The sequence below is a fragment of the Asanoa ferruginea genome, from assembly GCF_003387075.1.
In the GTDB taxonomy this organism is placed as follows: domain Bacteria; phylum Actinomycetota; class Actinomycetes; order Mycobacteriales; family Micromonosporaceae; genus Asanoa; species Asanoa ferruginea.
This window is the reverse complement of record NZ_QUMQ01000001.1, coordinates 894487-950430: the sequence shown is the minus strand read 5'-3', so window position 1 is coordinate 950430 and position 55944 is coordinate 894487. Positions and strand designations below refer to the sequence as shown.

Genomic DNA, 55944 nt, shown 5'->3' with positions numbered 1-55944 from the left:
CCTGCCCTACGAGAAGGGTGACAACGTCGCCCTGATGATCAACGGGCTGGGCGGCACCCCGATCAGCGAGCTCTACCTGCTCTACGGCCACGCGCACGAGCAGCTCGAGGCCCGCGGCATGCACGTGCAGCGCAACTACGTCGGCGAATACTGCACCTCGCTCGACATGGCCGGCGCGTCCCTGACCCTCGTCAAGCTCGACGACGAGATCGTCAAGGGCCTGGCCGCGCCGGCCGAGACCGCCATCCGGACCTTCTAGGTCACGTAGCGAACCTCCGGGAACGCCGGGGTCGGGCCGGTGAGGAGCCGGCCCCGGCGGCCGCGGAGGTGCAGGTCGAAGAACGCGAGCGGGTAGGCCTGCTGGATCCGCACCGCGCGGCCCGGGTCGAGGGTGCCGATGTAGCTCTCGAGCTCGTCACCGGTCAGGCCGAGTTGCGGGATCAGCCACTGATGGTCGACATAGGACGAATGGACGGCGCCGGCGGCCTGCACGTTGAGCCGCCAGCCGCCCAGGAGGGCCCAGAACTCCGCGACGGCCTCCGCATCCGCCCGGCTGAACTCCGCGGTCATCAGCATGAACGGCCGGTCGATCGCGGCGGGCCGGGGTTGTGACTCCATCGGGCCGTCGAAGCTGAGCCCGGCCCGGACGCGCCGGTCCTCGTTCATCACCAGCGCGGTGGCCGTCGCGCCCTTCGACCAGCCGAACATGCCGATCCGCCGCAGGTCCAGCGCGTCGCCCAGACCGGCCGGCAACCGCCGCCGCTCGGCGTCGGGATTGCGGCCGGCGGCCAGGTCTTCGATGCGGTCGAGGACGAACAGCATGTCGGCGGTGGAGTCCCACGGTGTGAAGGACACGTCGTCGCGGTCGACGGAGAGCAGGCCGCCGGGAAACTCGGTGAACGCGTCGTAGGTGTGGTCCACCGTCACCACGACATAGCCCTGGCTCGCGAGTTCCTGCACCACGATGGTGGCCTCGGACCGGTGACCCCCGGCGCCGTGCGAGAAGAGGATCACCGGCCGCCGCCCCGCCAGTGCCGGTGCGCCGGCATGTGCCGCCGTCAGCGGTGCGGCGGCGGCATCGGGGTCGAAGCCGGCCGACTCGAGCAGCGCGCGATAGGGCGCCACGGGCATCCACGGCGCCGGCGAACCGGCGCGCGTGATGGCGGGATACCAGACGCTGGCCATGAGTTCGCGGTGGTGCCCAGGACCGGCAACCGGGTCCGACCGGGACCGGTCGACGAGGTGCAGGTCGACGATGCCGATCCGGTGCGGCCCGGTGGGCCGCGGCAGCGCGAGCCGGCCGCTCTGGGCCGCCCACGCTCGGCCGGCGCCGAACGGCACGGCGATCCCGGCGGCGAGGGCGCCGGCGAGCAGCCGCCGGCGGCTGACTGTGCGGGTCATCGGTCCTCCTGAGTGGTCTCGACCCGGGCGATGAGCAGCTTCAACCGCCCGATCTCTTCGGCCAGGGCACTGTTGCCGGCGGCGGTCAGCGTGACCCAGGTGCGGCCGCGCTTGCCCTCGTAGCCCTTCTCCACCTCGATCAGCTCGGCGTTCTCCAGCACCCCGAGGTGCTGGGAGAGGTTGCCGGCGGTGAGCTGCAACTGGCTGCGCAGGTAGCCGAACTCGACCCGCCGGGCCTCGTGCGCGATGGTGAGGATGCCCAGCCGGACCCGCTGGTGCACCACGTCGTCGAGGCCGTTGACCGGGTGGGCCGGCGGCGCGTGCGGGTCGGGGGTCTCGGCGGTCACCGTTGCCACCGGCGAGCGAGATGGAACCCGACCGCACCGAGCAGCAGCACCGTGCTGTTGATGGCCATCTGCGGCATGTAGTCGGTCTCGCCGCCCCAGTGGGCGCCCCAGCCGAAGGTGAGCGGCACCAGCACCACCGTCAGGTAGGCGAGGGCGAACACCAGCAGCGCGACGTGTCGCTCCAGCCAGGACAGGACCAGCAGCGCGACCCCGATCGTGCCGGCCGGTGCGATCAGCCGGTCGAACACCATCACCCAGGCCGGCAGCGGCTCGGTCGGCGGTTCGTGGTTGCTCCAGTAGAGGAACGCGGTCAGCCAGGCGGAGGCGGACAGGAGGGCCAGGGCGACCCCGGTCAGGACGTACGGCAGCACGCGGGCGCCCAGCCCGCGGGCCCGGGTGACGCGCACCGCGTACACCGCGATCGCTGTGTAGGCCAGCAGCAGCGCTGGCAGCCAGTAGTAGCCCCGGTCGAGGCCCTGTAGGCGGCACGCCGGGGCGCCGTCGGCGACCGCCTGCCAGCAGTCGGCGCGCAGGGCGAGCCAGTGGATCGGGATCGCCACGTAGGACACCGCGGCCAAGATCAGCAGCGCGACCCAGGTCACCCGCTGGTCAAGGCGCACCCGGTGAGCCAGGGCGCGAACGTCCGACAGCAGCCGGTGTGGATCGCCGCCGGCGCTTACCGAATCAGTGGTCATGCCAACAGGTTTCCATAACAAACCAATTTCCGCCAGCACCAAGTTTGCGACAATGGCATTGTGATCGAGAGCGCCGCTGGCCCATCGTTGGCCGATGACGTTGCTCTCGGATCAACTCGCCGCGGTCCTGCGCGACGGTGCCTTCAGCCACGCCGATCACCAGGACCTCGACGGTGTCGGTCATCAGGTCGACAGTCCGAAGTGGAGTTGGGAGGTCCGTGTCGACTCGGAGTTCGTCGACATCACCGCGCACACCAAGCGGGTGGTCCATACGCGGGATGAGGCGCTGAAGGACGCCGCGGAGCTGTTCGACCGGCTCGCTCCTCTCGCCGGCGCCGTGTCGCACACCTCGCTGGGCGCGCAGAACGTGTGGGACCGGGTCAACGAGGTGGTCGTCGGCTGGCTGGGCAGCGTCGCGATCAGGGCACGGTGGGAAACGCGACCGTGACGGTGAGGCCGCCGCCCGGGTTCGGCACCACCCGCAGGTCGGCACCGTGGCTCTCGGCGATGGCGCGCACGATCGCCAACCCCAGCCCGCTGCCCCCGCTCTGCGTCCGGGGAGTGGTGAGGCGCTGGAACGGTCGCAGGATCCGGTCGACCGCGTCTTCCGGCACCACCGGCCCGGTGTTGCTGATCGTCAGCACGGCCCGCGTCCCGCGAGTCGCGGTGAAAACCTCGACCCGCCCGCCCTCGTGGTTGAAGCGGACCGCGTTGTCGAGCAGGTTGCCGATCAGGCTGGCGAGCAGCGTCTGGTCGGCGCCGGCCACCAGGGCCGGGCGGAGATCGGTGGTGCAGCCCGGGCGCGTGGCCACCGCTTCGCCGGCCAGCGCGGCCAGGTCGACCGGTTCGGTCGCCACCGGGCCCTGCTGGCCCTGCGCCAACGCCAGCAGCGCGGCCACCAGCCGCTCCTGCTGCTCCCCGATGCGCAGCAGTTCCGCATAGCCGGCCCGCAACACCCTCGCGTCGGCGTCCGGGTCGGCGAGCGTGACCTGGATCAGCGTCCGCTGGACGGTCAACGGGGTACGCAGTTCGTGCGAGGCGTCGGCGACGAAGCGGCGCTGTGCGGCATAGACCACGTCGAGCCGGGTGTAGAGCCCCGCCAGCGTGGCGGACAGGTCGGCGAACTCCTCGTAGCGGCCGAGTTCGCCGTGTGCGGGCAACCGGTCGGCGGTGGCGCCCTCGGCCGCGGCGGTGAGTTCCCGCAGCGGTCGCAACGCCCGTCCGGCGAGCGCCCACCCGATCGGAGCGGCCACGAGCGCCACCACGATCAGCCCCGCGACGACCGCCAGCAGCACGGACCCGGTGTTGCTCGCGGTGCCCGGGCCGGCCGGGTCGCCGACCGCCTGGGTGGACCGCGCGGTCCACGCGCCGAGGCCGACGACGGCCACCGGGACCGCGCCCAGGACGACCGCCGCGGCGGCATAGACCAGGGCGAGTCGGGTACGCAGCCGCGGCCGCTCAGCCGCCGGCACGGTAGCCGCCCTCGCGTACGGTCGTGATGATCGGCGGCTCGCCCAGCTTCGCCCGGAGCCGGCCGAGCGTCGTCTTGACCGTGGTGGTGAACGGGTTGGCGGCCTCGTCCCAGACATGGTCGAGCAGTTCCTCGGCGGACACCACGACGCCGGGCCGGGCCAGCAGGTGCGCCAGCACCGCGAACTCCTTCGGGCTCAGCGCCACCGGCCGCCCGGCGCGGGTGACGGTCCGGCGGGCCGGGTCGAGTTCGACGTCGGCGTAGCGCAGCACCGGTGGCACCGGCGGGCCGGACCGGCGGGCCAGTGCCCGCACCCGCGCGACGAGCTCGGGAAAGTCGAACGGCTTCGTCAGGTAGTCGTCGGCGCCGAGATCGAGACCGTCGACCCGGTCGGCGAGCGACCCCGCGGCGGTGAGCATCAGGACCCGGGTGGGCAGGCCGCGCTCGCCGACGCCCCGGCACACGTCGTCGCCGGAGACGGTCGGCAGGTCGCGATCGAGCACCAGCACGTCGTAGGGCGTCAGGTCCAGCCGTTCCAGCGCCGCGCCCCCGTCGGTGACGACGTCGACGGCGATTCCCTCCCGGCGCAGCCCGGCCCCGATCGTCAGGGCGAGCAGCGCGTGATCCTCGACCACCAGCACCCGCATCGGCCCAGCATGCCAGCGCCCTGGTCACAGTGCGGTGACGGCCGTTTGTGACCGGGCTGTCACCGCCGCCGGCGTAGAAATCGGCGGCATGATCCTGGAGACCGAAGCGCTCGCGAAGCGATACCGGCGCCGGTGGGCGTTGCGCGACTGCACCCTGGCCGTGCCCGACGGCGCGATCGTCGGCCTGGTCGGCCCGAACGGCGCCGGCAAGACCACCCTGCTGCACCTGATCGTGGGCCTGCTGCCGCCGACGGCGGGTGCGGTCCGGGTGCTCGGCGGCACCCCGGACGCGGCGATGCGCTCCGGCCGGGTCGGGTTCGTCGCGCAGGACGCACCGACCTACGCCGGCCTCACCGTCGCCGACCACCTGCGGCTGGGAGCGGGCCTCAACCCGCGCCGCTGGGACGCGGCCGCGGCGCGGCAGCGGGTGGACCGGCTCGGCCTGCCGCCCGGCCAGCGGGCCGGCCGGCTCTCGGGCGGCCAGCGGGCCCAGTTGGCGCTCACCATCGCCCTGTCGAAACGCCCCGATCTGCTGGTCCTCGACGAGCCCGCGGCCAGCCTCGATCCGCTGGCGCGCCGCGCGTTCCTCGACGAGACGGTCGCGGCCACCACCGCCACCGGCACCGCGGCGCTGCTGTCCACGCACCTGGTCGCCGACGTGGCGTACACCTGCACGCACCTGGTGGTCGTCGCCTCGGGCCGGATCCGCCTCGCGGAACCGATCACCGACCCGGCCGGGTTGGAGCGCGTGGTCCTCGACGAACTCGGCCGCGCGGAGGAGATCGCATGATCCGGCTCGCGCTCCGCCAGTTGCGCACGTCGGCCTGGACCGCCGCGGCCGGTCTCGTGCTGGTCGCCGCGGCCGTCCTGCTGACCCGGCCGCACTTCGCCGCCGCCGCCGCGGCCGCCCGGCGCGCGTGCGGCGCGGACCCGCACTGCCCAGCGCTCACCGCCTTCGCACTCGACCAGTTCCCCGCGCGTACCGCCGTCGGGTTTGCCGTGCTCCTGGCACCCGCGCTGATTGGCGCGTTCTGGGGCGCGCCGCTGGTCGCCCGCGAGTTCGAGGCCGGCACCCATCGGCTGGTCTGGGTGCAGCGGCTCAGCCCGACCCGCTGGCTGGCCGTCAAGCTGGCGGTCGTCGGCGCCGCGACGGTCGTGGCGACCGCACTGCTCAGCGCGCTCGTCACGTGGTGGGCCGCACCGCTCGACCAGGCGGCCGCGGCCGTCTACGGCACCTTCGACCAGCGCGACATCGTGCCCGTCGGCTATGCCCTCTTCGCTTTCGCGTTCGGGGTGGCGGCGGGCCTGACCATCCGCCGGACGCTGCCGGCCATGGCACTGACCCTGGGAGTCCTGCTCGCGGTCCGGATCGCGGTGACCGAGTGGTTCCGGCCGCTCGTGGCCGCGCCGCGGGTGGAGTCGATGCCGCTCGACCCGAACACGACGGGGTACGGCGCGGCCGGCAACATCCTGCTCGGCGTCGGACCGAGCACGCTGCGACCCGAGCCGCCCGACATCCCGAACGCCTGGATCCAGTCTGTCGACGTGGTCGATGCCGCCGGAACGCCGCTCAACGACCAGACGCTGCACGCGACCTGCCCCACGCTCGGCCAAGGGCACGGCGGCGGTCCGGCCGGCCCGGTGCCGGAGGCCGTCCGCCAGCAGATGCACGACTGCGTCGCGCGGATCGGCGCCCACCACCACGAGGTCATCACCTACCAGCCCGGCGACCGATACTGGACGTTCCAGTGGTGGGAACTGGCGCTGTTCCTGGTGCTCACGGCGCTGCTCTGCGGGTATGCCCACCACCGACTTCGCCGGCGCTAGGCGAGCCGGGCCTTGACCAGTTCGAGGGCCGGGTGGTCGAGGTCGGTGGCGATGGTGCGGGCTTCGCGCCACGTGTCCTTCGCCCGGCCGGTGGCGCCGCGGGCGGCCTGGGTGTCGCCGAGGCCGATGATGGTGGACACGACGTTGAAGCGCTCGCCCAGCCCGCGGTAGATCGCGATCGACCGTCGATAAGCCGTCTCGGCCTCGTCGAACTCGCCCAGCTCCCGCTGGATGTGGCCGATGCTGTCCCAGGTGTTGGCCTCGCCCAGCAGATCCTTCGCGGCCTGGGACAGCGCCAGCGCCGCCTGGTTGTAGTCGAGGCCCTGCCGCAGGTTTCCCTGCTTGGCCTGGAACCAGCCCATCGCGCCGAGTGCGCGGCCCTGTCCCGCCGCGTGCCCGGCGAGCCGGTAGTGGCCGAGCCCGGCGAAGGCGTGCTCGAACGCCGCGCCGTGGTCGCCGTCGGACTCGCTGATCAGGCAGCGCTGGTGGCACACGCTCGCCATTCCGTAGTGGTCGCCCAGCGAGCGGAAATGCTCGTCGGCCAGGGACAGCGCGGTGTCGGCGGCCGCCCGGCCGCCGTGCCGGAACTCGGCCATGGCCAGGCCGAAGGCGGAGTTGGCCTGCCCGACGAGGTCGTCGACGCGCACCGCGGCGGCCAACCCGGCTCGCTGGCTGCGGATCCAGTCCTGTCCGTAGCCGCGCCACCGCAGGTAGGTGTTGAGCGTCCAGGCGAGCTTCCAGATGCGGCGGTCGTCGCCGGCCCGGTCGACGAGGCCGACCAGCAGCGTGTGTTCGGCCTCGAACCAGGCCATCGCCTCGCCGTAGCTCGACAGCGCGACCGGGACCGCTCCGGGTGCGGCGGCGTCCAGGGTGATCGGCTCGCGGTGCGGGTCGAGCCGGCGGGCGGCGCCGTGTGCGGTGTGCAGGTAGTGGTCGAGGAGCCGGGCCAGCGCCGCTTCCCGGTGCGTCGGGTCGAGGGTCTCGGCCAGCTCGCCGGCATAGGCCCGCAGCAGGTCGTGCGACGAGAACCGGCCCTGGTGGTGCTGCACGACCAGGTGCGCCCGGTTCAACTCCGACAACAACCTTCTTGCCACGGGGGAGGGTGCACCGCACAAACTCGCCGCCGCCGCGATCGAGATGTCGGGGCCGGGATGCAGCCCCAGCAACCGGAACAGCCGGGCGGCGTCGGCGGTCAGCACCCGGTAGGACCAGGAGAACACCGATCGCAGGTCGGCCTGCGGGTCACCGCCGCCGAAGGCGTCGAGCGCACCGGTTTCGAGGTCCGACGCGATGGCCGCGAGCGAGAGGCCGGGCTGCACGGCCGAACTCGCCGCCACGACGGCCAGCGCCAGCGGCAACCCGGCGCAGCGCCGGACGATCCGGTCGAAGGCCTCGCCGCCGCGCACCTGCTGGCCCAGCCGCGCGCTGAGCAGATCGGCGGCTTCGGCGTCGGTCAGCACGTCGAGGCTGACCGGGTGGGCACCCTCGACCGCGACGAGGCCGGTCAGCTGGTCGCGGCTGGTGACCAGGGCCAGGCTCCCCGTCGAGCCGGGCAGCAACGGCCGCACCTGTTCGATGTCGCGCGCGTTGTCGAGCACCACCAGCACCCGTTTGCCGGCCAGCGCGCTGCGATAGAGGGCCGCGCGGCTCTCCGTACTCGATGGGATTCTTTCGGTTGAGACGCCCAGCGCTTGCAGGAAGCCGAACAGCACCTCGCCGGGGTCGAGCGCCGACCGCCGAGGATCGAAGCCGCGCAGGTTGACGAAGAGCTGACCGTCGGGGAACCGGTCCTGCGCCCGATGCGCCCAGTGCACGGCCAGCGCCGATTTGCCGACTCCCGCCGTGCCGGTGATGGTGGCCAGGGCCGTGGCCGCGTCGAGGGAGGCGAGCTCGGCCCGGCGCCCGACGAACCCGCGCACACCCAAGGGCAACTGCGATGCCTTCTGGGGCAGGGGTTCCGCGGTGCGCAACAGCTCCTTGTGCAGGTGCTGCAACTCGGCGCCCGGCTCCGCACCGAGCTCGCGGACCAACCGTTCCCTTGTGGACCGATAGGTGGCCAGCGCGTCGGCCTGCCGCCCGGACCGGTGCAACGCCAGCATCAACTGGGCGACCAGTTGCTCGCGCAACGGATGCTCCGCGACGTGGTGCGTGAGCTCGGCCACCAGCTCCGGGTCGCCGCCGGCTTCGAGCCGCAGCTCGAACCACTCGGCCAGCCCGGCCAACCGCAGTTCGTGCAGGTCGGTCGCGGTGGCGGCGATGGTCGGGGTGGGTGGCACATCGGCGAACGGCTCACCGGTCCACACCCGCTGGGCCTCGCCGAACAGCTTGCTGCCGCGCTCCGGCTGGCCGGCGGCCCGCGCCGCGCGGGCGTCGGCAATGGACTGCTCGAAGAGGAGGACGTCCCATTCCTGTTCGCCGACGTGCAACATATAGCCCGGTTTGCGAGTGACCAACCGGTCGCGGTCCTGGCCGAGCACCCGGCGCAACCGGGACACCTGGCCGTGCACCAACATGCGCGGATCGGCCGGCGGGCCGTCGGGCCAGAGTTCGTCGATGAGCTGGTCAACGGTGACCAGGCCACCCCGGCGGGCCAGCAACATCGCCAGCACGCTTCGGGTCCGCGGCGTGCCTATCGGAACCGCGTCTCCACAAACGACCAGTTCAAGCGGGCCGAGCGAGCGAACAAACACGACGTCCAGCTTTCGTACAGGTTTGCACCAGCGCCAGCCGCCACTGTAGCCATCCAAGCCCTTCGAAAAATGGGAGTACCTGTGCGAGTTGGCAGGAAGCGGATGGCCACTCTGGCGACCCTGGCGTCGGCCGCGTTGATGCTGGTCATCGGCCTCGCGCCGGGCCAGGCGATGGCCAGTGGATCCGCCGACCAGACGGTGGTCACCCGGGTGACGAACCCGGACGGAAGTGTGACGGAGACCATCTACACCCCGGCTCCGGGCGTGACGCCCACGCAGTTGGCCGCGCTCCTCAAGGGCCGCGGCGTCGTCGCGAAGGTCGAGAAGGAAGCCGCCGCGGCCGCGGTCGCACCCTGCGGCTACGGCACCGCCAACGCCTGGGCGAGCGACACGACGTGCTTCGTCCGCTGGGCCTACGCCGGCGCGGTGCGTCCGGTCATCGACTTCGTCGACTACTCGGGTGCGAGCTGGCCGGTCGGCCGGGCGGTGACCAGGTGGAACCAGGTCTCCGGGATCGACTCGATCTACCGCCCGTCGAGCTCGGGTTGTGACGGCACGCCGGCACACTGCGTCACCGTGCGCAGCGGCAACTACGGCGCCGGCTGGCTGGGCCAGACCACCCGCACCTACAACGCCGCGCACACCTACTACGCCTCGGCGGCGGTGCAGCTCAACGACTACTACAGCGGCACCGAGACCGAGAAGTGGAGCACCGCCTGCCACGAACTCGGCCACGTGCTCGGCCTCGACCACAACGACTCGACCGGAAGCTGCCTCTACTGGCAGCGCGTCTCCGGCCGGTCGAAGTACCCGAACGCGGACGACGAGTCGCTCCTCGAGCTCTACTACTGACCCTCGGTAGGGCCCGGCCGCTTGCGGCCGGGCCCGTTCCCGTCAGCGGGCCGACCAGACAAAACCTGCTCTGCGCAAGCGATCGACTCGTTACGATCGACCGGTGAAGCGGATCGACTACGACGAGCGGCAATACGCGGTCTATCCGGCCGGGCGCGCCCTGTCCGACGACGCGGCGCAACTCTGGGCGAGCGTGTTCGCGCAGTGGGCGGGCGCGCTTCGGCCACAGGCGGTGTTGGACCTCGGATCGGGCACGGGCCGATTCACGCCGATGCTGGCGGAGATCTTCGGCGGCCCGGTGTGCGGCGTCGAGCCGTCACAGCGGATGCGGCAGGTGGCCGTCGAGACCGCGGCGCACCCGAACGTGCGCTACCTGGAAGGCGGCGCGGAGGCGATCCCGCTGCCCGACCGGTCCTGCGATCTCGTGCTGATGTTCCTCGTGCTGCACCACGTCGTCGACCGCCAGGCCGCGGCGGCGGAGCTCCGCCGGGTGCTGCGCCCTGGTGGCCGGATCCTGCTCTGCGGCATGTTCTCCGACCAGCTACCCGACCTGCTCTGGCATCGCTACTTCCCGGCCGCGAAGCGGGTCGAGCAGCAGGTGTTCCCCACCCTGGCCGAGGTGACGGAACTGTTCGGGATGAGGGTCCTCGGCGTCGAGCGGGTGACGGTGCCGGTGGCGCCCAGCCTCGCCGCCTACGCGGATCGCTTGCGGCTGCGGGCCATCTCCATCTTCGAGCACCTGACGGAGGAGGAGATCGAGCAGGGCTTCGCCGCGCTGGACCGGGCCGTCGAGGCCGAAGTCACCGCGAGACCGGCCACTATGGACACCGATCTGCTGGTGCTCGGTGTCGGCGACTGACGAGGACGCCGCGAGTTGGGCCGCCGCTCAGGTCGCGGCGGTGCGCGACGACCCACGCCAGCGCGTCGCGCTGCTGGCGCGCACCTACCACGGGCCGTTCGGCCGGGCACCCAAGCACCTGCCGTTCCGGCGGGCCGCCGTGTCGTTCATGCGCTGGCAGGCCGACCGGGGCGTGCTCAACCCGCCGGCCGCGGCGTCACCGGGCAGCCCCTGGTGGCGGGCCGTCAACGACCGGCTGCTGCGCGACGGCTGCGAGGCGATGGCCCGCTTGGGCGGAATGGGCGGCGCGGTCTCCGCACCGGCCGTCGACCTGTGGACGGCGTTCATCGACGACCCGACCGCCGGCAACTGGTATCGCGCACACAACGCCAGCATCGTCGCCGGCTATCTCGACCACTCGGAGCTTGCCGAGCGCGAGCCCAGCTACGAGCGGTTCTTCCTCAACGTGGTGCTGCTCCGGGTGCTCTACACGCACGCCCTGGTCGCCGCGCCGCGGCTCGCGCTGGGCCGGTTTGCCCCGCTGGGCCGGCTGTTGGGCGACCCGCGGCTGGGCACGGCGGGCCTGTTCCTGTCGCTGCGCCGCGTTCTCCCTGACCGCTACCCGCCGGTCGGCGAGCTGCCGGCCGACCTCGCGCGGGAGAACCCGTTGGGGCGACTGCTCGACTACGGCGTGATCCAACCCAAACTTCAGCGGTTGTACGAGTGGTCCGCCCGCGAACTCGACTCCCCGGAGTTGTGCGGCCTCGTGCGCGACGGCAACCCGATCTACGCATGGTCCTATGTCGACCGTCAAGTCTGGGCCGCGCCCGGTGGACTGTTGCCGCGGGTGCTTCGCGGCGTGACCGCGCCCCGCTAGCTCTTGCCCCGGGCCGGCCCTGCGCGGCAGAGTTCCGGGCATGGTTCCGGTCGAGCTCGGCGCCTTGTCCGCGGCGGAGCAGTGCCTGTGGGACGCCTTCCCGCGCGGCGCGGAGGTGACGCTTCGCGCGGAGGAGCCGCGCACCGTACGCGCCGGGGTCATCCGGTTGTTGCTCCTCGGCGCGCTCCCGGCCGAGCCCGGCGAGCAAGCCGCGCTGCGCCTGCACGGCGCCGACGTGGTCGGCGTCCTCGACCTCTACCAGGTCGAGGTCGACCATGCGATCGAGTTCATGGACTGCCATTTCGACATGGCGCCGGAGCTGTCCTTCGCCCAGCTTCGCGGTGTCACCTTCGAGGGCAGCACCCTGCCGGGCCTCGACGCTTTCGGTGCGACGGTCCAGGGCAACCTGAGCTTCGTGAAGTGCACCCTCACCGGCGCCATCGTCGTCTATGGCCTGCGGGTCACCGGCGACCTCGACTTCGACTGGGCCCGGCTGGCCGCCGACGGGCGCGCGGAGGAAGTCTTCGGGGATCGCGTAGCGGCCGTGTTCGGCGAGGGGATCCAGGTCGGCCGGCACCTCTACCTACAGGGCACGGCGGCCGCCGGAAACCTCGAGCTGACCGGCATGCGCGTCGGCGGCGGGGTGTATGCCCACCAGGGGTTGCGGGTCGAGGGGGAACTCCGCCTCCGCCGGGCCGAGGTCACCGGCGACCTCAACCTGACCGACGCGGTGCTGATCAACTCCGGCGGCGTCGCCCTCGACGGGTGGGGCCTGCGGGCCGGGCAGCTATCCCTGTCGCCCGCCCGCGTCGAGGGCACGGTCGACCTGCGGCACGCCCGGCTCGAGGTGCTGCACGACGATCCGGACCACTGGCCGGCGGTGCTGCGGCTCGATGGTGCCCGGTATACCGCGCTGGAACCGGCCCGCACCGCCCGCGAACGGCTGCCCTGGCTCGATCGGGACCCGGATGGCTACCGCCCGCAGCCCTACGAACAGCTCGCCACGACCTACCGCCAGATCGGGAACGAGGCCGACGCGCGCAGCGTGCTGTTGGCCAAGCAACGCCGCCGCCGACGGCAGTCAGCCCCGGCCGGTGCGGCTTGGGGCCTGCTCCAGGACGGGCTGGTCGGCTACGGCTACCGCCCGGGCCGGGCCGGGTTGTGGCTGCTGATGCTGGTCGCGCTCGGCACCACCGCGTTCAGCCTCTGGCCGCCGCCCGCGGCCGCGGCCAGCCGGGTGGCGTTCAACGCGCCGGTCTACACCCTCGATCTGCTGATCCCGATCGTCGACTTCGGACAGGAGAAGGCGTTCGGGATCGGCGGGTCGGCGCAGTGGCTGGCGTACATCCTGACCGCCATGGGTTGGATCTTGTTCACGGCCGTTGCCGCCGCGCTGACCCGATCCCTGAGCCGGGTCTAGCCAGGTAGGTCTTCGGGGCGCTTCGCGGCATGTTGGCCGTGCAGCAGCCCGGTCGCCTGGCCGACCTCGATGAGGTAGCCGTCCGGGTCACGCAGGTAGCAGCGGATCTCGGCACCGCGGTCCATCGGCGGCGTCAGGAACTCGGCTCCCTTCGCCTTCCAGTCTTCGTAACAGGCGTGGATGTCGGCGACCCGCAGGTTGAGGAAGATCGATGTCGTGTCGCCGGGCTCGTAGTCGACCACCGTGATCTCAGGCTTGTCGGGGGTCGGCGGACCGCCGGGATTCATCAGAATCCATGAGTTGGCGAGCTTGACGATGCACGGGTTCTCGTCGACCACGACGGTGCCGCCCAGCACGCGCGAGTAGAAGTCGCGTGACCGCGCCACCTTGCGCACCGTGATGAACAGCGTGGCCAGAATGCCTTCGGTGGGTGCCGGGAAATCGGGCTCTGTCATGAGAGCCGGGTTTCCGGTTTCGGCCGGGCGCAAACGGCCCTTGTCAGCCGGTGGCGGCCAGGTGGCGCAGGGCGTGAGCGGTGGGGGTGCCGGGGTCGGCGGTGAGGAAGACGACTTGCTGGTCGTCGTCGGGGATGGTGAGCACGTCGCAGTTGACCCGCAGCGGGCCGGCCTGCGGATGGCTGATGGTCTTGGTGCGGTGGCCGGGGGAGCGCACCGGGTTGGTTTTCCAGATCTCGGTGAACTCGGCGCTGCCGGCGCGCAACTCGGCCAGGAGGTTGGCGAGCGGCTCGTCGCGGGGATAGCGGTCGGCGGCGGCACGCAGCCGGGCCACCGCGATGTGCCCGAACTCCTCCGCGCTGGAGCTCTCGTAGCCGCCGACCCGCATAAACCGCCGGCGGGCCAGGTTGGGCTCCGTGCGGAGATCGCCGAGCAGGGCGTCGGCGAGCGGGTTGAACGCGATCACGTCGTAGGTGACGTCGGTGACGACGGCCGCCGCCTCGGGGATGCGGCGCAGCAGATTGGCGACGTAGGGGCGCACCTGGCGCACGGGACCGGCGGGTGGCGTCGGGCTCGCGCCGGCCAGCCGGAACAGGTGGACGCGCTCGGCCGGCGACAGCCGCAGCGCCGAGGTCAGGGCGTCCAGGATGCGTGGCGACGGGTGTGGGCCGCGGGCCTGTTCGAGCCGGGTGTAGTAGTCGACGGACATGTGGGCCAGCCCGGCGACCTCTTCACGGCGCAGCCCCGGGGTGCGGCGCCGTCCGCCGGCGGTCAGGCCGACGTCGGCCGGGCCTATTACTTCGCGCCGTTGGCGCAGGAACCGCGCCAGCTCTTGTCTGGCCATGGGTCACCTGCCTGGTATCGGTTGTCCCTGGATCGGCCGGGCTGGTGCCGGCACCGTTGACTACATGAACAATTCCACGGCGCTGGTCACCGGTGCCAACAAGGGCATCGGCAAGGAGATCGCCCGGCAGCTGGTGGCCGCCGGCGTCACGGTTTATCTCGGCTCCCGCGACCCGGCGCTGGGCCAGCGGGCCGTCGACGAGCTCGGCGGCAGCGCCCGGCTGCTGGTCCTCGACGTCACCGACGAGCAAAGCGTTGCCGAAGCCGCCCGTCAGGTCGAAAACCTCGACATTCTGATCAACAACGCCGGAATCTCGGTCGACCTGAGCCCGCTGACGTCGACGCCGGTCGACAGCTTCCGGCGTACCTATGAAACGAATGTGTTCGGGGTCGTCGCGGTGACCAACGCGTTCCTGCCGGCGTTGCGCCGCTCGGCCCGCCCCAGGATCGTCAACATCTCCAGCGGCACCGGATCGCTGGGCTGGAGCACGGGCCGGGAGGCGCGCTTCCCGGCTACAGGCTCGCTGGCCGCCTACCGGTCGTCGAAAACGGCACTCAACGCCTTGACCGTCTTCTATGCCCAGGCGCTGGCCGGCTTCAAGGTCAACGCGCTCGCACCCGGGCTGCGCCGAACCGACCTCAACGCGACCGCCGCCGCCAGCGAGGGAGACCCGGCCGAAGCCGCGGCGGCCGCCGTGCGACTCGCCCTGCTGCCGGACGACGGCCCGACCGGCGAGTTCCACTCCTGGGACGAGACCCCCGTGCCCTGGTGATAGCTTGCCGCGCATGACCGGTCGGCTGGCTGTCCTCGCAGAGCGGGCAAAGGTCCTGCTGCTGGATTGCGACGGGCCGGTCTGCACCCTCTTCGACACCAGGTCGGCGGTGCGGGTCGTCTCCGACCTGCGGGGGATGCTCGCCGGTCATGGCGTCGACGTCGCTGAGGAGATCGGTGCGGCGGGTCCGCTCGCCGTTCTCCAGGCGACCGCGCGGCTCGCGCCGCACCTGACCGGAGACGTCGAGGCCGCGCTGCGGGTCGCCGAGATCGAGGCGGCGGCCAGTGCCGAGACGACCCTTGGCGTGTTCGATGTCGTACGCGCATGCGTCGACACCGAACGCCGGCTCGCGATCGTGAGTGAGACGTCGGTCGACGCGATCCACGCCTACCTGCGCCGCCGTGATCGGGTGCGGCATTTCGCCGCCGTCATCGGGCGCGACGGTGCCGATCCCGTCCAGCCGGCGGCCAGCGCGCACCGGCTGACCCGGGCCGTGCAGGCGTTGGGTGCGGACCCGGCCGAGTGTCTGTTCGTAGGTGCCACGGCCACCGGCATCGCCGCGGCCCGGCAGGGCGGGATCGCCGCCGTCGGCTATGCGCGCCGGCCCGGCCTGGCCGAGATGCTGGCTGGGTCCGGCGCACACGTGGTGATCGACGCGATGGACCAACTCGCCCGCGCCATCGCCACCACCCGCCGGCACGCCCTGCCCTGGATCGATTCGACCGGCGGCCCGCTCGTCGTCGTGCCCACATCGGTGCTTCCGCAGTGGCGCGGCACTGGTGCTTACTTCCTGGCGAACTCCGATTCGGACGACTGGGGTGACTACGGCCGCGCCTGCGCCGTGAACGGCTACGCGGGCCTGATCCCGGTCGGTGACGTCCAGGCGCTGGTGCTGGCCGACGAGCCGGCGGCCACCACCTACCTGGCAGACCGCCGCGCCTTCGTCCGTTGGATTCACGCCCGATCCGAAGAGGAGCTGATCGGACTCGTCCCGCAGGCCATCGAAGCGGCGGCCTGGGAGCCGGTCGGCGAATGGGTCGTCACGGAGCCGGTCGAGATGCTTGACTCCGCGCTTGCCGGCACCGAAGAGCCACGACTGGCCATCACCGTCGCTCCTGGCACCTACCAGGTCCGCTCCGCCTATATCGCGCCCGACCAGGAGACGGCCATGGTCATCACGCAACTGATCCCCGCCGCGCGGTGACCTAGCGCGGTGGTTCGCCCCTGCGGCGCCTCCGCTCGATGTCGGCCTGGATCTCGGGGTCCCAGGAAGAGGCGTCCCAGTCCCGCGATGGGACCTCGACAGCGGGCGGAAGCAGCCGCGCGATCGGCGTGCCGGGGGGCGGACCGCTCCGCAACCGCTGTGGCACCCGCTCCTGCGGAAGGTGGGTGTGGCTGGCCATGTCGGCGGCCGGCGCGGGCTCGGCCAGCCAGCGGTGCAGCTTGGTGCGGCTGATCAAGAGACCGGCGACCAGCAGCGTCGCGGCACCGGCCCGGGCGACGTGGAACGCCGTCGGGGTCTTCGCCGGCAGCAGGTAGGACAGGAAGAGGATGAGCGATCCCCAGGACAACGCCCAGTTTCGCAGCACGGTGACCCGGCCGCCGTGGCCCTCGACGACACCTTTGGTGAGGTTCATCCAGACCACAATGGACACGATTAGAGCCAACGGCGTGGCGAACGACAGCGCGGTGACGGGCAGCCACTCCGGCGACTCGATCAGCTCGGCCCTGATTGCCGCCCGAATCAGGGAAAGCACCGCAAAGGCCATGGCGAAGTCGAGGTCGACGGTGACATACCGCGGATCGTCGACCGGCCGCAGGACGCGGTGCTGTTGCACCCCGGCCTGGTCACGTGCGTCGGCGAACGAGTCGAAGGCCCGCCGCCAGGTCGATCTGGACAGGGCTGTGCGGCGCACAGTACTGTGTGCCGCATGGTTGGCGATCAGCTCGAGCTCGAGTTGCGCCGTGGCGTCGTCGCGCTCGCGGTGCTTTCTCAGCTCGGCGAGTTCCGCTACGGCTACGAACTGCGGCGGGTGCTGACCGACAACGGTCTTCCGATCGAGGAGGGCACCCTCTATCCGCTGTTGCGGCGGCTGGAGGGTCAGGGCGTGCTGAGCAGCGAGTGGCGCACCGACGGGCAGCCGCGGCGCTACTACCGGCTCAGCCCCGCCGGGAAAGAGCTTTACGCGCGACTGCGCGATTCGTGGAGCGGCCTCAACGAGGCCGTGCGACGACTGACGGAAGGTGACGACTAGATGCTCACCACCGAAGAGCTCATCGATGCATACGTCGCCGACGTGGCGCGGCTGCTGCCGCGCAGCCAACGCGAGGATGTCGCCGCCGAGTTGCGGGCGTTGCTCCGCGAGGAGTTGGCGGGCAGCGACGACCCCCTGGCCAGGCTGCGGGCCTTCGGTCGCCCGGGCGACGTGGCCGCCCGATACGGGCAACCGTCGACCGTCGTCGACCCGGCCGACGGGCGCCGTTTCGTGCGGTTGACCGTGATCGGCGTCGTGGTGATCTGGCTGCTCGGCGCCATCTCCGCCGACGGCGTTGTCGACTGGTATCAGGCCTACGGGATAGCGGCCCTGTGGTGGCCCGGCTTCCTCGTCGTGGCCTTCGGCCTCACCGGCTGGGCCCGGCGCCGCTGGCCCGCCCGCTTCCTCTGGCGGCCGCGCAAGTCGACTGCCGGCTTCGTCAACCGACCGGGGCGGATCGCCGCCTTCGCCTTCTGGACCGCCGGCGCCGTCGTGCTGGTCAGCGCGGCCTGGCTGCTGGAAAGGCTCGGGGCCGCGCCACAGGCGGTGCAGGCGCTCACGTTCGACCCTGACTTCGCCCGTTTCCCGGGCCCGCTCGTGCTCGCGCTCCTGGTCGCCGAGCTTGCCCACCACCTGACGGTGACCATCCACGGCCGCTGGCGGCCGGTGACCCGCGACATCGACGTGGCGCTCGGGCTTCTCACCTGCGCCGCGCTGATCGGCGTGCTGTTCGCCGGCCCGGTCTACCTCAGCACTGAGGCCAACCAGATCGTCAAGTTCGCCATCGCCGTCATCGTCGCCGTGAGCCTGGTCGACCTGCTGATCAAAGTCCGGCGCCGGCCGCAGCCAGTGAACCCCTGACAATCGCGCAACCGCTACGGTGCGTTCGACGTCCAATCAGAATCCGTCGATGCCGGGCTGGGTGGGATGAGCAGGCGCACTTTCTGGATCTGGGGCGCGGCGGCCGTTGCCGTGGTGCTCGTCGTCGGTCTGGTGTGGTGGGTGCGGGCCGGGTCGGGTTCCGGTGAGCGGCTTACCCCCGCGGGCCGGGAGATCCGCAAGGCCGGCGTCAGCGTGGTGGTGCCCGAGGCCTGGCCGAAGAATGCGTTGCAATGCGGCACCCCGGTGGCCGACACCTACGTGCTCGATCCCGGCAAGGTACCGACCTGTGCGCTGAGCCCGGAGCCGAAAGTCAGCTATGTGGCGCTGCGCGAGTCGGACCTGTCCGCGGACCCCGCGAACAGTGCGGCCACGACGGCCGGCCAGATCGGCGGTGTCGACGTGCGCACCACCGAAGGGAGCCTGCCGGACGGGCGCACCCGGTGGCTGGCGGTGGTGCCGGATCGCGACATCGTGGTCGAGGTCGTCTCGGCCGACCCGGCGCTGGTCGAAACGATCTCCGGCTCGGTGCAGATTGACTGAGGTTCCGGCGGAGCGGGTCGCTCCGCCGGAACAACGGTGTCAGCCGACGGTGATGGTGAACCCGGTGTGGCCGACGATCTGCGTCAGGTCGGCGAAGTAGAGCCGCCAGTAGCACTGGGTCGCGATGCCGGTGCAGGTGGCCGGCTTCGTGCCGTCGGCCGCCGACTGCACGCCCAGGGCGATGACCCGGTTGGGGTCACTGGACAGCCGGAAGATGGGGCCGCCGCTGTCGCCCTTGCCGACCGCGTTGGCCTTGTCGTCGCGCTGTGCCTCGACGCCGTTGGTGACGATGGTGCCGTCGTCGATGGCATACATGACCCACTTCAGCGTGATCCGGATGCTGCACCGGACGCCGGAGTAGCTGCCGGACTGGCAGATGTATTGACCGACCTCCGGCGGCGCCCAGCCGGCGACCGCCTTGGAGAACTCGCCGATGCCCTGGCCGGTCGGGTCGACGCCGCCGTCGTAGATCCGGCCGCGGTGACTCGACACCGGGATGAACATCGCCTCGAGGTCGGCCGCTTTGTAGTTGGCCGTGCCGACCGTGATCGGCGGGAAGTAGGTGCCGCTCGGGGTGGTCCACGTCTGACCCGTCGAGCCACAGTGCCCGGCGGTGAGCAGCACATCCTGGTTGTTGCGCCGGCCCGCGAACGCGGTCGTGCAGCGCGCGACGATGTTGCCGCTGACGGGTCGCTGGATGGTCGATCCACCCCAGAACGGCACGGTGTCGGCCCACCGGCCGGTCGGCGTCGGCGCGTCGCCGACCTCCACCGACGTCGGAACCGTGGTCAGCGACTGCGCCGCCCGCATCGTGGCGGATCCGGCGACCCGGACCCGAAGGCCACTGCCATCGGGGAGCGGTGCGGCCAGGACGACGCCGGTCGCGGTGCTTTGCTTGACGAGCCGCGAGGCTTCGGACTTGAGCTCGCGCAACGCGTACGCCGCTGGAATGACCTTGATCGGCACGCTCTGCCGCAGTTGCCCGACAACCTTGGCCACCGCGGCGGGCGGCGTGCCCTTCCAGAAGAGGCGGAGCTCGGTCGAGCTGACGAGCTCGATGCCGGCGAAGTTGGAACGGTCTTCGTCGACCACCGCGCGGATGCGCGCGGCCGCGTCGACCAACGGCCGTTGACGGACCTGGAGCTCGTCGACGGCGCCACCACCGGGCCCTGGCTTGGGCGCGGCCGAAGCCGGCATCGCGACGCCGGCGAGCGTCACGATCGCGACGGTCGTGATGACCAGACTGCGCCGCAAACGCGTTACGGACATGGAACTCACTACCAAGACGGCCCCCAACCACTCATTGAGCGTGAATTCATGAGTGGAAGAGTATCGATGTCTCAGTTCGCGCTACGTACCCGAGAGGTGATTGGTTCGGATTGACCGATCTTCGGAACAGCGTGCCGGACGAGCCTCAGGGTCAACAGTCCCGTGATCAGAAATAGTGCGGCCAGCGCGACCCAGCCGGCCGTTCCGCGCTCGATCGCGGTCGTGGTGACGACCAGCGGTGCGAGCATGGTGCCGATGGCCATCCCGGTCTGGTTGACGCCCTGGTAGGCGCCGGCGTTGGCCGGGTCGGCGAGTTCGAAGGCGAGCGTCCACCCGCCGGCCTCGGAGAGGATCTCGGCGAAGCTGTGGGCGACGGTCGCGAGCGTCAGCGCCACCACCATGGCGGCGACGACGCCATGCGCGGCCGAGGCATAGAACCCGCAGGCCACCGCGAGCAACAGGCCCGCCTGTGCGACCGCCCGGCCGGCCGAGTGGAGGGTGGTCGCACCGCGCGCCGCCCAGACCTGGAGCAGCGAAACGATGACGGTGTTCAACGCCAGCAACGCCGGCACGGTCACCGCCGGCGCCTTCGTCCAACCGGCGACCCAGAGCGGCACCCCCACCGTCAACATGCCGAACTGCATGGTCATGACGGCATAGAGGCAGGTGGCCGCCAGATAGGTGCGGTCGAGGAACGGCGACCGGCCCCGAGCCCGCCGCTCGGGGCGGTCGACCTGCCCGGCCGTGCCGCGGATCCGGCTCAGCGGGAGCGCGGAAACGAGCAGCAGCGCGGCGGTGGCGAGCATCGCGAGTAGGTAGGCCGATCTCGTGCCGACCGCGAGCGCGACGGCCGCCAGGGCGGTTCCCGCGGCGATGGAGACGTTGGTGACCACCCGCAGCCGGGCGCGGATCTCGACGCGGTCCCGCCCGGTGAACGACTCCGCGATCATCGTCGCCAGCGCGGTGCGCTGCATGGCCTGCTGGCCGACCGCGGCGCACGCGACGATCACGAAGGCGGACGGCGTGCGGACCACGAGATAGGAAGCGAGCGCCAGACTCTGGCCGACGGTCACGACCAACAGAACCTTGCGAGCGCCGAAGGTACGGGCCAGGTAGCCCGCACCCAGCGCGGCGCCGACGGCGGTGGCGCCGGCGATCGTCAAGCCGAAGCCGACCGTGGTCGCGGTGAACCCGGCGACCTTGGTGAAGAACAGCACGCTGACGCTGAAGAAGACGCCCTTGGACAGCGAGGCGGCCACCGTCGCCAAGGTCAGCGCGCGGGCGACGGGGTCAGGGTGCTTTGCGACCAGGTACATGCCAACAGTTCTCGCAGCGGCTGAAGCCGTACACCATTGATGTAGCATTTTGCTTCATGGTCAGGTATGAGTTGGTCGGGCTGGACCTGGCTGACATCCGGTTCGCCGTGTCACCGCTGAACGAGTTGGTGCTGTCCCTGCGAGCCTGGCGCGATCCCGGCCGCTATCCGCTGCACCTGCGGTGGATGCACGCGTTGGAAGAGGTTCGCGGCAGCCTCGACGGTGCCATGCTGCTCGCGCTGACCAACGCCCGGCTCTGGACGCCCGACTTCCTCAACCCGCGCCCCTACTCGCCGCTGACCCGCATCGACGACGAGTTGGCCGACCTGGCCGACACCGACCCGGCCGTCGTCCGGCGAGACCTGGAAGCGGTGCACGGCGGGCCGTTGCCCGACCCGCTGCGTGGCCCGGCCCCACGCGTGCTCTCCCGGATCATCGACGCCCTCACCGGCTATTGGCGGCTCTGTTTCGAACCGCATTGGCCGCGGATGCGCGCACTGCTGGAAGGCGACGTCACCTTCCGCGGCCGGCAGATCGCCCAGCACGGGCTGGCGACGATGTTTTCCGAACTGTCGAGCCGGGTCCGGCTCGTCGGCAACGCCGTCGAAGTCGAGTTGCGATCGAAGCTCGACTATACGACGACGACCACCGGCGGACTCACCCTCGTCCCTACACTGTGGACGACCCACGCCTCGACCCCCATCTCGGCCGACGAACCGCCGATGATCCTCTACAGCGCGCGGGGAGTGGCCACCCTCTGGGAGCCCCAGCCCTTGCAGGCACCCCGCGCCCTCAGCGGTCTCCTCGGCGCCACCCGGGCCGGTCTGCTCGTGCAGTTGGGCACGCCCGCCTCCTCGACCGAACTGGCGGCCCGCCTGGGCGTCACCACGACGGCCGTCAACCAGCACCTCCGGGCGTTGCGCACCGGCGGGCTGCTGGTCAGCGCCCGACACGGCCGGGCCGTGCTCTACCGCCGCTCCGATCTCGGTGATCTGTTGGCCGGAGTGGGGTAGCCCGGTGTCGGATCGGGGTGGCCGCGTTCGTTGCAGGGGTGAGGCTGTCCACAACCAGAGGAGATGATCTTCAGATGCAATACCTGATTTCCGTGATCGACGACGGCACCGGCCCGGCCACCCCGAAGGAAGACGCCGCGATCGACGTGTTCAACGACCGGCTCCGGGCCGAGGGCCACTGGGTCTTCGCCGGCGGCCTCGCCGCGCCCGAAACCGCCACCGTCATCGACAACCGGGGCGAGGAGGCCCTGGTCACCGACGGGCCCTTTGTCGAGTCCAAGGAATACCTCGCCGGCTTCTGGATCATCGAGGCCGCCGACCTCGACGTGGTGCTCAAGCTCGCCGCCGACGGATCCAAGGCCTGCCACCGCAAGATCGAGGTGCGGCCATTCCAGTGAGCGACGCGATCACTCGGGCCCACCGCGCGGAGTGGGCCCGGGTGGTCGCCTCCCTGACCAGGCGGTTCGGTGATCTCGACATCGCCGAGGAGGCGGCCGCCGAGGCGTTCGCGACCGCCGTCGAGCGTTGGCCGGCCGACGGCGTGCCCCCCAACCCCGGCGCCTGGCTGACCACCACCGCCAACCGCAAGGCCATCGACCGGATCCGCCGCGAGAGCAAGCGCGAAGACAAACACAAGGAGGCTCACATGGTGTACGACGACGACCCGCCCGAGCCTCCCGTTGCCATCGACGACGACCGGCTTCGGTTGATCTTCACCTGCTGCCACCCGGCGCTGGCGATGGAAGCCCGGCTGGCGCTGACGCTGCGGATGGTCGGCGGCCTGAGCATGCCCGAGATCGCCCGCGCCTTCCTGGTCGCCGACGCTGCCATGGGGCAGCGGATCACCCGCGCCAAGGCCAAGATCAAGGCGGCTCGCATCCCCTATCGCGTGCCGTCCACCGAGGATCTCCCGGCCCGCGTGTCCGGCGTGCTCGCCGTTCTCTACCTCGTCTTCAACGAGGGCTACCTGGCGACCGGCCCCGACACTGATCCGGTCCGGCACGACCTGACCGCCGAGGCGATCCGGCTCACCCGCCTGATCCGCACCCTCCTGCCCGACGACGGCGAGGTGGCCGGGCTGCTCGCGCTGATGCTGCTCATCGAGGCCCGCCGCACCGCCCGGGTCTCGGCCACCGGCGAGCTCGTCGCCCTCGACGAGCAAGACCGCGGTGCCTGGGACCAGGCGCTGATCGCCGAGGGTCACCGCCTGGTGCGCGAGCGTCTGGCCGCCGGGGTGGCTCCGGGTCGCTACCAGATCCTCGCGGCGATCAACGCCGTGCACACCTCCGCCGGCGATATCCGCGACACCGACTGGTCGCAGGTCCTCGCCCTCTACGACCAGCTTGTCCGCCTCGACCGCTCGCCGGTCGTCGCCCTCAACCGGGCCATCGCCCTCGCCGAGCTCGACGGCCCGCAGGTGGCACTGGCGGCCGTCGATCGTCTGGAGCCCCGGTTGGCCGGCTATCACGCCTACCACGCCACCCGGGCCGACCTGCTGCGCCGGCTGGGCCGCAGCCAGGAGTCGCGCGCGGCGTATGACAAGGCCATCGAGCTGGCGGGCAACACCGCCGAGACCGCCTACCTGACCCGCCGCCGCGACCAACTGGGCTAGCGCGGCCCCGCCGGAAGAAATCTCTCCGGTCGCTGTCGGATCGGGCCCGGGGTGTTCGTGGTGCGGGTGAGCGGCCGCCCAGGAGGGGCGCCCCGGGCACCGAAGGACCTTCCAGATGACTCTGTTGACGGAATCGAGCACGGTCGAGACACCCCGCTCCAGTCGCCGGATGTGGGCGATCCTAGGGCTGGTGCTGCTCGCCGACGCGCTCGACGTCATCGATGGGACCGTCACCAACATCGCCGCACCCACCATCGCCCACGAGCTGCACGGCGGTGCGGGTCTGATCAAGTGGTTGGGAACGGCGTACCTGCTCGCCATGGGTGTGCTGCTCGTGGTCGGCGGACGGCTGGGCGACAAGTTCGGCCAGCGCCGGCTCTTCCTGATCGGCATGAGCGGATTCACCCTGGCTTCGGCGGTCGCCGGGCTCTCGCCCGACCCGACGCTGCTCATCGCGGCGCGGGTCGCGCAGGGAGCGTTCGGGGCGCTGCTCATCCCGCAAGGCATGGCGATCATGATGAAAGCGTTCAGCCGCGACCTGCTCGCCAAGGCGTTCGGGCTGTTCGGCCCGGTGCTGGGTGTCTCCAGCGTCGGCGGCCCGGTGCTGGCCGGATTCATCATCAGCGCCGACCTGTTCGGCCTGTCGTGGCGCCCGATCTTCCTGGCCAACGTCGTCCTCGGCATTGTCGGGCTGGTCGTGGCCGTCAGGATCCTGCCGCGAGACGACGGCGACCGGTCCACCGTTGTCGACGGCTGGGGTTCCGGCCTGCTCGCCGCCACCATGGTCGGGCTGCTCTACGGCCTGATCGAGGGTTCCACCAACGGCTGGACCGGCGTACCCGTCGCCTCGATCATCGCCGGCGTCCTGTTCTTCGCTGCCTTCGCCTACCGGCAGCGCACCGCGACCGACCCACTCATCACGCCCTCGCTGCTGCGGAACCGGGGCTTCACCTCCGGCATGCTGGTGGGCCTGACCGTCTTCGCCGCCGGCACCGGCCTGATCTTCGTGCTGTCGCTGTTCATGCAGGAGGGGCTGCACGCCAGCCCGCGGAACGCCGCGCTCGGCCTGGTGCCGCTCACCGTGGGCATCATCGTCGCCTCGTTCGCCATCATGGCCGGCCTGGTCGCCAAGCTCGGTCGCCGGCTCGTCGTCATCGGCCTCGCCGTCGTCCTGGCCGGTTGCGGTTGGCTCCTGGCGCTCGTGGACCAGTCCGTCAGCCTGTGGGCGCTGGCGCCGGCATTGTTCGTCACCGGCATCGGCACCGGTCTGTGCTTCGGCACGATCCCCGCCGTCGCGCTCGGCGACGCGAAACCCGAGGAAGCCGGCAGCGCCAGCGGCTCGCTCAGCTCGCTACAGCAACTCGCCTCAGCGATCGGCTCGGCGGCGGTCACCTCGATCTTCTTCGGGGCCGCGACCGCCGGCCTGGACCACGCGATGAAGGTCAGCCTCGTCGTCGTGCTGGCCGTCACCGCCCTCAGCCTCCCGGTCGTGGCCCTGATGCCGCGTAAGGCGCCGCAAGAGCCAGCAGCGTGAGCCGCTCGGCCGTGGGCGTTCCGGGCAGCGGCGAGAAGATCGCGAGGAGGTGCGAGCGTGCTTCGTCGACGAGGAACTGGCAGTCGAATTCGAGCAACCCGACCTCGGGATGCCGGATCCGCTTGTGGCGCCGGCGCAGGGCGGCGACATCGTGCAGCTTCCAGAGCGCGGCGAACTCGGGACTCTCGGCCTGGAGGCGGGCGACCAGCGACTTCGCGGCGGCATCGTCGCGGCGGGTCACCGCGGCCCGCAGATCGGCGACCAGGGCGCGGGACTCCGCGCCATGGTCCTCGACGGGGTAGCCGGCCCGGGCGGCGGGATCGCGGAACCAGCGGTAAATGAAACTCGCCTCCGGCGGACCGAAGACGGCGCGCGCCAGGTTGTTCTGCACGAGGGTCTCGCCGAGATCCGTCATCACCTGGGCCGGGATCCCGGTCAGCGCGTCGAGAACGCTGAGCAGAGCCGGGGCGACATGCCGGTCGTCGGTGTGGCGTTCGGGAACACCGTGACCAGTGAGCCGGTAGAGGTGGTCACGCTCGTCCTGGCTCAGCCGCAACGCGCGGGTGAGCGCGCGCAGCACGGGCTCGGACGGCACGGCGGTCGCGCGCTGCTGCTCGAGCCGGGTGTAGTAGTCGGTCGAGATCCCGGCCAGCGCGGCGACCTCTTCGCGTCGCAGGCCGGGGGTCCGTCGGCGGCCGGCCGCCGGGAGGCCGACCTCGCCGGGGCTGAGCGCGTCCCGGCGGGCCTTCAGGAAATCCGCCAGCTGGGGGGCATCCACCCTTCCGCAGCGTACGCGCGGGCGTAGCCGGTTGACACGGTGAAACTCACTCTGCCAGGGCCGCCGGGAGGACAGCAGGCTGGATCACGACCGATCTGACCGATCTTGGGAGCAGCACCATGTCCACCTGGTTCCTCACCGGCGCGTCCCGCGGCCTCGGCGCCCACTGGGCCGAAGCCATCCTGGAACGCGGCGACAACCTCGCCGCCACGGCCCGCGACGCCGCGGCGTTGAAGCCGTTGACCGACCGCTTCGGCGACCGGGTGCTCGCGCTCGGGCTCGACGTCACCGACCGCGCTGCCGTCAACGCCGCGGTCGACGAGGTCGAGCAACGCTTCGGCGGCATCGACCTGCTGGTCAACAACGCCGGGCACATGCTGCACGGCGCGGTCGAGGAAGTCAGCACCGATCAGGCCCGCGCGCAGATGGACGTCAACTACTTCGGCCCACTGTGGACCACCCAGGCCGTGCTGCCCGGCATGCGCCGGCGGCGCAGCGGCCGGATCATGCAGGTCTCCTCGATCGGGGGGCTGGTCGCCTATCCGGCGTTGGGCATCTACCAGGCGTCGAAGTGGGCACTCGAGGCGATGAGCCAGGCGCTGGCCGCCGAGGTCGCCGCCTTCGGCATCCACGTCACCCTGATCGAGCCGATCATGTTCCCCACGGGCCTGGCCGCCGCCTCGCCACAGACCACGCCCGATCCGGCGTACGCACATGCCCGCGAAGCCCTCTACGCGAGCGCGGCCAGCTCCGGGTTCGTCCCAGGAGATCCGGCCGCCACCGCCCAGGCGATCCTGGCACTGGCCGACACCCCGAACCCGCCCCTGCGAGTGCTGTTCGGCGTCAACGGATTCGACGCGCTGCGCACCGAGTATGCCGGCCGCCTGGCCGGACTCGAGAAATGGCACCACATCTCCCGCCTGGCCCAGGGCGCGGGATCAGGCGACAAGTAGACAGCTTTGTAGCTCCGCCGCGTCGCGATCGAGGAGGTCGCGATTGCTCGACGGACCTGCTCGTCGAGGTATGCCTCGGGCCGGCGCCAGTAGGGCCTCGAAGAAGCCGTCCGCGCAGTCCCACGGGATGGCCACCGGTTGGATCCGGGCGGCGATCGCGTTCCGTGACGTCGCGGTCGGTGGGTTCGTAGGATCCGGTGCACGCCCCGACATTGAGCACGGTCTGGGCATCGCCGAGCGCGGCCCAGATCTGCGCGGCGTTCCGCGGATCGGTGCGCCGCGTGGCGGTGTAGGCGATCGGCTCCCTGGCGTCGCGAACAGTGACACCAGGGAGCCGCGCGGTCGTCGTCAGCTACCGGTGGACACGTAGATGGAGTAGGTGGTGGTGTCGGTGTCCGTGCCGTCGCCCTTGTGGCCGGTCACCGACAAGGTGTGCGTCTCGTGGTCTTCCGCCGGCGTGTAGGTGATCGACGCCTTCCCGGCGCTGTCGGCCGGCACGTCCGTCGACGGGCCATCGTCGATCTTCCAGGAGAAGGACACGATTCCCGGCGTGCCGCCGCTGAACTCGAAGGTGCCGGGAACGCCGCCACCGCCCGACCAGGTGCCGTTCGGATACTGAGCGCTCACGACGTAGGGCGCCGTGCCGACCGTGAAGTCGTAGTCGGTCACGGGCGACAGTTCGCCGCTCGCCGTCAGGCTCTGGACGTGCAGCGTGTTGGTGCCGTTGCGCTCGAACGGCACCGCGACCAGCGTCGACGTGCCTTCGGTGCTGGCCGGCAGGACCTGCTCCGGGCCGTCATTGACGCGGTAGTGGTATTCGGTCACCTCGCCGAACAGCTGTGTGTAGAAGAAGAAGGAGCCGGTCCAGCCGATACCCAACCGCGACGAGTCGTAGGTGCTGTAAACGTCGACCCTGTTGTCCCGGATGTCGAGGGGCTCGGTCCGCAGGTCAGATTCGGTGCCGTCGGCACTCACGCTGGTGACCCGCACCGTGTCGTAGCCCCACGAACTCGGCGTCCAGGTGACCGACGCGGTGCCGTCGGGACCCGCCGCGATCGTCTCCTCCTCGGCGTAGCCCAACGAGTAGCGGTAGGAGACGACATTCGGCAGACCCGGGTGGAAGGTGAACGTCATGGGCCGGCCGACGGTGCCGCTGCCCTCGGGCGTGTGCGTGACCACGGGACCGGACCAGATGCCGAACGTGTAGGTGGTGGCGGGGGACCGCGTGCCGTCGGCCAGAAGCGCCTGAACGACCACCGTGTTGTCGCCGGCGTGCGTCGGCGTCACATCGATGTAAGCGTAGGGATTGCCCTCGCTGGGCACGGTCTGCTCGGCGCCGCCGTCGAACCGGAAGGCGAACCCGGTCAGGTTGGGTAGCTGGCTCCCCAACTCGACGCGCAGCGGCAGGCCCACCCCGTCTCGGCGCGGCCAACTGTTGAGGTCGTTGGAGTAGGCGGTCGGACGCGTGTCGATGATGGAGAACTGATAGTCCGCGTCCATCGACGTGGAACCATCCGCCTTCACCGACCGCACCGTCATCGAATGCCAGCCGGGCGTCGCCGTCCACGTCAGCACGGCGGTGTCGTCGTCTGCCGCCGGAATGGTCTTCCACTCGTCGTCGAGGTTGTATTCGTAGGCGACGACATCGCTGTTGTGCGGGGTGAACCGGAACGTGCCGGTCGTGCCCGCGACCTGGTCGGTTTCCCAGTTGAACTCGGCCGACTCGACGCCGGGGGCGTCGGTGACCCAGATCTGCAGGCTGTCCTGCCCGATCAGCTTGTTCTTGGCGTAGCTCCGAACGGCCAGGTCGACGCCACCGGTCGCGGTGAACGTGATGTGACCGGTCGCCTTGCCGTCGACCGCCGGGACGCGGACCTCCGTGCCGCCCTCGAGCTGGAAGCCGAACGCGGTGGTCTCGGGCTTCGGCGCGACGAACGAGATCGTGCTCGGCAGGCCGACGCCGTTCATGGTGACTTCGGCGTAGGGTGCCGTCTCGGCGATCCGGAACTCGTAGTCTTTCTCCGGCCCGCGGTTGCCCGCCGCGTCGACGGACGCGACATAGAGGTCACTGCTGTAGCTCAGCCGCGGCGTGTATTTGAAGATCGCCTTGCCGCCCGGGCGCTTGGCCGCAACCTGCCCGGAATAGCCCAGGGAGTCACGCCAGGCGAACGCGACGACGTCACGGTCGCCGGCCGCGTCGAAGCGGAACGTGCCCTCCATGCCGGTGCCACCGCCGGGGGTGTTGCCCTCGGGATAGGTGCGCGACGAGACATTCGGCGGATTCGCCGGTGCGGTGCGGTCCATGCGGAGGTAGCAGTTGGCGCTCCACGGACCCGCGTCGTAGTAGTCGCTGGCCTGCGCCTGCCAGGCGAGGAGCGTGCCGTCGGCGTAGTCGCTGAGGTCGGTGCCGTAGTAGTCGTGGAACTCGCGACGCTGATCGGGGTGGTCCACCGGCCAGATCGCGTAGAGAACGGTCGGGCGGTCACCCTCGTCGGCATCGTTGGCGGTGGCCGAGAACACCGCGCTCCGGGCCGCGGGCGACGGCTTGGCCAGCGTGCCGCACGGCCGGTCGGGGTAGCCCAGGTGGAGGTTGGTGACCGTCGGGGGATGGTTCACGGTCGCACTGAGCGAGGGCTTCTCGAAGGTGCGCCCGGTGCGCGCGTCGGCTTCCTGGCTTGCGGTGACCCGGAACTCGATGGTGATGGACTTGTCGTGCCGGGCCAGCGCCGCGTTGAGCGTGGGCACCATGTCGAAGCCCAGGTAGCTCGGGCAGTAGATCGCGCCGGCGCCCCGCTGGGTGCTCAGCAGCTTCTCGAGCTCGGCCGGCGGCCGCTGCCAGGTCGTGTTGTCCCTGACCGGGCGGGTCCGCCACACCTCGATGGTCGCGGGCGCCGAGCAGTCGTCGACCGTGTCTTCGTTGGTGTAGAGGTATGAGCTGTGGACGACCGTACCCTTGAAACTGGTCAGGTCGTAGGTGAAGAAGGAGCGGTAGGTGTGCTTGCGGCCGGCGTCGTCGCGGGACGTGCCGACCGGCGGTGCCACCGCCGCATCGACAAACTTCGCGTTCGGGCTCTGCGAGTCGAGATAGGCCCAGCTCGACAGCGGCGCATAGGACGGTTCGGCGGCCGAGGCCGGCGAGCCGGTGGTCAACACAGCGGCCGTGACGGCCGCAACCGCCAGCGGGATTACCGCTCTGAAGCGCTTCATGTGCATGTGTTCCTCCCCGTTACGGCGCCTCCATCGACGCCGACGAGCGTCATCGTAGCGATGCTCCGCCGCCCGCGAGCGACCGCATCGATGCCTCCGGTGCACCGAAGTTCCGGATGAATTCGCCTATGCCCACATTGGTCAGTCGGTGCGCGTATGTGGGAACTGGCAGGACCATGGGAGAGTGCTGGCGTGTCCCCGGAGCCGTTTGAGTTCGCACCGGCCACGATGCCGGCTGGGTTGCCGTCCCGGGCGTCCGCGATCCTTGACCTCTGGACCGCGGCCGGGCAATGGGTCGCCATCCAGGCTGCCGGCAGTGGCTCCTTCACCACGGCAACGGGACTGGGACTCGGCAGGTCTCGGCGCCTGCTGGGCCTGTCGCAGGACGGCACGTTCGTCCTGATGTCCGACACCGGTGACAACGGCGAGGTCCGCGTGGGCGGCTACCACCTGCCCACAGCTACCTACCGATGGGCCCTGGTCCACCCCAGTTTCATCGGCGTCGACGCCGCCGCGAGCCCGGACGGGCACGCGGTCGCTTTCCTGCGCCGCGACCCAACCGACGACCTCGAGGAGGTCGAACCGGACACCATCTCGGTATGTCACGTCGACCTGAATACCGCCGTGGTGCGGTCATTGCGGTCGACACCCGGGCTGCGGACCGCCGACACTTCTATCGGCTTATCCCGCGACGGGCGCCGCATCGTCGCGACCTACGACGAGCCGGCGCCTGACCGGCGCTCAAACCCGTACACCATCGTGATAGATCTGGAGACTGGCGCGGTCGAGCGTTTCCCCGCCACGGTGCTGGCCCCGAAGGGTGACGAGTCGTGGATCTCGGACACGGTCATCGCCTGCGAGCTCCGCGACGAACCATCCAGTGAGCGCCGGATCCGAGCTCTAGATCTGGAGACCGGCACGGCGCGACCGTTGCTCCCCGCGACGCTGAGACCAATCGGGCGCATCGGAGAACGGCTCCTCATCTACCCGAATTCGGCGACCGCCGACGGCCTGCAACTGGACACGGTCACCCCCGACGGCGAGGATCCGCAACGATTCCTGACCATTTCCGAGCCATGTTTCATTGTCGACGTCCACTTCGCACACTGATCCGGTCGCCGTCAGGCGAGCAGCGCCTCCAGCTCCGGGAGTCGACCGAACATGTCGGGGAGGCCGCGGATTCCGTTGCGTGCGGACTCCTGCGACAGCGTGAGCTCCGGCCCGGTGCTCTCCTCGACACCGGCGAGGCAGCGCAGGATGTTCCACCGCGTGAACCCCAACCAGCCGCCGATCATGAACACGAACCAGCTCGGACCCGCCGGCGGCAGCGCTCCACCACCCGCCACATACCCGTCGAGGACCGAGCGGAAGATGGCGGGCTCGATGCTGTCGAAGCCAGGCCCCTTCGCGATGCTCAGCGCGGTCGAACCGAGCTCACCGGACAGGTCGAGCATCCCCGAGAGCTCCCAGTCGAGCAGCACCGGCCGACCGTTCCGAGCGAGCAGGTTCCACGGCTGGATGTCCCGGTGTGTCAACACGACAGGACCCGGCCGTTCGCAGGTGTCGACGAAGTGCGTGATCGCGAGGAACGTCGCAACGTGGGAGCCGAGCTCGTCGGCCCACGGCTGCCCGGTCGCCGCCGCCCGCTCGGCGAGCTCCGGCCAGTCCCGCGGCGCCGGCCCTTCGGCCGACCCGAGGGGCCACGAGACGTCGAGCGCGTGGATGCGGGCGAGAATCTCACCGATCTCGAACGCGTACGCCGCTGGCACCGGCGCTTCCGGCACCTTCTCTCCGTCGACCCACCGGTGGACGAGCGTGTGCTGGCTGGCGGAGACCGGCTCTGGCATCGGAATGCCGGCAGCGAAGGCCGCCCGCTCGAACCGGAACACGTCGCCGACATGGCGGCGACCGACGGCGGTCAACTCCTTCACCGCGAACGATCCCTGGTCGGTGTCGAGCCGATGCATCCGGTTGGCGAACCCGCCGTGGACCCGAGTCATCGGTCTGACCGGCACGCCCAGATGCGAAAGGTCGTCCTCCGGGGTCACCCCCCGAATCTAGGGCTCGCGGTCCGTCGATGCGCTGGAATTTCCGGGTCGGAAGTGGCCTGAGTGGCCGGCCAGCAGCCGCGCACGTTCTCGGTTCCGCCGCGCTCAACGGACCGGCCTGTTAGCGTCGGGCGGAGTGGCTAGTCGATCCAGCCCGTATTCGGGCGTGGGGGCGAGTATGTCGACTTCGATGCCAGTCCTGTTCATTCACGGACTGTGGATCCACTCGAATGCCTGGCAGAACTGGATGGATCTCTACCGCCAGGCCGGATATCAACCCATCGCTCCGGGCTGGCCGGGCGACGCGGACACGGTCGCCGACACACGGCAGAACGCCGCAGCCCTCGCCAACCGGGGTTTCGATGAGATCACCGCCAAGTACGTCGAGGTGATCGAAGGCCTCGACACCAAGCCGATCGTCATCGGCCACTCCTTCGGCGGCTCGGTCGCGCAGATGTTGCTGGCCGGCGGGCACACCTCCGCCACGATCGCGATCGACCCCGGCCAGATCAAGGGCGTCAGGCCGGTGCCGATCGCGCAGATCCGCTCGGGCCTGCCCGTGCTATCCAGCCCGGGCAACAGGAAGAAGGCGGTCGCGCTCAACCGCAAGCAGTTTCGCTACGGCTTCGGCAACGCCATTCCGGCCAGCGAATCGGACGACCTGTTCGAGCGCTGGGCCATCCCCGGTCCCGGCAGGCCGCTGTTCGAGGCCAGCACTGCCAACTTCAGCAAGGCCTCGCCGGCGGCAGTCGACACCAAGCTCAACGACCGCCCACCTTTGCTGATCATCGGCGGCGGCGAGGACCACACGGTTCCCGAGAAGGTCGCCCGGGCCGCATACAAGCTGTACGCGGGTTCCAACGCCACCACCGACTACCAGTTGTTCGCAGACCGCGGCCATTCGCTGGTCTTCGACCACGGCTGGCGGGAAATCGCGGACTACACCCTCGCCTGGCTGAAACGCCAAGGCCTCTGACCGGCAACGCACCGACGTCGGATGCGGATCAGGGCCGGGCTGTGTCTTCAGTGGTGGTGCTTTCCTGCGGACGAAGTCCGGTCAGCAGGTTGTCGAGTTGGCCCCAAGCCCGCGCGCTGGAAATGTGGTCGATGTAGTCGCGCGACTCGACGATGAGCCCGTCGCGGATGCGCATCACAAAGACGCACGGCACGGTGAACGCCTCGCCGGTCTCCTCGACGCGCCCCTGATAGGCAAACTCGGCGACAATCACCTCCGGGTCGGCGGTCTCATGAACCCTGATGTCGACCGGCTTACGCTTCAGCGTTCTGGCGACCGGAGGCGCTGAGGTGAAGTGCTCGTGCAACTCACCACGGCTACGCAGCGGCGGCGGGTCGAGCGGGTGGAACGGATGCGTGACGTGGGTCTGTTCGGCATACAGGTCGGCCAGGTCCTCATACGGACCATCGCAGACACCGTTCACCAGACGAAGAAAAGTTTCGCGTGGGCTGCTCATGCCAGCTTCCTTTGAATCGGTCGGTTTCACTTTTGGCACGGACGGCCTCCTCCATCGGCCGCACCATACCGATCTCCGCCTTGATCTGACTGCCCCGAAGGACCGTCGTCGACCGGCTCGAGTCCCGGAATCTTGGTGATCTCGGGACGTCAGCACGATTTCGCCGGGCTAGGGACGGCTGGAAACTTGTTGGCGCTCCTCGGGCGACTCGACCGGTGGGCGGCCTGGTGAGACCGGAGCCTCGGCCGGCCGTTCGAGGGGCCGGAAGAAGCCTTTGATGGCTGGCCCGAGGGCGCCGAGGCGGTTCATCTTTTTCGGCACCACCCACCCCGCGTACTCCAGGGCACGATGGTCCTTGCCGTTCGGTTCGACCAGCGGCTGGTGAACCTCGACGAACCGGCCGTCCGGGAGACGCCGGATGAGGCCGGTCTCGACGCCGTGGGCCAGCACCTCGCGATCGTGCTGCTGCAGGCCCAGGCAGATCCGGTACGTCACCCAGTAGGCGATCGGCGGGGCGATCAGCATCCCGATCCGCCCGGCCCAGGTGAGCGCGTTGAGGCTGATCTGGAACTTGTCGGCGATCACGTCGTTGCCGCCGGAGAGGGTCAGCACCAGGAAGAAGGCGACGGCCATGGCGCCCAGCGCCGTGCGGGCGGGGACGTCACGCGGACGCTGCAGCAGGTTGTGCAACCGGTTGTCCTTGTGCAGCCGGGCCTCGATGAACGGATAGGCCATCGGCAACGTCGTGAGCAGCCCGGGCAGGACGATTGCGGGCCAGAACATGGGCGGGATGACGTAGCCGTCACCGATCGGGAGCGTGATCTCCCACGCCGGCATCAGGCGGATCGCACCGTCGAGCAGCATCACGTACCAGTCCGGCTGGGTCGCCGCGGATACGACCGCCGACTCGTACGGGCCGAACAGCCAGATCGGGTTGATCTGCAGCAGCCCGGCGAGCAGGGCGATCACGCCGGCGACCGTGGCGAAGAAGCCGGCCTGCTTGATCGCGTACCGGGGGAACATCCGCTCGCCGACCACATTGGAGTTTGTGCGTCCGGGTCCCGGCCATTGGGTGTGCTTCTGCTTGAACACCAGGCCGACGTGGACCGCGATCAGGGCCAGCAGCAGGGCCGGTATCAGCAGTACGTGCAGGATGAAGAATCGGCCGATGATCATTTCGCCGGGGAACTCGCCGCCGAACAGCGACGACGTCACCCAGGTGCCGATCACCGGAATCGACAGGAGGATGCCCGAGGCGATTCGCAGGCCCGTGCCGGACAGCGCGTCGTCCGGTAGTGAATAGCCGGTGAAGCCGGCGAGGAACCCGATCCAGAACAGCAACGAGCCGATGATCCAGTTGAGCTCACGTGGCTTGCGGAACGCGCCGGTGAAGAAGATCCGCAGCATGTGCACGACGATCGCGGCCAAGAACAGCAGTGCCGCCCAGTGGTGCATCTGCCGCATGATCAGGCCGCCGCGCACGTCGAAGGAGATGTCCAGCGACGAGGCGTACGCGGCGGACATGTGCACGCCGCGCAGGGGCGTATAGCTGCCGTCGTACGCGATCTCCCGCATCGACGGGTCGAAGAACAGCGTCAGGAAGGTACCCGTCAGCAACAGGACGATGAACGAGAACAATGCGATCTCGCCCAACAGAAATGACCAGTGGTCCGGGAAAACCTTGTTGAGAATTCCGCGCAGCGGCGTCGCGACACCGAGCCGATCCTCGACCTCCCGCCCCGCCCTACCCGGCAAGGACGCAAGCGACTTCGCCCGACGCCGCATCGCTGACTCCGTCCCCACGTCGTCTACTACACGCTGTCGTTGACGAACGCTACACAGGAGGAGCTTCCGTGTCTACTACACACTGTCGTTTATGACCGTTGCGCAGCGGCCGGGTAGGCGCAACGGTTATGCCGTCAGTTCGGGCGGGACGGGAAGCCTGAGGTGATCGAGCAGCGTCGCGACCTTGCGGTCCAACTCGACCCCGACGGCGGCGATCCGGTCGTTGTCAAAGGAAGCGAAAGCCTTGCTGGGCTGCTCGATGGAGAACCGTGCGGGTCCGTCGTCGCTGTCCGCGGCGATGGCGGTGCGCAAGGGTGCGTAGGCCAGCGCCAGCGGGTTGTGGTGAAACATTCGTTGCGCAATCGTGTGGTTACCCATCAGGTACGTCACGCAGGGCGCCGCGTCACCGGCAACACCCATTACGGGCTGGGCCACCACCGCCCCGTAGTTCAGGAATCCGTAGGGAGCCTCGGTGTCGGTCAGCGTGAGCACGTCCTCCCATTTCCCACCGCGGTTGGCCAGGTCCACGAAGGCGGACAGGTCAGCCGGCGGCACGGCCTCCTCGTACCGCTGTCGAAGATCAGCGAATGGTGCGTCGGCGGGAATCACGAAACGCTGCGCCGTGTAGTCGGTCACGTCGATGTCTGTCGCGGCCACGTTCTACCTTCTCTCGTGAACGGGAACGGCCGCTTCGGGGTGGCCCCACGGCCAGCCCTCCAGCCCGGTGACCGGTCGGCGCGCCCTTCAAAACCACGGTGCTCTGGCGACACCCGGCGACGCCTCACCCATTTACGTGATAACGGGCCCGTTCGAGGGCTCGTGCCGGCCGCGCTGCCGGGCCAGGCCGTCGGGAGTTGCCGTCCATTGCGCTGATGGCCGCCTGGTGTTCATGCCCGTCCCGCCGCGCTGGTCGTCCGTGCTTCCTAGCGTCCGGTGAGGGTGCGCACCGCTGGCCTGCCGCAGTCCGCTGTCGTTCGAACCGCTGCCGACCGGTCGGTGTTCGACCGCATCCGAACGACGCGAAAGGCACCGGAATGTCGGAAGAATCCCAGCAAACTCGAATCTCTCGTCGCAACGCGCTCGGCCTGTTCGGCGCGTCAGTGTCCGGCGCCGCCGCCGGGCCACTGATCCTCGGCGCCGGAAACGCCGAGGCAGTTCCTGCGAAGTCGGCGGTCACCGGTCTCACCACCGGCTCGGCCACCACCCCTGTCCAGGGCCTGCACCTGACCTTCGGCGCCGACCCACGCAGCCAGATGGTCGTCTCGTGGGTCACCGACGCGGCCGTCAAGAACCCGCGGGTCGTCTACGGCACGCTGAGTGGCGGCTTCGGCTCCACTGTGCGCGCGACGACGAAGACCTACGTGGACGGCACCTCTGGGCGGACCGTTTGGGTCCATCACGCGCTGATCACCAAGCTCAAGGCCGATCACGATTACCTGTACGCGGCCCAGCACGACGGCGCCACCCCCGACGCCGGCACCTTCCACACGGCGCCGTCCGGCAGAGCTCCGTTCACCTTCACCAGCTTCGGCGATCAGGGTGCGCCCACCGTGACGTGGAAGACCGGTGCGAACCCGGCCGACGCCTCAGGCCGGGACTTCGAGCCCAACGCGACGCCCGCCGCTGCCGACATCGTCACCGGCATCGAGAAGGTCGGCCCGCTGTTCCATCTCCTCAATGGCGACCTCTGCTACGCCAACACCGGGCCCGACCGCATCCGCGTCTGGCACGACTTCCTTGCCAACAACAGCCGCTCAGCGCGATTCCGTCCGTGGATGCCGGCCGCGGGCAACCACGAGATCGAGCTGGGCAACGGCAAGCTCGGTCTCGACGCCTATCAGACCTACTTCGAGCTGCCCTCGGCCGAGACCCAGCCCGAGCTCGACAACCTCTGGTACTCCTTCACGGTCGGCTCCGTGAAGGTGATCTCCCTTCAGAACGACGACATCGCCCTCCAGGAGGGCGGCGACATCTACATCAACGGCTACTCCGGCGGTCGGCAGCTCGCCTGGCTGGAGAAGGAGCTCAAGTCGGCCCGGGCCTCGAAGGACATCGACTGGATCGTCATCTGCATGCACCAGGTGATGATCAGCTCCGCGACCGCCGCGAACGGCGCCGATGTCGCGCTGCGTGCGGCCTACGGCCCGCTGTTCGACAAGTACGGCGTCGACCTGGTGGTCTGTGGCCACGAGCACGACTACGAGCGCTCGTTGGCGGTGCGTGGCGTCGTCGCCGGCAGCGCCACCCTCACACCCAACCCGAGCCAGACCGCACTCGACGTGATCGACAGCGCGCACGGCACGACGCACATGGTCCTCGGCGGTGGCGGCGTGTCCGGCATTACCAACAACAGCTTCACCACCGACGACGCTGACGGGCACGGGCACCACTCGGCATACGTCCAGATGGAGCACGTCGGCAAGTTCAACTCCGTCAAAGAGCAAGAGACGGCGATCTGGATCGGCGTACGCGACGCGGAGCACCCGTACGGGTTCGCCGAGTTCAGCGTCGACCCGGGCCGTCACCCCGGTGACATGACCCGCATCTACGTCACCTACTACAACATCATCACGCCCACAGGTGAGTTGTCGGTCTTCGAGAAGTTCACCCTCCAACGCCGTCGTAGTGACGGCGGCAACGGCCGGCACTGACCCACAACCGTCAACGCCTGGGTCGGACAACGTTCCGACCCAGGCGTTACGACGAGGATTCACGGGTCACGAGGGGCGTGAGTGCGTAATGTGGCGCAGGGTGGCTGAGCTGCGGTTTCACGTGGTCAGCCCGCTTTCGCATTCACGGGGGGAATCCATATGCGAGCAAATCTCATACGGCGGCGACAGCTCGCCGCCGTGATTGTCGGGGCGTTGATCGCCCTGCCGACAGTGTTCGGCGCGCCGTCGTCGGCGGCGCCACCCAGCGGCGGTAGCCATGGCGGTGGCGGCGGTCATGGCGGTGGCGGTCATGGCGGTGGCGGTCATGGCGGTGGCGGTCATGGCGGTAGCGGCGGCCAGGGCGGCAGCCAGGCTGAAGCGTGGGGACTCAACTCCGCCGGAGAGCTCGGCATCGGCACGGTCGGGAACGACCAGAGCCGGCCCACGGCCGTGACGGTGGCCGGCCCGCACACCATCCGCTCGGTCTCGGCCGGTGACGGCTTCGGGCTCGCACTACTGTCCAACGGCACGGTGAAAGCGTGGGGCGAAAACGAGTACGGGCAGCTCGGTGACGGCACCGAGATCTCGCGGCCGATCCCTGGCAGCGTGGCCGGACTGCGCGACGTCAAGACCATCGCCGCCGGCGGCACTTTCAGCCTCGCCCTCCTCAAGGACGGCACTCTTCGGAGCTGGGGCTTGAATTCGTTGGGCCAGCTCGCTGACGGCACCACATCGAACCGCAGCCTTCCGGTTCAGGTGAAGGGACTGCCCGGCCGCGTGACAGCGATCGCCGCCGGGGGAAACTCGGCTCTGGCATTGCTGGCCAACGGCACCGTCTACGCCTGGGGCGGCAACGTTGACGGACAGCTCGGCCAAGGTGGCGCCGACAGCCGGCCGCACCCGGTTCCGCTCGCGGTGCGCCTGCCGCAACGAGCGACAAGCATCGGCTCGGGCCTGTTCCACAACCTGGCGGTGCTCGCGGACGGATCGGTCCGCGGTTGGGGCCTCAACATCGCGGGCCAGGTCGGGAACGGCAACACCATCAGCCCGCAGCCCAACCCGGTTGCCGTGGTCGGCCTTAACGGCGTACGCGTCAAGTCCGTCGACGGCGGATTCGGTCACACGCTGGCCCTACTGACCAACGGCCGGATGAAAGCGTGGGGCAGCAACGGGTCCGGCCAACTCGGCGACGGCACGAACACGCTGCGGCTGATCCCGGTCAACGTGCTAGGCCTGAGCGGGGTATCGGCCATCGCCGCCGGCTACGACGGTTCCAGCAACAGCGGGCACAGCCTCGCGATCACCCACGGCGACGTGATGTCGTGGGGCTCGAACCAGTGGGGTCAACTTGGCGTCGGGGGACACCAGTCGAGCAACCGGGCACTGCCGGTAACCACCGGCCTCCACCCGACCCGCTCGATTTCTGGCGGCTTCGCGTTCAGCTTGGCTTCCTGACCAGCCGAAGACAGACAGGGCCTCGTCCGATCTGGGCGAGGCTCTCTTCAAATCTGGTTACCTTGCGGCTTACCTCGATCATTGTGGTGCCACGCGCCCAGGAGATCAGGAGCTTGCCGTGTCGCTGAACCTTCGAACCTCTGCCCGCGCGATCGTCCTCGACGAGGCCGATCAGGTCTTGTTATGCCGCTTCCTCTTTCCTCACCCGGCGGTCCCGAATGGAGCACCGGCCGTCTGGGCTGCTCCTGGTGGCGGCGTAGAACCAGGTGAGGACAAGCTGTCCGCCCTGCGCCGTGAGCTGCGCGAGGAAACCGGCTTGGTGACTGCCGCCGATCCGCCGCACGTCTGGCACCAGGTCCTTGCCGCAGATGATGCGCCGCCCGGCCTGGACGGCATGGTCAACGACTACTTCTTCATCCGCGCCACCCACTTCGAGCCCCGCGGCGAGTTCACCCGCGACCAACTCGCCGTTGATGAGCACCTCGCCGGGTTTCGCTGGTGGGGACTCGCTGAGATCGCCAACTACCCCGGGCCTGACCTGTTCTCGCCCCGCGACCTCGCCACACCATTGACCGAGTTGCTCACGTCCGGGATACCCGCCGACCCGGTCACACTCGGCTTGTGAAGCTCCCCCCAGCCTCTGCTGGTGGGCGTGGTGAAACGGCGAGTCCCCCCATCGCCGGTCCGGGCCGGCGATGGGGGGACTCGTAGCTGTCTGTCAGGAACCGCTGATCGTGTAGGGCTGGGCGGAGAGCAGGGTCTGCGTCCAGCCAGTCGTGTCGACCGGGTCGGTGGTGTAGGTCTGGATGTCGGTGCCGGTGCTGTCGAAGGGGTCGGCGTCGAGGTAGCGGTACATGCCGCCGGCGGGGGTCTTGCCGTAGTAGACGCCGGCGCCGGGGGAGAGGAAGGCGTCGAAGAACCAGTGGTCCGTGGCGAGGGTGTTTCCGGTCCAGTTGCCGGCGCTGTCGATCTTGTAGGAGAGCAGGCGCCCGGCGGAGGTGGTGCCGATCAGCCAGTTCGAGGCGGTGGCGGCCAGGTTGTTGAGGGCGAAACCGGTGCCGATGAGCTGACCTGTGCTGATGTTCGCAGCCGCGGGCTTGGCGACGGAGACGGTGTAGCGGCGCAGAGTGCCGTTACTGATGCCGAACAGGTGGCTGTTGCCGTCGTAGGTGAGCAGTTCGTGGGTCCAGCCGCTCGCCAACTTCACCGGAGCGTTGTAGACGAGCGAGGTGTTGTTCGCGATGACGTCGATTCGGTAGAGGTTGCTCGCCGTGTCCGTCATCAGAATGGTGTTGAAGTTCAACGTGGCCATCGCCTTCGGGGTGAAGCCGATCGAGGTCGTCGAGACGACGGTCTTCGTCCGGTTGCCGCTGGCGGCGTCGATGGTGCTGAACGTCAGCCTGCCGTCCGGCAGGACGCCGTAGATGTTGGCCGTGCCGGAGACGGTGTCGTCGAGGATCTTGTTGTACCTCAACCGCCTGTTGTTGACGATGTCACTCCACGAGAGCGTGCCGGTGTCCCCGTGCGAGTTAACGGTCGGCCCCTTCGCCCAGTCGGCGTGGTACGGGCCGTTCAGGGAATATGACCAAGCGCCCTGCGTATGGTCGGACGGGTTCTTCCATTCGGCGAAGAGTTCGATGTGGCCGTCGAAGAGCACTGCGTCCGCCGGCAGCATCGCATCCGGGCTTGACACCGAACTAGTGTTTGCGCTGCCTGCCGCGAAGCCGACGGTTGTAGGTGACGAGGTGAGATGCCAAGCCATGGAAACGAGTCCCGAGCAGTCCTGTCGGTAGTCCTTCCCTTGGGCGTCAGTCGTGAACTCCAAGATCGGGGGCTCAACATCCTCGTTGGTCCCGTAGATGATGCCGCGATCTACCCAGTTTTGTGCTCGGGCGAGTACCTCGGACCTCTTGATGTAGCCGCCCTCCGTGGAGGCGGCCTGGGCGGCCTGCGGGGTGGCGGTTGTCAGCTCGGTGGCGACACCGGCGCTGACGCCGAGTCCGACGGCGACGGCAAGACCGAGCATTCCGCTGATGAGCCTGCTGCGCATGGGGATGTGGGTACGCATTTGTTCGTTCCTTGTCATGTTCGAGGGCGTGAGGAATCGCGACGCAGCCCGACGGGCAGCGTCATCGGTGGTTCGGGAGTCAGATGCTGTGCCATCCCCGCATGGCGGGGGTATTCAGGATGCGTTTCATGAGTGCGGCGGCAACGTCCTGCGCTCGGCTTTCAGCGGCCGAGCAAATGAAGAGGGCGATCACCATTGCGTCGGGCTGTATCCAGACCCTGACGTGTTCCACTCCTGCGTCCGGGTCGGCATGAACCCAGATCAGATCGGTCACTATCGGTTCGCTGGTCGCCGCACTAGTTAGGTCGTCGCTGCGCAGCTTTACCTTGACCAGGTGCATGTCACCCCCATTCGTTGCCTCCGTGCGTCGAGACGGTGATGGTCGAAGCGGGAGCAGCGGCGGCAGGGCTCTGCGCCAATGCCATTCCGAAAATAGAAAGAATTGCCGCGATGATGGTCACGCCTGCTGTCCGCTTCATTTTTGCTTTCCCCGTTTCGGTCTTTGTTCGAGCCCCTTTGGCTTGCTGAAATCAAGAATGTACGAGCGACTCGGCAAAGTCATCAGAAAGCAATTGGCAGCAAGCTGCGCGGCACTTTGGTGCCACCGAGCGACGGCCCGCAGCGGACATATTTCACCGCGATCTGGCCTTTATCGGACGGGGTTGCCTCTCCCCTGACCATGATCGATACTGCGGTCGGATCAAGTTACGGGGGCAAGATGCTGGCGCCACTGGGAATCAGCGAGTTCACCGAGTCCGTCTACCGGGCGATGCTGGGCGACCACACCCTGAGCGTCCAGCAGCTCGCGGAGCGCCTCGGCTCCACGGAGAAGCGGATCCGGCAGGCGCTGGACCAACTCGCCGCCCTGTCCCTGCTGGCCGACGACGAGCCTGACGGCACCCTGCGCGCCGTCGGCCCGGCGGTCGGGCTCAGTGCCCTTCTCGCCCAGGCCGAATCCGAGATGCAGGAGCGTCAGCGGCAGATCGCGGCGACCCGCGAGGCCATCGCCGCCATCGCACTCGAGCAGGAGCGGCACACCCAGCGGGACAACGCGATGCGTCTGGAGGGCGTCGACACCGTCCGCGGCCGCATCGCCCAGCTCGCCGACACGGTCCGCTCCGAATGCCTGTCGCTCAACCCCCGCAGCGCCCAGACTCCGCAGGCCAAATCCGCAAGTGCCGCCCTGAACCAGCAGATGATCGAACGTGGCGTGCAACTGCGCTGTGTCTATCAGGAGAGCTACCGCAACGATCCCGCCCTCGTCGCCTACGCGCGCTGGCTCACCGGCATCGGCGGCAAGCTGCGGACCGCCTCCACAATCCCAATGCTCACCATCGTGTACGACCGGGAAATCGCCCTGCTGCCCCTAGACCCCACCGACAGCACGCGCGGCGCCGTCGAGGTCCGCAGCGCCGGCGTGGTGGCCGCCGTCTACGCGCTGTTCGAGCAGATCTGGGCCGGCGCGGTGCCCTTCGGCGAGACCGCCCCCGTCGACGCGAACGGACTCGACCCCCAGGCCAAGCAGCTGATCCAACTGCTCGCCGACGGACAGACCGACGAGATGGCGGCCCGCAAGCTCGGCGTCTCCCTGCGCACCGTGCGCCGCATGGCCGCGGAATTCATGGACCGCCTAGACGCACGCAGCCGCTTCCAGGCCGGCCTGGAAGCAGGCCGACGCGGCTGGATCTGATCCGGCCGCACAGCGTGCGGCTCAACCACGACTGGGCAATGTGCTACCGCGCTCTCGCTGGTCAACCACGACACTGACCCGCTGCCGGAGCAGTTCGTTGAGCCGGATCCAGGCTGGGGAGTACTCGCTCACATGAGTGGCCAGCAGCGCCTGCTCGTCCTTGGACACCGTCTCCTGGATGGTCATCCGCGACGGATAGTTGACGGTCAGCATGATCCAACCATCGCGCTCCATGCGTACGCCGCGTTCGCTCACCCCGAGGTCGCGCAGCTGCCGGAGGTAGTCGGCGATCTCGGCGGGCAGGAACAGTGGCCTTCGGCGACGATCCGGCCGCCGTCCAGCACCGCGATCCGGTCCGCGAGCTGGTCGGCCTCCTCGAGGTACTGGGTGGTCAGGAAGATGGTGACGCCGTCGGCGACCAGTTCACGCACGATCTGCCAGAGGTCGCGGCGGCTGCGCGGGTCCAGGCCGGTGGTCGGCTCATCCAGGAAAATCAGCTTCGGCTTGCCGACGAGGGTCATGGCCAGGTCCAACCGCCGGCGCATACCACCGGAGAACGTGGCCAGAGGCTTGCCGCAACATTGCTCAGCCCGAAGCGATCGAGCAGTTCCGCGGCCCGCCTGCGACCCGGCGCCCGGCCGAGATGGTGCAGATCCGCCATCAGGACGAGGTTCTCGGTTGCGGTGAGCAGGTTGTCCACTGCGGAGAACTGGCCGGTCACCCCGATCGAGGCCCGCACCGCGTCGGGCTCTTGCGCGAGGTCGTAGCCGTTGACGCGGGCCTGACCCCCGTCGGCGGTCAGCAGGGTGGACAGGATCCGCACGGTCGTGGTCTTGCCGGTTGACGCAGGGTCAAGGTCCAGCAGAATTTCCCGGTGGCGTTTGCCCAGCTAGCGGCTCGTAAGCCGCGTTTCGCTGCGCCGACCGCGGGTAACCGGCCAACGTGGGCCCCACCAGGGCGGAAGTGTCATGACTCCTGTTGGGAGCACAGCGCTGGCGGTAAACGTCGGGCGCTCCGCAGGCAGGCGGTGACCGCCCCACCGAACGGGCGGCGTCGATGCGGGGTTCCGGAGGGGACGACAGGTGAGCCAGGGTACGAGCGGTAACGAAAACGGTCCAATCGGCGGCAAGTTGTTCGCGGGCCTGCGGAACTTCGCGGACGCGCTCGCCGACCATGCTGTGTCCGCCGTGAATGAGCGAGCGGGCGAACTCACCGACAGACTCACCGAATACGCCTCCAGCGGCGACGGCGGTTCCCGCGATGGCGGGGATTCCATCAATGGGGGCAGCTCGCCGGAAAATGCAGTTACGGACGACGGCGTGATCCGCGACGGCGAGATGGTCTCCCAGGACGACCGCGCCGACGACCAGGATTCGGAAGACGGCGGCCAGGCCACGGGTGAGAAGGCCAAGAACGAGCCAGCTCGGGACGACCAGACCGAGCAAGACGAGTCGCCCGACGAGGAACCAGCCAAGGTCGCTACCAAGACCGCGACCGAGGTGGCGAAGGAGTCGGCGGCCCGGGAGTCGGCGAGGACCGCGACCGAGGTGGCGAAGGAGTCGGCGAGGACCGCGATCGAGGTGGCGAGGGAGACGGCGGCCCGGGAGTCGGCGACGACCGCGACCGAGGTGGCGAAGGAGACAGCGAGGACCGCGATCGAGGTGGCGAAGGAGTCGGCGACGACCGCGATCGAGGTGGCGAGGGAGACGGCGGCCCGGGAGTCGGCGACGACCGCGACCGAGGTGGCGAAGACGACGGCGGCCCGGGAGTCGGCCAGGACGGCGACCGAGGTGGCGAAGACGACGGCGGCCCGGGAGTCGGCCAGGACGGCGACCAAGGTGGCGAAGACGACGGCGGCCCGGGAGTCGGCCAGGACGGCGACCAAGGTGGCCAAGGAGACGGCCGCCCGGGAGTCGGCCAGGACGGCGACCAAGGTGGCCAAGGAGACGGCCGCCCGGGAGTCGGCCAGGACGGCGACCAAGGTGGCCAAGGAGACGGCCGCCCGGGAGTCGGCCAGGACGGCGACCAAGGTGGCCAAGGAGACGGCCGCCCGGGAGTCGGCCAGGACGGCGACCAAGGTGGCCAAGAAGACGGCCGCCCGAGAGTCAGCGAGGACCGCAACCGAGGTGGCGAAGAAGACCGCGACCGAGGTGGCGAAGAAGACGGCGCCTCGGAAGTCAACCGGGACTGCGACCAAGGTGGCGAAGAAGACGGCGCCTCGGAAGTCAACCGGGGCGGCGAAGAAGACGGCGCCTCGGAAGTCAACCGGGACTGCGACCAAGGTGGCGAAGAAGACGGCGCCTCGGAAGTCAACCGGGGCGGCGAAGAAGACGGCGCCTCGGAAGTCAACCGGGACTGCGACCAAGGCGGCGAAGAAGACGGCGCCTCGGAAGTCAACCGGGACTGCGACCAAGGCGGCGAAGAAGACGGCGCCTCGGAAGTCGGCCAGGACTGCGACCAAGGCGGCGAAGAAGACGGCGCCTCGGAAGTCAGCCAGGACCGCGACCAAGGCGGCCAAGAAGACGGCGCCTCGAAAGGCCGCGAAAAGCCGTTAGTCGTCTACTACTCCGCGGCGTTACCCGTGAATGAGGTAGAGCCAGCTATACCGCGCGGGTAGCGCAGCCTCGCCCGGTTGTGGTAGCTCATGCGCCATCGCGCTCCGAGCGGCCCTTTTCTACCGTCGTCCCATGCGATTTCGACCGATCGGGTTGCTGCTGGCGGCCGGCGCGGCATTGGCGGCAGCATTCGAACTCGCCCCCAGGGCCCTCCCGATGCCAACCTTCGGGGCTTACAGCGAGGCGAAGCTGCACGACGCCGTCGGGAGTGCTCTCGTCGAGTATTGGCGAAGCGGAACCCCGGCGCTCCCCGTTCACCTGACGACGCTGGTCGACTACTGGTTCCAATGGCATGCGGTCAAGGTGGCAATCAGCGCGCTGTTGGTCATTGTCCTCGCCCTGCTCACCACCGCGCTGTGGCAGAAATACCTGCATGCCCAGGCCTGGTACGCGGCGGTTGCCACAGCCGCAACGGTGTCGACGGTGTTCGTCATATGGGTGCTATCGGTGAACATCCAGGTGACGGCCCTACCTCTGATCCCGTTGCTGGGGCTGCTACCCGGTAGAACCGCCGACGGAAAACTCGCACAGGTTTTGAGTCAGATGCACGAAGGACTGACGAAATCGACCAGCCCGCACGCCGGTTCCCCCGCGCTGACGGCGCTGCTCGGCCAGGCCGAGCGATACCAGTGGGTCACGGCGGCGATTCTCGCCACCCTGATGGTGGCAACCGGCCTGGCGAGCGCCCATTTCTGGAAGCGGCGTTTCGCCAGCGACCCGAGCGCCACTCGCGTCAGATTCATGCACAGCACACTCGGTGTCATCACGGCCCTGACCGCTTGCCTGCTGCTACTCCTGACAGCGGGCAGCGTACTCGCGGCGCTCGAACCCGCCACCTCGCTGCTGGGGGTCATCGGTGCGGGCGTCCCCGACCCGCACGCACCCGCGCCCCTGAGCGGCTGGGCGTGGGCGCGGCGGCGCGCCGGTCTGGTCGGGGTGCCCGCGACGATCGTCACCCTCTACGGAATCAGCGTGCTCGGCGGTGCCCAGGCCGCCTTCGCCAAGTGGCTGCTCGCGCCCACCGGCACCGAGATGAACCGTCAGGTCGAGGAGCTGGCCCGGTCACGCAGCCGGTTGGTCGACTCGTTCGAGGCCGAGCGCCGTCGGATCGAGCGAGACCTGCACGACGGCGCGCAGCAACATCTGGTGCTCCTGACGATGAAGCTGGGCCTGGCCGAGCGGCATCTGGCCGACGCGGACGGACGCGCCGGTGAACTCGTCGGCGAGGCTCACGAGCAGGCTCGGCTGGCACTCACGACCCTCCGGGACCAGATCCGCGGCATCCATCCTCAGATCCTTACCGATTTCGGGCTGGCCGAGGCGGTACGCGAACTCGCCGAACGGTGTCCGATTCCGGTCGAGGTCGACCTCGACCTGCCCAGAGGGCTGCCGCCCGAGATCGAGTCCACCGCCTACTTCGTGGTCTCGGAGGCCCTGACCAACGCCGTGCGGCACGCTGCAGCCACTCGTATCCAGATCAGTGGCAGACGCGCTGAGCAACGGCTGGCGCTGACAATCGTCGATAACGGCAGGGGTGGCGCCGAACCGTCACTGGGCACGGGCATGCGGGGGCTGGCCGACCGAGTGGCCGTCGTCGCCGGCACCCTGGAGATCAGCAGCCCGCAAGGAGGACCCACCACAGTGCGGATCGACCTGCCGTGTCGCTACGAGTAGTGCTTGCCGAAGACGCCACGCTCATGCGGGCCGGCCTCGTCAGCCTGCTCGAAGGACTGGGCCACACCGTGGCGGCGGCGGTCGGCGACGGTGACTCGATGCTGGCGGCCGCCCGGGAGCACCGACCCGACCTGGTCATCACCGATGTCCGCATGCCCCCCAGTTACACCGACGAAGGGCTGCGCGCCGCGGTGACACTCCGCGCCGGCGACCCGAGCGCGGCGGTCCTCGTGCTGTCGCAGTACGCGGCCACCGCGTACGCCGCTGAACTGCTCGGCCCGTCCGGTCGGGCCGGAGTTGGCTACCTACTCAAGGACCGCATCGGCGAGGTCGCAGACTTCTCCGACGCGGTGTCGCGGGTCGCGGCTGGCGAGACCGTCATCGACCCCGACGTGGTGAGGCAGTTGCTGAACCGGCGACGAACGACCAACCCACTCGACCGGTTGACCACACGGGAACGGGAAGTGCTCGGGCAGATGGCCGAAGGCCACAACAACCCGTCCATCGCCCGAACGCTCGGAATCAGCGACGCCGCGGTGGCCAAACACATCGGCAACATCTTCACCAAACTCGACCTCCCCGAGGCCGACGGCCACCGCCGGGTACTCGCCGTCCTGACCTACTTGCGAAGCTGACCGCATTTGGGGTGCAGGCACGCTTGGACCGGGTTTGGAAGGCAAATGGGTTGGGGCGAGCGGTCTCGATCAGAACGAAGATCGGCCTAGCTCCGGCCCCGCGCGTCCCGCGGGCAGCGCCCACCGCACCGTGGGGTCCGGGGGTCGCCCCCGGAAAGGAAAATGCGACACAAATGGCTGCATCCGAACCGCATTCCCGTAGCTCAGGGCCAGTTCGTCACCGTCTCACCGGTCCGAACCCGACGGTTGTAGCCGGCGTGGACCGCGCAGGCCCGAACCCCCAGGCGCCGACGTCGAGTTTGGCTCTCGCCTCGCGGCCGACCTTCGCTAGGTCGGGTCTGCAGTGCCTCGTCTCCGACGTCCACATCGGAGATGACCGCGCTCGATGCGGTCGGATCGGCTGCCCTCACGCATCCCATGTCGTCTTACGAAGGCTGACTCGACCCCGTCACACGACCGACGTCAGCAATCCTGGACCCAGTCGAGCAGATAGAACCGTTGGTTGGCCGGACGCCACACACCGATTGAGTCCGACGCGCCGACTACCCACTGGCCTACGACGGGCTTGTCGCCGGAATTGCCGAAGAAGCAGACCCTTGTGGTATTGGTGTCCGGGTCCTTCAGATAGAAGCGTTGGGTGCTCGGCCGGTACGCCCCGACATAGTCCTCGTCCCTGTAAGTCCTTTTCCACTTTCCGGCAAGCGGGACGTCGGTGCTGGCGTAGGGGTACTCCACGGCGACCGATCCGTTGCTGTTCAGGAGATAGAAGGTCCCCTCAGACTTGCGGAAGACGCCGGGCATGTCCCGGTAGTTGATCATGCTGCCCAGGTTCCACCACTTTCCGGCGACGGGCAGGTCGCCGGATCCGTTGCCGAACGGGAGGTCGTTGGCGTTGCCGTCGCCGCGCTCCAGGTAGAAGCGGCCGTTGGACGGGCGGTAGACGCCGACGTTGTCGATGCCGTTGCCGTCCCAGTCGCCGATGACCGGGAGATCGCCCGCATTGCCGAAGGGCACCGCGTTGACGGTGCCGTTCCACTGCCGGATGTAGAAGGTCGCGGTGCTCGGGCGGTACAGCACGAGCTCGTCCCGCTCGTCCCCGAAGAAGTCCCCGGACAGTGGCACGTCGCCGCCGTTGCCGAACGCGATCTCGATCACCCCGGCATGCGCCGGGGAGGCGAAGGCGACCAGGCCTGCGCCGGTGACCAGGACGGAGCTGAGCAGGGTGGCGAGACTGCGACGCAGATGCAAAGGGGACTCCTTCGGTTTGATGCGCCACCGACGCCGCTGCGTCGACAGCGACACGGTACCGGCGACCGTCACAGCGATCGATCCGCGACGACAATTCGGGCCGATCGATCAAGATCGCTCTGCGTCGTCCGCTTGTGCTTCTGTCCCGGCCGGCGTCCCGCCCACCGGTGTCAGTCACCGGCTGGGCGGCCGCCGCGCTGGGCAGCTTGCTCGATAACGGCTTGGATCCGCCATGCGATGATCACCGCGCAGGCCTGCATCCTGGCCAGCACGCCGCTTCGGTTCTGCGCCTCGAAGCGCCAGTTCCGTCCGCACGGCGAGCAGCCCGCCCACGGTCGGTCACGCCGGCGACTGTCCTCTTGGGGTCGTACGGGCAGTGCCGCGTCTTGGCGTACATGGCAGCCGGGGCTTATGTAGCTCTTCATGAGGAAAATACGCTTTATACAAGATTCCCCGAGTTCGGGTAAAACATCTCTCGTTCGGATGATCGTCTGGATACGCTGCTAATCGTCGGCTATCTGCCGGAAAGTCACTTATGAGCAACCCTGGGGTATCCGGACCGGCTTTCTGGAGGGGGCATGAGCAACAACCGACGGCTGCGGCGAGGGCTGAAGAGTGGCCGCGCAGCTTCAGGGCTGAGTTCTGCCCTGCTGGCAGTAGGGATGACGGGCGGCCCCGCGGCCGCCGCACAGCCCGTGGAAACGAAACCCGCTACCCAGGGCGTGCACATCGGTGCGTCTGGTCCGCTCGGCCAGCACGCAGGGTGGCCGTCGTCCTGGTCGACTGTCCGGAAAGACGACGGCGGACCTGACGATTCATGGGACCACTACCCCGCAGGGCCAGCTGGCGTCGGATCTGACGATTCGTGGGACCAACACTCCGCGGCGCCACCGGATTACGGCCCGCAGGGATGGCAGGGTCCGCACGGTGGGCACGACAAGGACGAGCGGCCGGACGGCTCGCATGGCCCCAAGGGACATCAAGGCGCCCAGGGCGCTCAGGGCGCCGCGGGCCCTCAAGGTGACACCGGCGTCCAGGGCCTGCAAGGCATTCAAGGTGCCCAAGGCGACATCGGCGCTCAAGGTGCCCAGGGCGACACCGGTATTCCAGGACCACAGGGCGAAACCGGCACTCAAGGTCCGCAGGGGAATCAGGGAGTCCCGGGTGTCCAGGGGGACGTGGGCGCTCAAGGCGCTCAGGGCGACGTCGGTGCCCAGGGGTTTCAAGGTGTTCCAGGTGTCCAAGGTGCGCAAGGTGATACCGGGGCCCAAGGCGCTCAGGGTGATTCCGGTTCCCAAGGGACGCAAGGTGCTCAGGGAGTCCCGGGTGTGCAGGGGGACGTCGGCGCTCAAGGGGCTCAGGGTGACACCGGTGCCCAGGGGTTTCAAGGTGTTCCAGGTGTCCAAGGTGCGCAAGGTGACACCGGGGTTCAAGGCGCTCAGGGTGATTCCGGCTCCCAAGGGACGCAAGGTGCTCAGGGGGTCCCGGGTGTCCAGGGGGACGCCGGGGTTCAAGGCGCTCAGGGTGACACCGGTGCCCAGGGATTTCAAGGCGCTCCGGGTGTTCAAGGCGCGCAGGGGGACGCCGGGGTCCAAGGGCCGCAAGGAACTCAGGGGGTGCAGGGCCCTCCAGGCGCGCAGGGTGACACCGGGGTTCAAGGCGCTCAGGGTGATGCCGGTTCCCAAGGGACGCAAGGTGCTCAGGGGGTCCCGGGTGTCCAGGGGGACGTCGGTGCTCAAGGGGCTCAAGGCAACGCCGGTGCACAGGGTTTCCAAGGTGCTCCGGGTGTTCAAGGTGCGCAGGGTGACACCGGGGCCCAAGGTGCGCAGGGTGACACCGGCGCCCAAGGTGCGCAGGGTGACATGGGGGTTCAAGGTCCGCAGGGTGACACGGGGGCCCAAGGCTCACAGGGGAACACCGGAGCGCAAGGCACTCAGGGAGTCCAGGGTGCCCAGGGCGACGTGGGCGCTCAAGGCGCTCAAGGCGACACCGGCGCCCAGGGATTTCAGGGTGCTCCGGGTGTCCAAGGCGCGCAGGGAGGCACTGGGATCCAAGGGCCGCAAGGCGCCCAGGGAGATGCCGGTGCTCAAGGGACCCAAGGTGACGCCGGCGCCCAGGGATTTCAGGGTGCTCCGGGTGTGCAGGGGCCGCAGGGCAACACTGGGGTCCAAGGTGCGCAGGGTACGCAGGGTGACACCGGTGCCGAAGGCGCGCAAGGTACTCAGGGGTTCCAGGGGTTCCAGGGGTTCCAGGGTGACGTGGGCGCACAAGGCGTTCAAGGTATGCAGGGCGACGCCGGCGCCCAGGGGCCGCAAGGGACCCAAGGCTTGCAGGGCACACAAGGACCACAGGGCGACATCGGCGCCCAAGGTCTCCAAGGCCCGCAAGGAACCCAAGGTGCAACCGGCTTGCAAGGCGTACAGGGACCACAGGGCAACACGGGAGCCCAGGGCAACACGGGGGCTCAGGGCAACACGGGCGCGCAGGGCCCGCAGGGAGTGTCGGGCAACGGCATCCAGTCCGCCTACATTCAGGGCCCGCTGACCGTTATCGCGGACACCCCCGTCAATTTCGGATGCGAGCCCGGCGACATCGCCGTCGGAACTGGATATCAACTCTCTGGCGCCGGCGTCAACCCAGTGCTGATTCAGCCGCTCTCGACCAGTGGCTACCAGTTCACCTTTACCGGCGGCGGTGCCGACATCTGGGTGTCCTGCATTTCGCTCACCGCACCAGTGGCGCGATCCGCTCCGGCCGACACGGCGGGCCAGGCGCCGGCAAACACATCGGGCCAGGCGCCCGCCAACCCGTCGGGCCGGGCGACGGCCAACGGCAGCAAGGCCAGCCGGCCGAACAGCAACTCGGGCCGCCCCGCTACCGCTAAGGAGGAGAAATGAGCATGCGTCAGATATTCGGGTCACTCGCCTGTGGTGCGGTCCTGCTGACCGGAGTCGCGGCATGCAGCGAGAAGCCTGCCGAGAAGCCGCAGACGAGCAACGCCGGCAACAGCAACAATGCGAACGTCGGAACCGCGCCGGCGGACCTGCTCAAGCTTGGTGTCGACCAGGGCCAGGCGGGTGACTTCGACGCGGCGAAGACCACCTTCGAGAAGGTGGTGGCCGCCGAGGCCAACAACAAGTTCGCCTGGTTCAATCTGGGATTCATCGCCCAGTCGCGCAACCAGACCGACGAGGCGATCAGCAACTACAACAAGGCGTTGGAGGCCGACGCCACCTACAAGCCGGCCCTTTACAACAAGGCCATCGCGCTGGAGAGCAAGGCCCCCGCGACGTCGATGGACATCTACCGCAAGGTCGTGTCAATCGACAACAAGTCGTCAACCGCCTACCTCCGACTAGGCTTACTGCTATCCAAATCCGGTGACGACGCGGAAGCGCGGGACGCCTTCGACGCGGCGATCCGGCTGGACAAAGAGCTCGCCTCGGCAGTTCCGGCGGAGTACCGTGCGGTGAAAACCGTTCCGTCCTCGGCATCGACGGACAGGTGATTGGCTCAATGCATACGCCGCGCGTAACGGTTTTCACCGGGAGCAACCGCACCCGCTTCATCGACGAATGCTTCCGATCGCTCGTCGCGCAGACTTTCACCGACTGGGAATGGGTGGTCATTCTCAACCAGGGATCTCGTTGGCGGCCCGAGCGGAACGACGATCGGATCCGGCTCGTTGTCCAGGACGACCTGAACGGCATTGGGGCTGTGAAGGGATACGCCTGCGCCAGGGCCGCCGGGGACATTCTGGTCGAGCTTGACGATGACGATCTGCTCAGCAGCGACTGCCTGCAAGAAATCGTCGACGCCTTCGACTCCAATCCGGAGGTGGGGTTCGTCTACAGCGACACCGCGCAGATCCAGGAGGACGGCGGCCGTTGCGAGGACCGTTTCGCGAGCTCCTTCGGCTGGCGGCACTACGACGAGAAGGTGGACGGCCGCGAGGTGCTGGTCTGCCGGGCGTTGCCGCCGACGCCGCACAATGTGAGCTACATCTGGTACGCGCCGAACCACGTGCGAGCCTTCCGCCGGGAGATCTACGAGAAGGTTGGCGGATACGACGAGTCACTCGACGTCGCGGACGACGCCGATCTCATGGCTCGGATGTACCAGGTCAGCGAGTTCCATCACATTCCGAAATGCCTGTACCTGCAGCGCATGCACGCCAAGAACACCCAACGCATTCCGGATTTCAACGCCCGTATCCAGCAGCGTACGGTCGAAATCTACGACCGGAACATCCAACATAACGCGCTGGCCTGGTCACGGCGGCAGGGACTCCTGGCGCTCGATCTGGGTGCTGCCCACAACAAGCCCGAAGGTTATCTCGGTCTCGACTGCCACGACGGGGCGGGCGTCGACATCGTCTGCGATGTGACGAAGGGAGTCGATCTACCCGATAATAGCGTGGGGGTCATTCGGGCCGTCGATTTCCTGGAACACATTCCGAACAAAATTGCACTGTTCAATGAGCTGTACCGGCTGCTCGCGCCGAACGGGATGCTGTTGTCTCTGACGCCCAGCACCGACGGTCGGGGCGCCTACCAGGATCCGACGCATGTGGCGTTCTACAACGAAAACTCGTTCTGGTATTTCACGGACGCCAACTACTCTCGGTTCGTGCCGGAAATCAAATGCCGATTCCAGGCGTCGCGGCTGGTCACGTACTTCCCGAGCGAATGGCACCAGAAGCACAACATCCCATACGTCTCCGCGAATCTCATCGCGATCAAGGACGACACCCTGCGTAACGGCGGCCTGCTGAACATATGACATGCGCACGCTCCATCAAGGGGACTCACTGAGCCATTCGGACCTTTTCTCGTAGGCAGATCAGGGCCAGTCGGGGTCCAAATCGCGTGGGCATGGTGAGAGGGCGCCGCCGCGGCGGCAGGCGCCCTCGGTGAGCAGGCTCGCGGGTCTGTCAACCGGCGTGCGTCAGTCGCAGGCTGGGAGAGGCGATGGGCCCGAGAGGCCCGCGGTGAGCCGGCCACGCCCAGCCACGTCGTCGCAGAAGTGGTCGGCCACCGACGCGATGTGGATCAATCAACGAAGATCGCCCCACCGACCTCGCGCGTCCCGCGGACCGCGCCCACCGCACCGTGGGGTCCGGGGGTCGCCCCCGGAAAGGAAGATGCGACACAAATGGCTGGCTAGATCCCGTCCGCGGTCTTTGCGGACAGCATCTAGCCAGCCATTTGTGGAGCCGAGGGGACTCGAACCCCTGACCCCCACACTGCCAGTGTGGTGCGCTACCAGCTGCGCCACGGCCCCAAATCGCACCCGGTGTCCCGGGCACTCGCGCAATATTACACATGCCCCACCCCGGGGTCATCTTGCAGGGTGGGTCAGTTGAGGGCCACATCAGCCGGGAAGTGGGCGACCGCCGACAGGATGCCGCCCTGGCGGCGCAGGACCATCGGCCACAGGTCGTCGGGGCGGTCGACGAAGGCGTCACCCGGTAGGGCGTCGAAGACGAACCACGACCCGCTGGCGATCTCTTCCTCGAGTTGGCCGGGCGACCAGCCCGAGTAGCCCGCGAAGACCCGGATGCAGGTGAGCTTCTCGCGCAGCGCGTCGGGGTCGATGGAGAGATCAAGGGTGCCGATCGATCCCGAAACCGGATGGAAGCCGCGCATCCGCGGGCGCTGGGCGCGCATGCGGGCCAGGCAGATCGCTGACTCGGGCTGGACCGGGCCGCCCTCGAAGAGCACTGCCGGGTCGCGAGCCAGCGTGCCCCAGGTGCCGAGCACGTCGGAGACCGGCACCTCGGTCGCCCGGTTGAGGACGACGCCCAGGGCGCCGCCGGGCTCGTGGGCGACCAGCATCACGACCGTGCGGTCGAAGTTGGGGTCTTTGAGTGCCGGCGTGGCCACGAGGAGTCGACCGGTCATCGACTCCATCGATCGTCCCCCGATCGCCTGACCTTCGCCGTGCACGCGCTACCCCCTGAACCCGCCGGAGGACGCCGACAACGCACGGCCGCACGGGACTAGGACACCAAATGTGACCGTCCACGCGCAACACCGCGTCCGGGCCGTCGTTGCCATGACTCGCACCCTAGCCTGACCTACGGCCATGGTTAAGGCTGACAGCCTC

53 protein-coding genes, 1 tRNA gene and 2 pseudogenes (1 of these 56 only partly in view) are annotated in these 55944 nt (G+C 69.1%); 31 read left to right on the top strand and 25 right to left on the bottom strand.

Annotated elements, in window-relative coordinates; translation table 11 throughout:
* Nucleotides 1–259, top strand: partial view of a dihydroxyacetone kinase subunit DhaK gene (gene dhaK, locus DFJ67_RS04710; protein WP_116066755.1) — the 3' end only. It extends 737 nt beyond the left edge of the window; only the last 259 of its 996 coding nucleotides appear in the window; its start codon lies off the left edge, out of view; its stop codon occupies nucleotides 257–259.
* Here the strand turns inward: dhaK and DFJ67_RS04705 are convergent.
* The 3 genes from DFJ67_RS04705 to DFJ67_RS04695 are packed head-to-tail and all read right to left on the bottom strand — an operon-like array spanning nucleotide 256 to nucleotide 2443.
* A complete protein-coding gene (locus tag DFJ67_RS04705) occupies nucleotides 256–1401 on the bottom strand; it encodes an alpha/beta hydrolase family protein (RefSeq protein WP_116066754.1) in 1146 nt (381 codons plus the stop codon). The genes dhaK and DFJ67_RS04705 overlap by 4 nt on opposite strands.
* A complete protein-coding gene (locus DFJ67_RS04700; protein WP_116066753.1) occupies nucleotides 1398–1748 on the bottom strand; it encodes a transcriptional regulator in 351 nt (116 codons plus the stop codon). The genes DFJ67_RS04705 and DFJ67_RS04700 overlap by 4 nt, the downstream gene beginning before the upstream one ends.
* On the bottom strand, nucleotides 1745–2443 hold the full coding sequence (locus DFJ67_RS04695) for a hypothetical protein (RefSeq protein ID WP_116066752.1): 699 nt from the start codon (nucleotides 2441–2443) through the stop codon (nucleotides 1745–1747). The genes DFJ67_RS04700 and DFJ67_RS04695 overlap by 4 nt, the downstream gene beginning before the upstream one ends.
* 94 nt (nucleotides 2444–2537) lie before the next feature.
* On the opposite strand from DFJ67_RS04695, the gene DFJ67_RS04690 reads away from it, so the two are divergent.
* Nucleotides 2538–2891: a hypothetical protein gene (locus DFJ67_RS04690; RefSeq protein WP_116066751.1), complete on the top strand. Its 354-nt coding sequence runs from the start codon at nucleotides 2538–2540 to the stop codon at nucleotides 2889–2891.
* Here the strand turns inward: DFJ67_RS04690 and DFJ67_RS04685 are convergent.
* Both DFJ67_RS04685 and DFJ67_RS04680 read right to left on the bottom strand, forming a co-directional pair.
* Entirely contained in the window at nucleotides 2863–3915 is a 1053-nt protein-coding gene (locus tag DFJ67_RS04685) for a sensor histidine kinase (RefSeq protein WP_116066750.1), read from the bottom strand. The genes DFJ67_RS04690 and DFJ67_RS04685 overlap by 29 nt on opposite strands.
* Nucleotides 3902–4561, bottom strand: coding sequence for a response regulator transcription factor (locus DFJ67_RS04680; RefSeq protein ID WP_116066749.1), 660 nt, complete (start codon nucleotides 4559–4561; stop codon nucleotides 3902–3904). The genes DFJ67_RS04685 and DFJ67_RS04680 overlap by 14 nt, the downstream gene beginning before the upstream one ends.
* An 88-nt stretch (nucleotides 4562–4649) precedes the next feature.
* On the opposite strand from DFJ67_RS04680, the gene DFJ67_RS04675 reads away from it, so the two are divergent.
* Nucleotides 4650–5351: an ABC transporter ATP-binding protein gene (locus DFJ67_RS04675; RefSeq protein WP_116075610.1), complete on the top strand. Its 702-nt coding sequence runs from the start codon at nucleotides 4650–4652 to the stop codon at nucleotides 5349–5351.
* Entirely contained in the window at nucleotides 5348–6388 is a 1041-nt protein-coding gene (locus DFJ67_RS04670; RefSeq protein ID WP_116066748.1) for an ABC-2 membrane transporter-related protein, read from the top strand. Before DFJ67_RS04675 ends, DFJ67_RS04670 begins: the two co-directional genes overlap by 4 nt.
* Here DFJ67_RS04670 and DFJ67_RS04665 read toward each other — a convergent pair.
* Nucleotides 6385–9078 carry an AfsR/SARP family transcriptional regulator gene (locus DFJ67_RS04665; RefSeq protein WP_275407659.1) on the bottom strand — a complete coding sequence of 898 codons (2694 nt, stop codon included), beginning with the start codon at nucleotides 9076–9078 and terminating at the stop codon, nucleotides 6385–6387. The two genes, DFJ67_RS04670 and DFJ67_RS04665, sit on opposite strands and share 4 nt — an antisense overlap.
* 102 nt (nucleotides 9079–9180) lie before the next feature.
* On the opposite strand from DFJ67_RS04665, the gene DFJ67_RS04660 reads away from it, so the two are divergent.
* From DFJ67_RS04660 to DFJ67_RS04645, 4 genes are all read left to right on the top strand, one after another.
* On the top strand, nucleotides 9181–9930 hold the full coding sequence (locus tag DFJ67_RS04660; RefSeq protein WP_116066746.1) for a matrixin family metalloprotease: 750 nt from the start codon (nucleotides 9181–9183) through the stop codon (nucleotides 9928–9930).
* 103 nt (nucleotides 9931–10033) lie between these two features.
* Nucleotides 10034–10789: a class I SAM-dependent methyltransferase gene (locus tag DFJ67_RS04655; protein ID WP_116066745.1), complete on the top strand. Its 756-nt coding sequence runs from the start codon at nucleotides 10034–10036 to the stop codon at nucleotides 10787–10789.
* A complete protein-coding gene (locus DFJ67_RS04650) occupies nucleotides 10776–11645 on the top strand; it encodes a hypothetical protein (RefSeq protein ID WP_116066744.1) in 870 nt (289 codons plus the stop codon). Before DFJ67_RS04655 ends, DFJ67_RS04650 begins: the two co-directional genes overlap by 14 nt.
* 40 nt (nucleotides 11646–11685) lie before the next feature.
* Nucleotides 11686–13065 (top strand): hypothetical protein, encoded by a 1380-nt coding sequence (locus DFJ67_RS04645; protein WP_116066743.1) that lies wholly within the window; start codon nucleotides 11686–11688, stop codon nucleotides 13063–13065.
* On the opposite strand, the gene DFJ67_RS04640 is transcribed toward DFJ67_RS04645, so the two are convergent.
* Nucleotides 13062–13520 (bottom strand): VOC family protein, encoded by a 459-nt coding sequence (locus DFJ67_RS04640; RefSeq protein WP_116066742.1) that lies wholly within the window; start codon nucleotides 13518–13520, stop codon nucleotides 13062–13064. The genes DFJ67_RS04645 and DFJ67_RS04640 overlap by 4 nt on opposite strands.
* Before the next feature lie 43 nt (nucleotides 13521–13563).
* A complete protein-coding gene (locus DFJ67_RS04635; RefSeq protein WP_116066741.1) occupies nucleotides 13564–14364 on the bottom strand; it encodes a helix-turn-helix transcriptional regulator in 801 nt (266 codons plus the stop codon).
* 64 nt (nucleotides 14365–14428) lie between these two features.
* Between DFJ67_RS04635 and DFJ67_RS04630 the strand changes: the two genes are divergently transcribed.
* Together DFJ67_RS04630 and DFJ67_RS04625 are read left to right on the top strand one after the other, a co-directional pair.
* On the top strand, nucleotides 14429–15136 hold the full coding sequence (locus tag DFJ67_RS04630) for an SDR family NAD(P)-dependent oxidoreductase (RefSeq protein ID WP_116066740.1): 708 nt from the start codon (nucleotides 14429–14431) through the stop codon (nucleotides 15134–15136).
* A 13-nt stretch (nucleotides 15137–15149) separates the two neighbouring features.
* Nucleotides 15150–16340 (top strand): Imm21 family immunity protein, encoded by a 1191-nt coding sequence (locus DFJ67_RS04625; RefSeq protein ID WP_116066739.1) that lies wholly within the window; start codon nucleotides 15150–15152, stop codon nucleotides 16338–16340.
* A 1-nt stretch (nucleotide 16341) separates the two neighbouring features.
* Here the strand turns inward: DFJ67_RS04625 and DFJ67_RS04620 are convergent, their stop codons facing one another.
* Nucleotides 16342–17052 carry a hypothetical protein gene (locus DFJ67_RS04620; RefSeq protein WP_116066738.1) on the bottom strand — a complete coding sequence of 237 codons (711 nt, stop codon included), beginning with the start codon at nucleotides 17050–17052 and terminating at the stop codon, nucleotides 16342–16344.
* A 15-nt stretch (nucleotides 17053–17067) separates the two neighbouring features.
* On the opposite strand from DFJ67_RS04620, the gene DFJ67_RS04615 reads away from it, so the two are divergent.
* The 3 genes from DFJ67_RS04615 to DFJ67_RS04605 all read left to right on the top strand — a co-directional run bounded on the left by DFJ67_RS04615 (nucleotide 17068) and on the right by DFJ67_RS04605 (nucleotide 18813).
* Complete coding sequence (locus DFJ67_RS04615; protein WP_116075607.1) at nucleotides 17068–17391, top strand: PadR family transcriptional regulator; 324 nt, start codon at nucleotides 17068–17070, stop codon at nucleotides 17389–17391.
* Nucleotides 17392–18252, top strand: a complete 861-nt coding sequence (locus tag DFJ67_RS04610) for a hypothetical protein (protein ID WP_116066737.1) — start codon at nucleotides 17392–17394, stop codon at nucleotides 18250–18252. It abuts the gene before it with no gap.
* Nucleotides 18253–18318: 66 nt separating this feature from the next.
* Nucleotides 18319–18813: a hypothetical protein gene (locus DFJ67_RS04605; RefSeq protein WP_116066736.1), complete on the top strand. Its 495-nt coding sequence runs from the start codon at nucleotides 18319–18321 to the stop codon at nucleotides 18811–18813.
* A 39-nt stretch (nucleotides 18814–18852) separates the two neighbouring features.
* Here the strand turns inward: DFJ67_RS04605 and DFJ67_RS04600 are convergent, their stop codons facing one another.
* Entirely contained in the window at nucleotides 18853–20082 is a 1230-nt protein-coding gene (locus DFJ67_RS04600) for a chymotrypsin family serine protease (protein WP_116066735.1), read from the bottom strand.
* A 71-nt stretch (nucleotides 20083–20153) separates the two neighbouring features.
* Complete coding sequence (locus tag DFJ67_RS04595; RefSeq protein WP_239097209.1) at nucleotides 20154–21398, bottom strand: MFS transporter; 1245 nt, start codon at nucleotides 21396–21398, stop codon at nucleotides 20154–20156.
* A 56-nt stretch (nucleotides 21399–21454) separates the two neighbouring features.
* Here DFJ67_RS04595 and DFJ67_RS04590 point away from each other — a divergent pair, with 56 nt between their 5' ends.
* The 4 genes from DFJ67_RS04590 to DFJ67_RS04575 all read left to right on the top strand — a co-directional run bounded on the left by DFJ67_RS04590 (nucleotide 21455) and on the right by DFJ67_RS04575 (nucleotide 25557).
* Complete coding sequence (locus DFJ67_RS04590) at nucleotides 21455–22411, top strand: ArsR/SmtB family transcription factor (protein ID WP_116066733.1); 957 nt, start codon at nucleotides 21455–21457, stop codon at nucleotides 22409–22411.
* A gap of 74 nt (nucleotides 22412–22485) precedes the next feature.
* Nucleotides 22486–22809 (top strand): YciI family protein, encoded by a 324-nt coding sequence (locus DFJ67_RS04585; protein ID WP_116066732.1) that lies wholly within the window; start codon nucleotides 22486–22488, stop codon nucleotides 22807–22809.
* Nucleotides 22806–24023, top strand: a complete 1218-nt coding sequence (locus DFJ67_RS04580) for an RNA polymerase sigma factor (RefSeq protein ID WP_203783622.1) — start codon at nucleotides 22806–22808, stop codon at nucleotides 24021–24023. Before DFJ67_RS04585 ends, DFJ67_RS04580 begins: the two co-directional genes overlap by 4 nt.
* Nucleotides 24024–24192: 169 nt before the next feature.
* Nucleotides 24193–25557, top strand: a complete 1365-nt coding sequence (locus tag DFJ67_RS04575; RefSeq protein WP_116066730.1) for an MFS transporter — start codon at nucleotides 24193–24195, stop codon at nucleotides 25555–25557.
* Here the strand turns inward: DFJ67_RS04575 and DFJ67_RS04570 are convergent.
* Entirely contained in the window at nucleotides 25499–26335 is an 837-nt protein-coding gene (locus DFJ67_RS04570; RefSeq protein WP_116066729.1) for a helix-turn-helix transcriptional regulator, read from the bottom strand. The genes DFJ67_RS04575 and DFJ67_RS04570 overlap by 59 nt on opposite strands.
* A gap of 119 nt (nucleotides 26336–26454) precedes the next feature.
* On the opposite strand from DFJ67_RS04570, the gene DFJ67_RS04565 reads away from it, so the two are divergent.
* The gene (locus DFJ67_RS04565; RefSeq protein WP_116066728.1) at nucleotides 26455–27288 is read left to right on the top strand and encodes an SDR family NAD(P)-dependent oxidoreductase; all 834 of its coding nucleotides are present in this window, start codon (nucleotides 26455–26457) and stop codon (nucleotides 27286–27288) included.
* Here DFJ67_RS04565 and DFJ67_RS43660 read toward each other — a convergent pair.
* A pseudogene (locus DFJ67_RS43660) lies at nucleotides 27252–27583 on the bottom strand (hypothetical protein); the annotation flags it as partial. The gene DFJ67_RS04565 and the pseudogene DFJ67_RS43660 overlap by 37 nt on opposite strands.
* 53 nt (nucleotides 27584–27636) lie before the next feature.
* Nucleotides 27637–30495 carry a hypothetical protein gene (locus DFJ67_RS04555; RefSeq protein ID WP_116066727.1) on the bottom strand — a complete coding sequence of 953 codons (2859 nt, stop codon included), beginning with the start codon at nucleotides 30493–30495 and terminating at the stop codon, nucleotides 27637–27639.
* Between the two features lie 192 nt (nucleotides 30496–30687).
* Here DFJ67_RS04555 and DFJ67_RS04550 point away from each other — a divergent pair, with 192 nt between their 5' ends.
* Entirely contained in the window at nucleotides 30688–31605 is a 918-nt protein-coding gene (locus DFJ67_RS04550) for a hypothetical protein (RefSeq protein WP_116066726.1), read from the top strand.
* A gap of 11 nt (nucleotides 31606–31616) precedes the next feature.
* On the opposite strand, the gene DFJ67_RS04545 is transcribed toward DFJ67_RS04550, so the two are convergent.
* On the bottom strand, nucleotides 31617–32543 hold the full coding sequence (locus tag DFJ67_RS04545; RefSeq protein ID WP_211333952.1) for a phosphotransferase family protein: 927 nt from the start codon (nucleotides 32541–32543) through the stop codon (nucleotides 31617–31619).
* 190 nt (nucleotides 32544–32733) lie between these two features.
* On the opposite strand from DFJ67_RS04545, the gene DFJ67_RS04540 reads away from it, so the two are divergent.
* Nucleotides 32734–33519 carry an alpha/beta hydrolase gene (locus DFJ67_RS04540; RefSeq protein WP_239097208.1) on the top strand — a complete coding sequence of 262 codons (786 nt, stop codon included), beginning with the start codon at nucleotides 32734–32736 and terminating at the stop codon, nucleotides 33517–33519.
* A gap of 28 nt (nucleotides 33520–33547) precedes the next feature.
* Here the strand turns inward: DFJ67_RS04540 and DFJ67_RS04535 are convergent, their stop codons facing one another.
* The 3 genes from DFJ67_RS04535 to DFJ67_RS04525 form a co-directional block, all read right to left on the bottom strand.
* The gene (locus DFJ67_RS04535; protein ID WP_116066724.1) at nucleotides 33548–34015 is read right to left on the bottom strand and encodes a nuclear transport factor 2 family protein; all 468 of its coding nucleotides are present in this window, start codon (nucleotides 34013–34015) and stop codon (nucleotides 33548–33550) included.
* A 168-nt stretch (nucleotides 34016–34183) separates the two neighbouring features.
* Nucleotides 34184–35800 carry a cytochrome bc1 complex cytochrome b subunit gene (gene qcrB / locus DFJ67_RS04530; protein WP_116066723.1) on the bottom strand — a complete coding sequence of 539 codons (1617 nt, stop codon included), beginning with the start codon at nucleotides 35798–35800 and terminating at the stop codon, nucleotides 34184–34186.
* A gap of 126 nt (nucleotides 35801–35926) precedes the next feature.
* Entirely contained in the window at nucleotides 35927–36457 is a 531-nt protein-coding gene (locus DFJ67_RS04525) for a DUF302 domain-containing protein (protein ID WP_116066722.1), read from the bottom strand.
* A gap of 377 nt (nucleotides 36458–36834) precedes the next feature.
* Between DFJ67_RS04525 and DFJ67_RS04520 the strand changes: the two genes are divergently transcribed.
* The 3 genes from DFJ67_RS04520 (at nucleotide 36835) to DFJ67_RS04510 (ending at nucleotide 40531) form a co-directional block, all read left to right on the top strand.
* Nucleotides 36835–38451 (top strand): purple acid phosphatase family protein, encoded by a 1617-nt coding sequence (locus tag DFJ67_RS04520; protein ID WP_170215741.1) that lies wholly within the window; start codon nucleotides 36835–36837, stop codon nucleotides 38449–38451.
* A 159-nt stretch (nucleotides 38452–38610) separates the two neighbouring features.
* Complete coding sequence (locus DFJ67_RS04515; protein ID WP_147315418.1) at nucleotides 38611–39906, top strand: RCC1 domain-containing protein; 1296 nt, start codon at nucleotides 38611–38613, stop codon at nucleotides 39904–39906.
* Between the two features lie 118 nt (nucleotides 39907–40024).
* Complete coding sequence (locus tag DFJ67_RS04510; RefSeq protein ID WP_116066719.1) at nucleotides 40025–40531, top strand: NUDIX domain-containing protein; 507 nt, start codon at nucleotides 40025–40027, stop codon at nucleotides 40529–40531.
* A 93-nt stretch (nucleotides 40532–40624) separates the two neighbouring features.
* On the opposite strand, the gene DFJ67_RS04505 is transcribed toward DFJ67_RS04510, so the two are convergent.
* Both DFJ67_RS04505 and DFJ67_RS04500 read right to left on the bottom strand, forming a co-directional pair.
* Nucleotides 40625–41974 carry a hypothetical protein gene (locus DFJ67_RS04505; RefSeq protein WP_147315417.1) on the bottom strand — a complete coding sequence of 450 codons (1350 nt, stop codon included), beginning with the start codon at nucleotides 41972–41974 and terminating at the stop codon, nucleotides 40625–40627.
* Between the two features lie 79 nt (nucleotides 41975–42053).
* Nucleotides 42054–42314, bottom strand: a complete 261-nt coding sequence (locus DFJ67_RS04500; RefSeq protein WP_116066717.1) for a hypothetical protein — start codon at nucleotides 42312–42314, stop codon at nucleotides 42054–42056.
* 339 nt (nucleotides 42315–42653) lie between these two features.
* On the opposite strand from DFJ67_RS04500, the gene DFJ67_RS04495 reads away from it, so the two are divergent.
* Entirely contained in the window at nucleotides 42654–43664 is a 1011-nt protein-coding gene (locus DFJ67_RS04495; RefSeq protein ID WP_244940425.1) for a LuxR C-terminal-related transcriptional regulator, read from the top strand.
* Between the two features lie 21 nt (nucleotides 43665–43685).
* On the opposite strand, the gene DFJ67_RS04490 is transcribed toward DFJ67_RS04495, so the two are convergent.
* Together DFJ67_RS04490 and DFJ67_RS04485 are read right to left on the bottom strand one after the other, a co-directional pair.
* The gene (locus DFJ67_RS04490; RefSeq protein ID WP_147315416.1) at nucleotides 43686–43898 is read right to left on the bottom strand and encodes a hypothetical protein; all 213 of its coding nucleotides are present in this window, start codon (nucleotides 43896–43898) and stop codon (nucleotides 43686–43688) included.
* A 77-nt stretch (nucleotides 43899–43975) separates the two neighbouring features.
* A pseudogene (locus tag DFJ67_RS04485) lies at nucleotides 43976–44520 on the bottom strand (ATP-binding cassette domain-containing protein); the annotation flags it as partial.
* A gap of 226 nt (nucleotides 44521–44746) precedes the next feature.
* Here DFJ67_RS04485 and DFJ67_RS42210 point away from each other — a divergent pair.
* From DFJ67_RS42210 to DFJ67_RS04465, 3 genes are all read left to right on the top strand, one after another.
* Nucleotides 44747–46219: a hypothetical protein gene (locus DFJ67_RS42210; RefSeq protein ID WP_147315415.1), complete on the top strand. Its 1473-nt coding sequence runs from the start codon at nucleotides 44747–44749 to the stop codon at nucleotides 46217–46219.
* A 132-nt stretch (nucleotides 46220–46351) separates the two neighbouring features.
* Nucleotides 46352–47953: a sensor histidine kinase gene (locus DFJ67_RS43195; RefSeq protein WP_203783010.1), complete on the top strand. Its 1602-nt coding sequence runs from the start codon at nucleotides 46352–46354 to the stop codon at nucleotides 47951–47953.
* Nucleotides 47954–47976: 23 nt separating this feature from the next.
* Nucleotides 47977–48588, top strand: a complete 612-nt coding sequence (locus DFJ67_RS04465; protein WP_239096955.1) for a LuxR C-terminal-related transcriptional regulator — start codon at nucleotides 47977–47979, stop codon at nucleotides 48586–48588.
* Between the two features lie 462 nt (nucleotides 48589–49050).
* On the opposite strand, the gene DFJ67_RS04460 is transcribed toward DFJ67_RS04465, so the two are convergent.
* Nucleotides 49051–49908 (bottom strand): hypothetical protein, encoded by an 858-nt coding sequence (locus tag DFJ67_RS04460; RefSeq protein ID WP_116066712.1) that lies wholly within the window; start codon nucleotides 49906–49908, stop codon nucleotides 49051–49053.
* A gap of 984 nt (nucleotides 49909–50892) precedes the next feature.
* Between DFJ67_RS04460 and DFJ67_RS43655 the strand changes: the two genes are divergently transcribed.
* The 4 genes from DFJ67_RS43655 to DFJ67_RS04435 are packed head-to-tail and all read left to right on the top strand — an operon-like array spanning nucleotide 50893 to nucleotide 54618.
* Complete coding sequence (locus DFJ67_RS43655) at nucleotides 50893–52380, top strand: hypothetical protein (RefSeq protein WP_239096933.1); 1488 nt, start codon at nucleotides 50893–50895, stop codon at nucleotides 52378–52380.
* On the top strand, nucleotides 52335–52733 hold the full coding sequence (locus DFJ67_RS43650) for a hypothetical protein (protein WP_116066709.1): 399 nt from the start codon (nucleotides 52335–52337) through the stop codon (nucleotides 52731–52733). Before DFJ67_RS43655 ends, DFJ67_RS43650 begins: the two co-directional genes overlap by 46 nt.
* A complete protein-coding gene (locus DFJ67_RS04440; RefSeq protein ID WP_116066708.1) occupies nucleotides 52730–53344 on the top strand; it encodes a tetratricopeptide repeat protein in 615 nt (204 codons plus the stop codon). Before DFJ67_RS43650 ends, DFJ67_RS04440 begins: the two co-directional genes overlap by 4 nt.
* A gap of 8 nt (nucleotides 53345–53352) precedes the next feature.
* Nucleotides 53353–54618, top strand: a complete 1266-nt coding sequence (locus tag DFJ67_RS04435) for a glycosyltransferase (protein WP_116066707.1) — start codon at nucleotides 53353–53355, stop codon at nucleotides 54616–54618.
* A gap of 428 nt (nucleotides 54619–55046) precedes the next feature.
* Here DFJ67_RS04435 and DFJ67_RS04430 read toward each other — a convergent pair.
* Both DFJ67_RS04430 and DFJ67_RS04425 read right to left on the bottom strand, forming a co-directional pair.
* Nucleotides 55047–55119 (bottom strand) — tRNA-Ala (locus DFJ67_RS04430).
* A gap of 74 nt (nucleotides 55120–55193) precedes the next feature.
* Nucleotides 55194–55784 (bottom strand): YqgE/AlgH family protein, encoded by a 591-nt coding sequence (locus DFJ67_RS04425; RefSeq protein ID WP_239096934.1) that lies wholly within the window; start codon nucleotides 55782–55784, stop codon nucleotides 55194–55196.
* Nucleotides 55785–55944: the final 160 nt, after the last annotated feature.

Coding starts and splice junctions, on each gene's coding strand:
- DFJ67_RS04505 (WP_147315417.1), bottom strand. CDS start 41,974: ATGCGTACCCACATCCCCATGCGCAGCAGGCTCATCAGCGGAATGCTC.
- DFJ67_RS43195 (WP_203783010.1), top strand. CDS start 46,352: ATGCGATTTCGACCGATCGGGTTGCTGCTGGCGGCCGGCGCGGCATTG.
- DFJ67_RS04435 (WP_116066707.1), top strand. CDS start 53,353: ATGCATACGCCGCGCGTAACGGTTTTCACCGGGAGCAACCGCACCCGC.
- DFJ67_RS04660 (WP_116066746.1), top strand. CDS start 9,181: ATGGCCACTCTGGCGACCCTGGCGTCGGCCGCGTTGATGCTGGTCATC.
- DFJ67_RS04675 (WP_116075610.1), top strand. CDS start 4,650: ATGATCCTGGAGACCGAAGCGCTCGCGAAGCGATACCGGCGCCGGTGG.
- DFJ67_RS04565 (WP_116066728.1), top strand. CDS start 26,455: ATGTCCACCTGGTTCCTCACCGGCGCGTCCCGCGGCCTCGGCGCCCAC.
- DFJ67_RS04555 (WP_116066727.1), bottom strand. CDS start 30,495: ATGAAGCGCTTCAGAGCGGTAATCCCGCTGGCGGTTGCGGCCGTCACG.
- DFJ67_RS04645 (WP_116066743.1), top strand. CDS start 11,686: ATGGTTCCGGTCGAGCTCGGCGCCTTGTCCGCGGCGGAGCAGTGCCTG.
- DFJ67_RS04690 (WP_116066751.1), top strand. CDS start 2,538: ATGACGTTGCTCTCGGATCAACTCGCCGCGGTCCTGCGCGACGGTGCC.
- DFJ67_RS04535 (WP_116066724.1), bottom strand. CDS start 34,015: ATGAGCAGCCCACGCGAAACTTTTCTTCGTCTGGTGAACGGTGTCTGC.
- DFJ67_RS04440 (WP_116066708.1), top strand. CDS start 52,730: ATGAGCATGCGTCAGATATTCGGGTCACTCGCCTGTGGTGCGGTCCTG.
- DFJ67_RS04595 (WP_239097209.1), bottom strand. CDS start 21,398: ATGTACCTGGTCGCAAAGCACCCTGACCCCGTCGCCCGCGCGCTGACC.
- DFJ67_RS04520 (WP_170215741.1), top strand. CDS start 36,835: ATGTCGGAAGAATCCCAGCAAACTCGAATCTCTCGTCGCAACGCGCTC.
- DFJ67_RS04590 (WP_116066733.1), top strand. CDS start 21,455: ATGGTCAGGTATGAGTTGGTCGGGCTGGACCTGGCTGACATCCGGTTC.
- DFJ67_RS04610 (WP_116066737.1), top strand. CDS start 17,392: ATGCTCACCACCGAAGAGCTCATCGATGCATACGTCGCCGACGTGGCG.
- DFJ67_RS04495 (WP_244940425.1), top strand. CDS start 42,654: ATGATCGATACTGCGGTCGGATCAAGTTACGGGGGCAAGATGCTGGCG.
- DFJ67_RS04695 (WP_116066752.1), bottom strand. CDS start 2,443: ATGACCACTGATTCGGTAAGCGCCGGCGGCGATCCACACCGGCTGCTG.
- DFJ67_RS04500 (WP_116066717.1), bottom strand. CDS start 42,314: ATGCACCTGGTCAAGGTAAAGCTGCGCAGCGACGACCTAACTAGTGCG.
- DFJ67_RS04670 (WP_116066748.1), top strand. CDS start 5,348: ATGATCCGGCTCGCGCTCCGCCAGTTGCGCACGTCGGCCTGGACCGCC.
- DFJ67_RS04540 (WP_239097208.1), top strand. CDS start 32,734: ATGCCAGTCCTGTTCATTCACGGACTGTGGATCCACTCGAATGCCTGG.
- qcrB (WP_116066723.1), bottom strand. CDS start 35,800: ATGCGGCGTCGGGCGAAGTCGCTTGCGTCCTTGCCGGGTAGGGCGGGG.
- DFJ67_RS04515 (WP_147315418.1), top strand. CDS start 38,611: ATGCGAGCAAATCTCATACGGCGGCGACAGCTCGCCGCCGTGATTGTC.
- DFJ67_RS04630 (WP_116066740.1), top strand. CDS start 14,429: ATGAACAATTCCACGGCGCTGGTCACCGGTGCCAACAAGGGCATCGGC.
- DFJ67_RS04465 (WP_239096955.1), top strand. CDS start 47,977: ATGCGGGCCGGCCTCGTCAGCCTGCTCGAAGGACTGGGCCACACCGTG.
- DFJ67_RS04625 (WP_116066739.1), top strand. CDS start 15,150: ATGACCGGTCGGCTGGCTGTCCTCGCAGAGCGGGCAAAGGTCCTGCTG.
- DFJ67_RS04605 (WP_116066736.1), top strand. CDS start 18,319: ATGAGCAGGCGCACTTTCTGGATCTGGGGCGCGGCGGCCGTTGCCGTG.
- DFJ67_RS04615 (WP_116075607.1), top strand. CDS start 17,068: ATGGTTGGCGATCAGCTCGAGCTCGAGTTGCGCCGTGGCGTCGTCGCG.
- DFJ67_RS04705 (WP_116066754.1), bottom strand. CDS start 1,401: ATGACCCGCACAGTCAGCCGCCGGCGGCTGCTCGCCGGCGCCCTCGCC.
- DFJ67_RS04600 (WP_116066735.1), bottom strand. CDS start 20,082: ATGTCCGTAACGCGTTTGCGGCGCAGTCTGGTCATCACGACCGTCGCG.
- DFJ67_RS04635 (WP_116066741.1), bottom strand. CDS start 14,364: ATGGCCAGACAAGAGCTGGCGCGGTTCCTGCGCCAACGGCGCGAAGTA.
- DFJ67_RS04575 (WP_116066730.1), top strand. CDS start 24,193: ATGTGGGCGATCCTAGGGCTGGTGCTGCTCGCCGACGCGCTCGACGTC.
- DFJ67_RS04490 (WP_147315416.1), bottom strand. CDS start 43,898: ATGGAGCGCGATGGTTGGATCATGCTGACCGTCAACTATCCGTCGCGG.
- DFJ67_RS04640 (WP_116066742.1), bottom strand. CDS start 13,520: ATGACAGAGCCCGATTTCCCGGCACCCACCGAAGGCATTCTGGCCACG.
- DFJ67_RS04680 (WP_116066749.1), bottom strand. CDS start 4,561: ATGCGGGTGCTGGTGGTCGAGGATCACGCGCTGCTCGCCCTGACGATC.
- DFJ67_RS04585 (WP_116066732.1), top strand. CDS start 22,486: ATGCAATACCTGATTTCCGTGATCGACGACGGCACCGGCCCGGCCACC.